The 51606-nt window shown below is 71.4% G+C and carries 53 protein-coding genes and 1 pseudogene (1 of these 54 cut by a window edge); 29 read left to right on the top strand and 25 right to left on the bottom strand.

The features are described 5' to 3' along the window. Nucleotides 1-276 precede the first annotated feature (276 nt). Nucleotides 277-771, bottom strand: coding sequence for a cupin domain-containing protein (locus AB0F18_RS01740; protein ID WP_362053571.1), 495 nt, complete (start codon nucleotides 769-771; stop codon nucleotides 277-279). A gap of 81 nt (nucleotides 772-852) precedes the next feature. Here AB0F18_RS01740 and AB0F18_RS01735 point away from each other — a divergent pair, with 81 nt between their 5' ends. Then, nucleotides 853-1716 (top strand): LysR family transcriptional regulator, encoded by an 864-nt coding sequence (locus AB0F18_RS01735; protein ID WP_362053568.1) that lies wholly within the window; start codon nucleotides 853-855, stop codon nucleotides 1714-1716. Nucleotides 1717-1832: 116 nt separating this feature from the next. Here the strand turns inward: AB0F18_RS01735 and cynS are convergent, their stop codons facing one another. Next, on the bottom strand, nucleotides 1833-2303 hold the full coding sequence (gene cynS / locus AB0F18_RS01730; protein ID WP_362053565.1) for a cyanase: 471 nt from the start codon (nucleotides 2301-2303) through the stop codon (nucleotides 1833-1835). A 131-nt stretch (nucleotides 2304-2434) separates the two neighbouring features. Next, nucleotides 2435-3013, bottom strand: coding sequence for a carbonic anhydrase (locus tag AB0F18_RS01725; protein ID WP_362053561.1), 579 nt, complete (start codon nucleotides 3011-3013; stop codon nucleotides 2435-2437). 125 nt (nucleotides 3014-3138) lie between these two features. Here AB0F18_RS01725 and cynR point away from each other — a divergent pair, with 125 nt between their 5' ends. Then, a complete protein-coding gene (gene cynR / locus AB0F18_RS01720) occupies nucleotides 3139-4047 on the top strand; it encodes a transcriptional regulator CynR (protein ID WP_362053558.1) in 909 nt (302 codons plus the stop codon). A gap of 38 nt (nucleotides 4048-4085) precedes the next feature. Here cynR and AB0F18_RS01715 read toward each other — a convergent pair whose 3' ends face one another. Further along, the gene (locus AB0F18_RS01715) at nucleotides 4086-4619 is read right to left on the bottom strand and encodes a MarR family winged helix-turn-helix transcriptional regulator (RefSeq protein ID WP_362053555.1); all 534 of its coding nucleotides are present in this window, start codon (nucleotides 4617-4619) and stop codon (nucleotides 4086-4088) included. 179 nt (nucleotides 4620-4798) lie between these two features. Between AB0F18_RS01715 and AB0F18_RS01710 the strand changes: the two genes are divergently transcribed. Beyond that, entirely contained in the window at nucleotides 4799-5860 is a 1062-nt protein-coding gene (locus AB0F18_RS01710) for an alkene reductase (protein ID WP_362053552.1), read from the top strand. Nucleotides 5861-5886: 26 nt separating this feature from the next. Here AB0F18_RS01710 and AB0F18_RS01705 read toward each other — a convergent pair whose 3' ends face one another. After that, complete coding sequence (locus AB0F18_RS01705; RefSeq protein ID WP_362053549.1) at nucleotides 5887-6285, bottom strand: VOC family protein; 399 nt, start codon at nucleotides 6283-6285, stop codon at nucleotides 5887-5889. A gap of 190 nt (nucleotides 6286-6475) precedes the next feature. Here AB0F18_RS01705 and AB0F18_RS01700 point away from each other — a divergent pair, with 190 nt between their 5' ends. The 3 genes from AB0F18_RS01700 to AB0F18_RS01690 all read left to right on the top strand — a co-directional run bounded on the left by AB0F18_RS01700 (nucleotide 6476) and on the right by AB0F18_RS01690 (nucleotide 9603). Further along, complete coding sequence (locus AB0F18_RS01700) at nucleotides 6476-7126, top strand: LysE family translocator (RefSeq protein ID WP_362053607.1); 651 nt, start codon at nucleotides 6476-6478, stop codon at nucleotides 7124-7126. A 112-nt stretch (nucleotides 7127-7238) separates the two neighbouring features. Continuing rightward, entirely contained in the window at nucleotides 7239-8099 is an 861-nt protein-coding gene (locus AB0F18_RS01695; protein WP_362053546.1) for a class I SAM-dependent methyltransferase, read from the top strand. A gap of 430 nt (nucleotides 8100-8529) precedes the next feature. Beyond that, entirely contained in the window at nucleotides 8530-9603 is a 1074-nt protein-coding gene (locus AB0F18_RS01690) for a GNAT family N-acetyltransferase (RefSeq protein WP_362053543.1), read from the top strand. 106 nt (nucleotides 9604-9709) lie between these two features. On the opposite strand, the gene AB0F18_RS01685 is transcribed toward AB0F18_RS01690, so the two are convergent. Next, nucleotides 9710-11752 carry a M4 family metallopeptidase gene (locus AB0F18_RS01685; RefSeq protein ID WP_362053540.1) on the bottom strand — a complete coding sequence of 681 codons (2043 nt, stop codon included), beginning with the start codon at nucleotides 11750-11752 and terminating at the stop codon, nucleotides 9710-9712. Nucleotides 11753-12237: 485 nt separating this feature from the next. On the opposite strand from AB0F18_RS01685, the gene AB0F18_RS01680 reads away from it, so the two are divergent. Continuing rightward, the gene (locus AB0F18_RS01680; protein ID WP_362053537.1) at nucleotides 12238-12849 is read left to right on the top strand and encodes a GPP34 family phosphoprotein; all 612 of its coding nucleotides are present in this window, start codon (nucleotides 12238-12240) and stop codon (nucleotides 12847-12849) included. A 72-nt stretch (nucleotides 12850-12921) separates the two neighbouring features. Here AB0F18_RS01680 and AB0F18_RS01675 read toward each other — a convergent pair whose 3' ends face one another. The 3 genes from AB0F18_RS01675 to AB0F18_RS01665 form a co-directional block, all read right to left on the bottom strand. Continuing rightward, nucleotides 12922-13713 carry a maleylpyruvate isomerase family mycothiol-dependent enzyme gene (locus AB0F18_RS01675; protein WP_362053534.1) on the bottom strand — a complete coding sequence of 264 codons (792 nt, stop codon included), beginning with the start codon at nucleotides 13711-13713 and terminating at the stop codon, nucleotides 12922-12924. A gap of 96 nt (nucleotides 13714-13809) precedes the next feature. Further along, nucleotides 13810-14091, bottom strand: coding sequence for a pyrimidine/purine nucleoside phosphorylase (locus tag AB0F18_RS01670; protein WP_362053531.1), 282 nt, complete (start codon nucleotides 14089-14091; stop codon nucleotides 13810-13812). A gap of 127 nt (nucleotides 14092-14218) precedes the next feature. Further along, nucleotides 14219-14791 carry a CGNR zinc finger domain-containing protein gene (locus tag AB0F18_RS01665; RefSeq protein WP_362053528.1) on the bottom strand — a complete coding sequence of 191 codons (573 nt, stop codon included), beginning with the start codon at nucleotides 14789-14791 and terminating at the stop codon, nucleotides 14219-14221. Nucleotides 14792-14879: 88 nt separating this feature from the next. Between AB0F18_RS01665 and AB0F18_RS01660 the strand changes: the two genes are divergently transcribed. After that, a complete protein-coding gene (locus AB0F18_RS01660; RefSeq protein ID WP_362053526.1) occupies nucleotides 14880-16040 on the top strand; it encodes an MFS transporter in 1161 nt (386 codons plus the stop codon). Here AB0F18_RS01660 and AB0F18_RS01655 read toward each other — a convergent pair. Beyond that, nucleotides 16024-16794, bottom strand: a complete 771-nt coding sequence (locus AB0F18_RS01655) for a hypothetical protein (protein WP_362053523.1) — start codon at nucleotides 16792-16794, stop codon at nucleotides 16024-16026. The genes AB0F18_RS01660 and AB0F18_RS01655 overlap by 17 nt on opposite strands. Before the next feature lie 157 nt (nucleotides 16795-16951). Between AB0F18_RS01655 and AB0F18_RS01650 the strand changes: the two genes are divergently transcribed. Both AB0F18_RS01650 and AB0F18_RS01645 read left to right on the top strand, forming a co-directional pair. Then, entirely contained in the window at nucleotides 16952-17341 is a 390-nt protein-coding gene (locus AB0F18_RS01650) for a contact-dependent growth inhibition system immunity protein (protein ID WP_362053604.1), read from the top strand. 74 nt (nucleotides 17342-17415) lie between these two features. After that, nucleotides 17416-17949: a GtrA family protein gene (locus AB0F18_RS01645; RefSeq protein ID WP_362053520.1), complete on the top strand. Its 534-nt coding sequence runs from the start codon at nucleotides 17416-17418 to the stop codon at nucleotides 17947-17949. A gap of 113 nt (nucleotides 17950-18062) precedes the next feature. Here the strand turns inward: AB0F18_RS01645 and AB0F18_RS01640 are convergent, their stop codons facing one another. Further along, the gene (locus tag AB0F18_RS01640) at nucleotides 18063-19136 is read right to left on the bottom strand and encodes a protein kinase family protein (RefSeq protein WP_362053517.1); all 1074 of its coding nucleotides are present in this window, start codon (nucleotides 19134-19136) and stop codon (nucleotides 18063-18065) included. A 420-nt stretch (nucleotides 19137-19556) separates the two neighbouring features. Here AB0F18_RS01640 and AB0F18_RS01635 point away from each other — a divergent pair, with 420 nt between their 5' ends. Then, nucleotides 19557-19856 carry a hypothetical protein gene (locus tag AB0F18_RS01635; protein WP_362053514.1) on the top strand — a complete coding sequence of 100 codons (300 nt, stop codon included), beginning with the start codon at nucleotides 19557-19559 and terminating at the stop codon, nucleotides 19854-19856. 78 nt (nucleotides 19857-19934) lie between these two features. On the opposite strand, the gene AB0F18_RS01630 is transcribed toward AB0F18_RS01635, so the two are convergent. Next, nucleotides 19935-20243, bottom strand: coding sequence for a hypothetical protein (locus AB0F18_RS01630; protein WP_362053511.1), 309 nt, complete (start codon nucleotides 20241-20243; stop codon nucleotides 19935-19937). A 147-nt stretch (nucleotides 20244-20390) separates the two neighbouring features. Then, nucleotides 20391-20843, bottom strand: coding sequence for a hypothetical protein (locus tag AB0F18_RS01625; RefSeq protein ID WP_362053508.1), 453 nt, complete (start codon nucleotides 20841-20843; stop codon nucleotides 20391-20393). A gap of 111 nt (nucleotides 20844-20954) precedes the next feature. Here AB0F18_RS01625 and AB0F18_RS01620 point away from each other — a divergent pair, with 111 nt between their 5' ends. The 7 genes from AB0F18_RS01620 (at nucleotide 20955) to AB0F18_RS01590 (ending at nucleotide 29077) form a co-directional block, all read left to right on the top strand. Then, entirely contained in the window at nucleotides 20955-21689 is a 735-nt protein-coding gene (locus tag AB0F18_RS01620) for a helix-turn-helix domain-containing protein (protein ID WP_362053505.1), read from the top strand. A 90-nt stretch (nucleotides 21690-21779) separates the two neighbouring features. After that, a complete protein-coding gene (locus AB0F18_RS01615) occupies nucleotides 21780-22727 on the top strand; it encodes a DMT family transporter (protein ID WP_362053502.1) in 948 nt (315 codons plus the stop codon). 246 nt (nucleotides 22728-22973) lie between these two features. Beyond that, nucleotides 22974-23282 carry a hypothetical protein gene (locus tag AB0F18_RS01610; protein WP_362053499.1) on the top strand — a complete coding sequence of 103 codons (309 nt, stop codon included), beginning with the start codon at nucleotides 22974-22976 and terminating at the stop codon, nucleotides 23280-23282. A gap of 2 nt (nucleotides 23283-23284) precedes the next feature. Beyond that, nucleotides 23285-25753 (top strand): DUF4132 domain-containing protein, encoded by a 2469-nt coding sequence (locus AB0F18_RS01605; protein ID WP_362053496.1) that lies wholly within the window; start codon nucleotides 23285-23287, stop codon nucleotides 25751-25753. A gap of 200 nt (nucleotides 25754-25953) precedes the next feature. After that, the gene (locus tag AB0F18_RS01600) at nucleotides 25954-26685 is read left to right on the top strand and encodes a hypothetical protein (protein WP_362053493.1); all 732 of its coding nucleotides are present in this window, start codon (nucleotides 25954-25956) and stop codon (nucleotides 26683-26685) included. A gap of 329 nt (nucleotides 26686-27014) precedes the next feature. Then, nucleotides 27015-27347: a hypothetical protein gene (locus tag AB0F18_RS01595; RefSeq protein WP_362053490.1), complete on the top strand. Its 333-nt coding sequence runs from the start codon at nucleotides 27015-27017 to the stop codon at nucleotides 27345-27347. 536 nt (nucleotides 27348-27883) lie between these two features. Further along, nucleotides 27884-29077 carry a serine hydrolase domain-containing protein gene (locus AB0F18_RS01590; RefSeq protein WP_362053601.1) on the top strand — a complete coding sequence of 398 codons (1194 nt, stop codon included), beginning with the start codon at nucleotides 27884-27886 and terminating at the stop codon, nucleotides 29075-29077. 304 nt (nucleotides 29078-29381) lie between these two features. On the opposite strand, the gene AB0F18_RS01585 is transcribed toward AB0F18_RS01590, so the two are convergent. From AB0F18_RS01585 to AB0F18_RS01575, 3 genes are all read right to left on the bottom strand, one after another. Continuing rightward, nucleotides 29382-29585: a hypothetical protein gene (locus AB0F18_RS01585; RefSeq protein WP_362053487.1), complete on the bottom strand. Its 204-nt coding sequence runs from the start codon at nucleotides 29583-29585 to the stop codon at nucleotides 29382-29384. Between the two features lie 104 nt (nucleotides 29586-29689). Continuing rightward, nucleotides 29690-30979, bottom strand: coding sequence for a serpin family protein (locus AB0F18_RS01580; RefSeq protein ID WP_362053484.1), 1290 nt, complete (start codon nucleotides 30977-30979; stop codon nucleotides 29690-29692). 239 nt (nucleotides 30980-31218) lie between these two features. Beyond that, entirely contained in the window at nucleotides 31219-32121 is a 903-nt protein-coding gene (locus AB0F18_RS01575; RefSeq protein ID WP_362053481.1) for a hypothetical protein, read from the bottom strand. A 383-nt stretch (nucleotides 32122-32504) separates the two neighbouring features. On the opposite strand from AB0F18_RS01575, the gene AB0F18_RS01570 reads away from it, so the two are divergent. Then, nucleotides 32505-32903: a hypothetical protein gene (locus tag AB0F18_RS01570; protein ID WP_362053478.1), complete on the top strand. Its 399-nt coding sequence runs from the start codon at nucleotides 32505-32507 to the stop codon at nucleotides 32901-32903. A 137-nt stretch (nucleotides 32904-33040) separates the two neighbouring features. Further along, nucleotides 33041-33382 carry a VOC family protein gene (locus AB0F18_RS01565; protein WP_362053475.1) on the top strand — a complete coding sequence of 114 codons (342 nt, stop codon included), beginning with the start codon at nucleotides 33041-33043 and terminating at the stop codon, nucleotides 33380-33382. A 167-nt stretch (nucleotides 33383-33549) separates the two neighbouring features. Here AB0F18_RS01565 and AB0F18_RS01560 read toward each other — a convergent pair whose 3' ends face one another. The 6 genes and pseudogenes from AB0F18_RS01560 to AB0F18_RS01535 all read right to left on the bottom strand — a co-directional run. Further along, entirely contained in the window at nucleotides 33550-33933 is a 384-nt protein-coding gene (locus AB0F18_RS01560; RefSeq protein WP_362053472.1) for a hypothetical protein, read from the bottom strand. A 100-nt stretch (nucleotides 33934-34033) separates the two neighbouring features. Further along, nucleotides 34034-34774: a DUF2071 domain-containing protein gene (locus AB0F18_RS01555; protein ID WP_362053469.1), complete on the bottom strand. Its 741-nt coding sequence runs from the start codon at nucleotides 34772-34774 to the stop codon at nucleotides 34034-34036. Then, entirely contained in the window at nucleotides 34771-35103 is a 333-nt protein-coding gene (locus AB0F18_RS01550; protein WP_362053466.1) for a metalloregulator ArsR/SmtB family transcription factor, read from the bottom strand. Before AB0F18_RS01550 ends, AB0F18_RS01555 begins: the two co-directional genes overlap by 4 nt. 103 nt (nucleotides 35104-35206) lie before the next feature. Continuing rightward, nucleotides 35207-35746 (bottom strand): GNAT family N-acetyltransferase, encoded by a 540-nt coding sequence (locus AB0F18_RS01545; protein WP_362053463.1) that lies wholly within the window; start codon nucleotides 35744-35746, stop codon nucleotides 35207-35209. Nucleotides 35747-35846: 100 nt separating this feature from the next. Further along, a complete protein-coding gene (locus AB0F18_RS01540) occupies nucleotides 35847-37460 on the bottom strand; it encodes a DUF6861 domain-containing protein (RefSeq protein WP_362053460.1) in 1614 nt (537 codons plus the stop codon). A 556-nt stretch (nucleotides 37461-38016) separates the two neighbouring features. Further along, a pseudogene (locus tag AB0F18_RS01535) lies at nucleotides 38017-38115 on the bottom strand (transcriptional regulator); the annotation flags it as partial. Between the two features lie 182 nt (nucleotides 38116-38297). Here AB0F18_RS01535 and AB0F18_RS01530 point away from each other — a divergent pair. The 6 genes from AB0F18_RS01530 to AB0F18_RS01505 all read left to right on the top strand — a co-directional run bounded on the left by AB0F18_RS01530 (nucleotide 38298) and on the right by AB0F18_RS01505 (nucleotide 46366). Then, complete coding sequence (locus AB0F18_RS01530) at nucleotides 38298-38903, top strand: sugar O-acetyltransferase (RefSeq protein ID WP_362053457.1); 606 nt, start codon at nucleotides 38298-38300, stop codon at nucleotides 38901-38903. A 284-nt stretch (nucleotides 38904-39187) separates the two neighbouring features. Then, on the top strand, nucleotides 39188-39745 hold the full coding sequence (locus AB0F18_RS01525) for a GNAT family N-acetyltransferase (protein ID WP_362053454.1): 558 nt from the start codon (nucleotides 39188-39190) through the stop codon (nucleotides 39743-39745). Nucleotides 39746-40376: 631 nt separating this feature from the next. Next, nucleotides 40377-41477: a serine hydrolase domain-containing protein gene (locus AB0F18_RS01520; protein ID WP_362053451.1), complete on the top strand. Its 1101-nt coding sequence runs from the start codon at nucleotides 40377-40379 to the stop codon at nucleotides 41475-41477. Nucleotides 41478-41830: 353 nt separating this feature from the next. Next, a complete protein-coding gene (locus tag AB0F18_RS01515; RefSeq protein WP_362053448.1) occupies nucleotides 41831-43252 on the top strand; it encodes a PHB depolymerase family esterase in 1422 nt (473 codons plus the stop codon). Nucleotides 43253-43388: 136 nt separating this feature from the next. Beyond that, nucleotides 43389-44774 carry a tannase/feruloyl esterase family alpha/beta hydrolase gene (locus AB0F18_RS01510; RefSeq protein WP_362053598.1) on the top strand — a complete coding sequence of 462 codons (1386 nt, stop codon included), beginning with the start codon at nucleotides 43389-43391 and terminating at the stop codon, nucleotides 44772-44774. Between the two features lie 206 nt (nucleotides 44775-44980). After that, nucleotides 44981-46366 (top strand): histidine-type phosphatase, encoded by a 1386-nt coding sequence (locus AB0F18_RS01505; protein ID WP_362053445.1) that lies wholly within the window; start codon nucleotides 44981-44983, stop codon nucleotides 46364-46366. A gap of 57 nt (nucleotides 46367-46423) precedes the next feature. On the opposite strand, the gene AB0F18_RS01500 is transcribed toward AB0F18_RS01505, so the two are convergent. Beyond that, entirely contained in the window at nucleotides 46424-47047 is a 624-nt protein-coding gene (locus AB0F18_RS01500; protein ID WP_362053442.1) for a DJ-1/PfpI family protein, read from the bottom strand. Between the two features lie 88 nt (nucleotides 47048-47135). Between AB0F18_RS01500 and AB0F18_RS01495 the strand changes: the two genes are divergently transcribed. Further along, on the top strand, nucleotides 47136-48473 hold the full coding sequence (locus tag AB0F18_RS01495) for a PLP-dependent aminotransferase family protein (RefSeq protein ID WP_362053439.1): 1338 nt from the start codon (nucleotides 47136-47138) through the stop codon (nucleotides 48471-48473). 17 nt (nucleotides 48474-48490) lie between these two features. Here AB0F18_RS01495 and AB0F18_RS01490 read toward each other — a convergent pair whose 3' ends face one another. Then, nucleotides 48491-48613: a hypothetical protein gene (locus AB0F18_RS01490; protein WP_362053436.1), complete on the bottom strand. Its 123-nt coding sequence runs from the start codon at nucleotides 48611-48613 to the stop codon at nucleotides 48491-48493. A 120-nt stretch (nucleotides 48614-48733) separates the two neighbouring features. On the opposite strand from AB0F18_RS01490, the gene AB0F18_RS01485 reads away from it, so the two are divergent. After that, a complete protein-coding gene (locus AB0F18_RS01485) occupies nucleotides 48734-49243 on the top strand; it encodes a hypothetical protein (protein ID WP_362053433.1) in 510 nt (169 codons plus the stop codon). Nucleotides 49244-49326: 83 nt separating this feature from the next. Here the strand turns inward: AB0F18_RS01485 and AB0F18_RS01480 are convergent, their stop codons facing one another. After that, entirely contained in the window at nucleotides 49327-50739 is a 1413-nt protein-coding gene (locus AB0F18_RS01480) for an aminopeptidase P family protein (RefSeq protein WP_362053430.1), read from the bottom strand. Between the two features lie 148 nt (nucleotides 50740-50887). Here AB0F18_RS01480 and AB0F18_RS01475 point away from each other — a divergent pair, with 148 nt between their 5' ends. After that, a protein-coding gene (locus AB0F18_RS01475; RefSeq protein ID WP_362053427.1) for a LuxR family transcriptional regulator crosses the window boundary here: on the top strand, nucleotides 50888-51606 show its 5' portion. 265 nt of this gene lie beyond the right edge of the window; 719 of the gene's 984 nt are visible here — the first part of the coding sequence; the start codon lies at nucleotides 50888-50890; the stop codon falls past the right edge of the window.

Genomic DNA, 51606 nt, shown 5'->3' with positions numbered 1-51606 from the left:
CGGGATCGGCGACCGCGGCCACCACGGCGCCCCGGCCCGGCCGGTGCGCCGTCCGGGCCAGGGCCCCGCGCAGGCCGTATCCGAGGACCCCGATCCTGATGTCCGGCACGGCCGTACTCCCTCTGCTCCCAGGCGGTCACGGGTTCCGGCAGCAGGTCTACCACCCCGCGCGGCCGCGACGACAGACCGCGCGCCGCCCGCGGAGCTCCCCGGGGGCTCGCATCCCCGGCGGTAGCGGGCCGGAGCGGACGGCCCGGGCCGTTCCGCCCGTGGGCCTCAGGCGGGGCCGGCGGCGGGCTCGGTCGCGTAGCGGGCCATCGCGTCGAGGTTCGCCCGGCGGGTCAACGGCCGGCCGTCGGCGAGCACCTCCTGGAGGTCCCGGAAGTACTGCACGTACAGGTCGGGGGTGAAGGTGCTGAGCAGGACGGCGGGCTGGTCGGTCGGATTGGCGAAGGTGTGCGGGGTGCCGGGCGGAACCACCACGAGCGTGCCCGCGGTGGCGTCGTGGTCCTCGTCCCCGACGGTGAACCGGACGGTGCCGGAGAGGACGTAGAAGCCCTCGTCGTGCCGGCCGTGGCGGTGCTGCGGCGGTCCTTCGGTGTGCGGGGCGAGGACGGACTCGGCGATCGCGAGGCGGTGCCCGGTGTGGCTGCCGTCCTCCAGGACGCGCATGCGCGTGGTGCCCAGAACGATCGTCTCGCCGTCGCCGGGACGCACCACCGATACGGCGGGGCGGGCCTGGTGTCCGCTGGACTTGGCTTCTTCGGTCATGCCCACGAGTGCACCGCCAGGGCCCTGCCGGTGTCCAGGACCGATCCCGTGGAACCGATACCCGGCGGGTATCGTTGCAGCGTGGAGCTACGGACCTTGCGCTACTTCGTGGCGGTCGCCGAGGAACTCCACTTCGGCCGGGCCGCCACCCGGCTGCACATGAGCCAGCCGCCGCTGAGCCGGGCGATCAGACAGCTGGAGGCTGAGCTCGGCGCCGTGCTCCTCGCGCGCTCACCCACCGGCGTCACGCTCACTCCGGCGGGCACGGTACTGCTCGACGAGGCGCGGGCCCTGCTCGGCCGGGCCGACCGCCTCCGTGTACGCGTGAGCGCGGCCGCCGGCGTCGCGACCCTCACCGTCGGCATCCTGGGCGACGGCACCGACCCGGGAGTGTCCAGGCTGGCCGCCGCCTACCGCCGGAGCCACCCCGGCATCGACGTCCGCGTCCGCGACACCGACCTGACCGACCCCACGTGCGGGCTGCGCGCGGGACTGGTCGACGTCGTCCTGACCCGGGCGCCGTTCGACGAAACCGCCCTGACGGTGCGTGTGCTGCGCACCGATCCGGTCGGCGTGGTCCTGCGCGCCGACGATCCGCTGGCCCGCCGGGACCGGCTGCGGCTGTCCGAGCTGGGCGACCGCAGCTGGTTCCGCTTCCCGGACGGCACCGACCCCGTCTGGCAGTCGTACTGGAACGGCGGCAGGCCGCGCGAGGGCCCCGTCGTGCGCGCCGTACAGGAATGCCTGCAGGCCGTGCTGTGGAACGGCACGGTCGGCCTGGCCCCGCTCGGACACGGCGCTCGACACGACCTGCCCGCGGAACTGGCCGTGGTACCGCTGACCGACATGGCACCGAGCCGAGTGGTCGCGGTGTGGAACGAAGGCGACGGCAACCCGTTGATCCGGTCCTTCGTCGACATCGCGGCAGCCGCGTACGGCCGCTGAACACCCGCAGCCGGCACACCCGCAGCCGGCACCGCCGCGGGAGCCCGGCCGGCCCGGCGGCGGGCTGACCGCCGCCCCGGGGCCGTCGGTCCGTGACAGGAGAATGCGTCGGGTCGTCAGAACGGCTTCGTCGGCAGGTACTTGCCGTCCAGTGTGATGACGGCCCGCTCTCCGCCCTCGGGGTCGGCGACCTTCTTCACGTCGAGCCTGAAGTTGATCGCGGAGATGATGCCGTCGCCGAACTGCTCGTGGACCAGCGCCTTGAGTGTCGTGCCGTAGACCTGGAGCATCTCGTAGAAGCGGTACATGGTCGGGTCGGTCGGGATCCGGTTGGGCATCGAACCGCGGACCGGGATGGTCTGGAGCAGCATCGCCGCGTCGTCGTCCAGACCCAGCAGCTCCGCCACGGCCGTGGCGGCCTGCTCCGGCAGCGGGTGCTGGCCGAGGACGGCGGCGGTGGTGAAGGCCACCGACAGGCCGGAGGCGTCGGCGATCTGCTGCCAGGAGAGGTCCTTGCGGGTCTTGGCCTCCACGGCGGCGGCGGCCAGGGCCTCGCGGGCGGTCGGGTCGAACTGGGCGTGCACCATGATCAGTACGTCCTTTTCTCGGTGGCCACTTCACGGGCAAGGGATGGGGGTGAAGTGGAACGGTTCGGGGTGAAGGCGGGTCCGGGGCTCCCGGCAGGCCGCCGTGGGCGGGAGGGCGAGGTGGGGGAGGGTCAGGCCGCGAGCACGTGGCCGGCGCCGGTCAGGTCCTCGACGCGGCCGGTGGCGATGTCGTAGACCCACCCGTGCAGGAGGAGCCTCTCCTCCGCCAGGGCGCGGGCGACCGAGGGGTGGGTGGCCAGGTTCGCCAGTTGGGCGAGCACGTTCTGCCGTACCAGCGCGGGAACGTCACCGGCGGCGGTGGAACGGGCATCCGCGTGCCGGAGCCAGGTGGCGATCGCCGGGGCGCCGCTCAGGTCGTGGCCCTCGGCGAGGGCCGTCATCGCGCCGCACCCCGAATGACCGCAGACCACGATCTCCGCCACGCCCAGCGCGGCGACGGCGTACTCGATGCTCGCGGCCACCCCGTCGGCTTCGAGCCCGTAGGCGGGCACCAGGTTGCCGGCGGTGCGGATGACGAACAGGTCGCCCGGCTCGGCTCCGGTGATCAGCTCCGGCACGACACGGGCGTCGGAGCAGCCGATGAACAGCGTGTGCGGTGTGTGGTGCGTGGCCAGGTGTGCGAAGAGCTCCGCCTTGGCCGGGAAGACGTCCCGCTGGAAACGGGCGACGCCGTCGGTGAGGTCCTGCATGGTCACTCCCTCCGGGTGGTGATCGGCCCCTGTGGGCTGATGAGATCCACCATGCATGACCTCCATCTATAGTGTCCAAGAGCTGCTGAACATAGAAGCCATTGCTCACATCTATAGTTACCTGCATGGCTGCTCTCGAACTGCGCCACCTGCGCTATCTGCTCGCCGTGGCCGAACACGGCAATTTCACCCGCGCCGCCGAGGAGCTGCACATCTCGCAGCCCACGCTCTCCCAGCAGATCAAACAGCTGGAACGGACCCTGGGGGTGCAGCTGCTGGACCGCGGCGGCCGCACGGTGCGGCTCACCGACGCCGGCGCCGTCTACACCGACCACGCCCGGCGCGCGCTGCGCGACCTGGCCGCCGCCGAGCGGGCCGTCCACGACGTCCAGGACCTCTCCCGCGGCCACCTGCGCCTGGGCGTCACCCCGACCTTCACCGCCTACCTGGTCGGCCCGCTCACCGCCGAGCTCCACGCCCGGCACCCCGGCGTCGGCCTCACCCTCATGGAGATGGCCCAGGACCGCATCGAAGCGGCCCTGCACGCCGACGACCTCGACCTCGGCATCGCCTTCGCCGGTGCCCACCTGCCCGGCATCGCCGCCACCGAGCTGTTCACCGAGACCCTCAGCCTCGTCATCGGCACGCCGCGCGCCCGGACGATGCCCAGCCCCCTACCGGTCGAGGCCCTCCAGGACCGGCAACTCGCCCTGCTCACCGCCGACTTCGCCACCCGCGGGCACATCGACGCCTACTTCGCCCGCCACCGGGCCGCCCCGCGCATCACGGTGGAGGCCAACTCCATCCAGGCCCTCACCGAGATCGTCCGGCGCACCGGCCTGGCCACCGTCCTGCCCGACGCCCTCGCCCACGACCACCCCCACCTCACCCCCGTCCCCCTCGACCCTCCCCTTCCGGCCCGCACCGTCGCCCTCCTGCACCGCGAGGGCGCCTACCGCAGCGCCGCCGCACGGGCCTTCACCCGGCTCACCCGCGACCTCGTCCGCACCCGCGGCTACACGTCCGCTCCGTAGCGCGCCGGGCGCCGCGGGGGCCGGGACGACCCGGCGCCTCAGCGGCCCCCGGTCTCCGCCCGGAACTGGGGGTCGGCGGCCGCCTGGGCGCACAGCGTGCCCTCGACCTTCTGGAGCAGCCGCAGCAGCTCCGCGCCCTCGGCCTCGTCCAGTCCGGCCAGGGTCTGGCGTTCCAGCTCGGCCCAGGCTTCCCGGACCTGTTGGAGCAGCCCGCAGCTGGTCTCCGTGGCCTCGACCAGGGACGCCCGGCGGTCGGCCGGGTCGGGGCTCCGGCGGACGTGGCCCGCCTGCTCAAGGCGCTGGAGCATCTTCGTCACGGTGGACGGATCCAGGCCCACGCTCTTGATCAGCTCCGACTGGCGCACGGGCCCGTTGTCCCACAGGTGCATCATCACGAACTCCTGCCCCGGATGCAGGCCGAGGTCCCGCAGCAGTCGCCCCGCGGCTATGCGGTGCAGCCGGGCCACCCTGCTCAGGGAATGGCTGACCGGCCCGTCCAGTACCGCGCCCGGAGGCCCCGGACAGCCCTGCGGCACCGTGCCGCCCCGCTCCTCCGTGACGTGCGTCGTCATCCTTCGGCTCCCGTCATCCCGTGATCCCGTCGTCGCGTCTCTCGTTCTCAGCCCGCGCCCAGGGCTCCAGCATCCCGCACACACCCTCGGAACATTTTATCTTGGTCGGCCAATGAATGGGTGTATGGTGGGCGTCGAGGTCAATCATTGGCCGACCAATTAATCCTGTGAGGGCTGTCATGACCAGTGCTTTCGACCCGATCGACATGGGCGGCGCCGCGCTCGCCAACCGCATCGCCATGGCCCCGATGACCCGCAGCCGTGCGGCCGCGGGCGGAGTGCCGACCGAGCTCACCGCCGAGTACTACGCCCAGCGCGCCTCGGCCGGCCTCGTCATCACCGAGGGGATCCAGCCCTCGGCCGTGGGCCAGGGCTACCCCTTCACCCCCGGGCTGCACAGCGACGAGCAGGTCGCCGGCTGGCGCCGGGTCACCGACGCGGTGCACGCCGCCGGCGGCCGGATCTTCGCGCAGCTCATGCACACCGGCCGGATCGGCCACCCCTCCCTGCTCCCGGACGGCCTCGTACCGGTGGGCGCGTCTCCCGTCGCCGCCATGGGCCAGGTCTTCACCGCCGACGGCCCCCAGGACTTCGTCACCCCGCGCGAGCTGACCGCCGCCGAGGTGCGCGCGACGGTCGCCGACTACGCGACCGCCGCCCGCAACGCCGTGGAGGCCGGCTTCGACGGCGTCGAACTGCACGGCGCCAACGGCTACCTGATCCACCAGTTCCTCGCCCCCGGCAGCAACCGGCGCACCGACGAGTGGGGCGGCACCGTCGAGAACCGCATCCGCTTCGCCGTCGAGGCCGTCAAGGCCGTGGCCGCCGAGATCGGCGCCGACCGCACCGCGCTGCGCATCTCGCCCGGAAACGCCTTCAACGACATCGACGAGCCCGACCCGCGGCCGACGTACGAGGCGCTGGCCAAGGAGCTCGACCAGCTGGGCCTGGCCTACCTGCACGTCATGGAGCCCGCCGGCACCCGCGAGATCACCCTCGCCCTGCGCGGGCAGTTCTCCGGCCGGCTGATCCTCAACCCGGCCACCGAGGGCCCCACCGACCACCGCGCCCTCGCCCTGATCGAGCAGGGCGTCGCCGACGTCATCGCCTTCGGCAGCCTCTTCCTCGCCAACCCCGACCTGCCGGCCCGCCTGCGCGCCGGCGGCCCGTACAACACCCCGGACGCCGCCACCTTCTACGGCGGCGACGCCCGCGGCTACACCGACTACCCGACGCTGTAGGGGCCCCGGCCGGGGCATGACACCGGTTACGTCCGCGGGCGGCCGCGCTCACGCAGCGAGATGCGGTTGCCGTCCGGGTCCGCCGTCTCGATGCGGACGCCGAACCCGTAGTCCTCCGGTTCCGGCTGGTCGAAGCTCACCCCGCGGTCGCGGAACACCTTGAAGTCCGCCCGGAGGTCGTCCGACTCGAGGATGACCGGCCCGGGAGTCGCGCCCGGCACCAGGTCGGCCGGCTGCCCCGCCGCCGCGGGGTGCGCCCACAGGATGATCTCGACCGGGGTGCCGGGGACGCCCACCGTGAGGAAACGTCCGTCGGGGCCCGGGTAGTCGATGCGCTTCTCCAGGCCGAGCTGCTCCGTGTAGAACCTCAGCGCGCGGTCCTGGTCGGTGACGTAGAGCGTCACGTACATGACGTTGGTCAGCATGGGGTGCTCCTCTTCATCTGTTGATCCGTTCCACCTCCCTGACGGATCCCGAGAAGGGAATGTGACGGATGGACGGAGAAATCCGCCGGGGCACTCCCACCGTCGCCGCGCTCGACGAAGGGGACGCACGCCCGTGGGCTGCTAGGTTGCGTTGCGTCCAGGTGGTGAACATGTGTACGGAGGCAATGCGGTGATGGGGCTGGGAGCGATAGCGGGGATCGCGCTGGTGGAGCTCGGCATGGTGCTGACGCCGGGGCCGAACATGATTTACCTGGTCTCCCGCTCGATAGCCCAGGGCCGCCGGGCCGGGCTGGTCTCGCTGGCCGGTGTCGGCCTCGGCTTCCTGGTCTACCTCTTCGCGGTGTCCGCCGGGATCGCCACCGTCTTCGCGCTGGTGCCGGAGATCTACCTGGCGATCAAGCTGGCCGGCGCGGGCTACCTGCTCTGGCTGGCCTGGAAGGCCGTCCGGCCGGGCGGCCGATCCGCCTTCGCCGCCCGGGAACTGACCCAGGACCGGCCCCGCAAGCTCTTCCTGATGGGCTTCCTCACCTGCCTGCTCAACCCCAAGGTGGCCGTCCTCTACATCTCGCTGCTGCCGCAGTTCGTCGACCCGGAGCTCGGCCACGTCGGCCTGCAGGGGCTGCTGCTGGGGCTGACGCAGATCGCGGTCGGGCTCGCGGGCAACGCGTTCTTCATCGTGACGGCCGGCTCCGTCAGCGGGTTCTTCGCCCGCCACCCGCTCTGGCAGCGCCTGCACCGCTATGTGATGGGCACCGCACTGGCCGGCTTCGCCGTCAAGATCGCCACCGAACGCACGGGCGCGGCGGTCGCCCTGCGCTGACCAGGCGAGGCCGGTGAGGTCACGACCGCGGAGGGCGGTGCCGGGGTTCCCGGACGCCTCGGCCGAGTGACGGGCGGGAGTCGGTGGGGTCGGCGAGGGGAATGCACCCGTCATGACCGAGAACGCCACCGGCGCCGCCGGCGCATCTGCCCATGAGGCCTCCACCCGCCGCTACTACGAGACCGGGGATGTCGATGCCTTCTACGACGCCGTCTGGGGCGGGGAGGACATCCACGTCGGCTTGTACGGCCACCCGCGGGAGGCGATCGCGGACGCCTCCCGCCGCACGGTGCGGCACGCCGCGGACCGCGTCGCGGACCTGCTCGGCCCCGAGGCCGTGGTGCTCGACCTCGGTGCGGGCTACGGCGGATCGTCCCGCGCGCTCGCCGAGCGCTTCGGCTGCCGGGTGGTGGCCCTGGACCTGAGCCAGGAGCACAACCGCCGCCACCGCGAGGCCAACGCCCGACGGGGGCTGGAGCACCTGATCGAGGTCACCACCGGCTCCCTGAGCCACCTCCCCTACGAGACCGCCCGCTTCGACGCGGTCTGGTCGCTGGAGGTCCTGTGCCACGTGCCCGACCGGGCCGGCGCGCTGCGTGAAGCGGTACGCGTGCTCAAGCCGGGCGGGGCCCTGGTCTTCTCCGACATCATGGCGGCCGAGACCACCCCGGCCGAGTCGGTACGCCCCGCACTCTCCCGCCTGGGCGTCCAGGCCCTGGCCACGCCCTCGTTCTACGGGGAGCACCTCTCCCACCTCGGCCTGAAGGCCGACTTCGAGGACCTCACCGAGCACCTGGTCACCCACTACGCACGCCTCGACCAGGAGGTGCGCGACCGCACCGGCGAACTCCGCGAGGTCATCAGCCCCGCCTACCTGGACGGCCTGCTGGACAACCTCCCCCTCTGGGTGGACATCACCCACCGCCGGATGCTGCGCTGGGGCCTCTTCCACGCCCGCCGCACCGCCTTGTGACGCCTGACCGCTCCACGGCCCGCCGCCTCCCCGCTCCTCCGGAAGGCGGCGCGCCGACGGTACGACGGCCGCCGTCATCGACGCCTCGTTCAGAGTGGAACCGACTGTCGGAATCCGGCAAGTCCACCCTGCTGCGCATGCTCAACGGCCTCCCCGAACCCGCCTCCGGGCATTTCCCGCCCCGCTGCTGTTCGCGGGGATCCTGGCCGTCGCCGCCTGGTGGCTGCGCGGCCCGCTCGCCTTCGCGGGCCTCGCGCTGGTCGACTCCGTGGGCCTGTGGTCCGAGGCCATGTCCACCCTGTCCCTGGTCCCGCCGTCCCGCTCGGCATCCTCGCCGCGCGCTCCGACCGGGTCAGCGCGGTCCTACGGCCCCCGGCGGTGGCCGAAATCCGCTGGCCCGGTGGCGGGTGCCGACCCTAGGGTCCTGACCATGACGATCATGACCCCCCATGCCGTGGACCGAGCCGTGTCCCTCACCGCACAGGCACTCCGAGGAGTGGCACACCTCGACTGGTCCACCCCCGCTTCCGGGCTGGAGTGGAGCTGTTACGACACCGCCGTCCACATCGCGGGCGATTTCACCGCCTACGCCGCCCAGCTCACCGGGCGCGCGACCAGCGGATACGTCCCGTTCGAGATCGCCGAGGACCCCGGCACCACCCCCGACGGCGTGATCGAGATCGTCGAGGCCACCGGAGGCCTGCTGTCCGCCGTCGTCGCCGTGGCCCGCCCCGGGGACCGGGCCTGGCACCCGTACGGCATGGCGGATGCGGACGGTTTCGCGGCCATGGGCGTCGTCGAGACCCTGTTGCACACCCACGACATCCTGAACGGTCTCGGCGTCCGCGACTGGGAGCCCGAACCGGACCTGTGCGAGCAGGTCCTCGACCGGCTCTTCCCGCAGGCGCAGCGCGCCGGCGCCGCTCCGTGGCCGGCCCTCCTGTGGGTGACCGGCCGGGCCGCACTCGGGAACCTGCCCCGCCGGCCGGTCTGGCGCTGGTACGCCGATCCCATCGCGGCCGGACGTGTCGTCCTCTGCGAGATCTCCCCGCAGGTCGCCGCCGATCTCCACGCGGGCGGCACCGGAGGATTCGCCTGGGCGGGGGACGGCCCCGGCGAGGGTACCCGGGTCGCCTCCGGGATGGTGCTCAAGGCCAAGGAACAGGGCACGTACCGCCCGGGCTGGGGCCCGTACGCCATCGTCCGGACGGACGACCGGCGCGCGATCGGCGGGATCGGCTTCCACGGCGCCCCCGACGCCGACGGGAACGCGGAGATCGGCTACGACCTCGTACCGTCGGCCCGCGGCAACGGCTACGCCACCGACGCGCTGAACGGCCTTGTCGCCTGGGCCTTCCGCCAGCCCGGCCTGACCACGCTGCACGCCTCGGTCGACGCGGACAACGCCCCCTCCCACGGAGTGGTCGGACGGACGGGCTTCGAGCGCACCGGCCCCACCGACGACGACACCGTCCGCTACGTCCTGCGAGCCCCTCAGGGCTAACGCACAGGTGCCCGGAGCCTCCGAGGCTCCGGGCACCTGTGTTCAGGTCATGGTGCGGTCAGCTGGTCAGCTGGTCAGCTGGTCAGCTGGTCAGCTGGTCAGCTGGTCAGAAGGTGAGCTTGAAGTCGGTGATCGTGCCGACGTCGGCGGAGGCCTTGTCCTGGACCTTCAGCTTCCAGGTGCCGTTGGCCGCCACGGCCGAGGCGTTCACCGTGTAGGTCTTGTCCAGGTTCGCCGTCGAGTCCGACGAGGAGTTCTGCAGGCGGAACGTGGTCCCGTTCGGGGCCACGAGGTCGATCTGGAGGTCACCGATGTAGGTGTGGGTGATCTTCACGCCGACCTTGAGGGTGCTCGGCGCGTTCCCGGTGATCCCGCTGACGGTGGCCGACGAGGTGACCGCCGGGCCGGGGGAGTCCGGGATGGCCACCTGGGCCGTGCTCTCGAAGACCTTGCCCGGGGTGGGGACGCTGCCGTTGGAACGGGCGCCCACGTTGACGGCGGCCCAGGCGTCGGTGATGTTGTTGACCTCGGGGCTGCCGGCCCCGTACAGCTCGGTCGCCGCGGCGATCGTGCCCTCACGGGCCCCCGCGTAGTTCGTGCTGGAGTTGAACTTGGTGGTGAGGGCCTTGTACCAGATGAGCTGTGCCTTGTCCCGGCCGATGCCGGTGACGGGCAGCCCGTCGGAGGTCGGCGAGTCGTAGTTCACGCCGTTGATCGTCTTGGCGCCGGAGCCCTCGGAGGCCAGGTAGAACCAGTGGTTGGCGGGGCCCGAGGAGTAGTGGACGTCGAGGTTGCCGATGCCGGAGTACCAGGAGTCCTTGGATCCGCCGTCCTTGCTCGGCTTGTCCATGTAGCGCAGCGGGGTGCCGTCGCCGTTGATGTTGATCTGCTCGCCGATGAGGTAGTTTCCGCGCACGTTGGGGTTGTTCGCGTAGAACTCGACGGACGTGCCCATGATGTCGGAGGTCGCCTCGTTCAGGCCGCCCGACTCGTTGCTGTAGTTGAGGCCGGCGGTGGCGGAGGTGACGCCGTGCGTCATCTCGTGACCGGCGACGTCGAGCGAGGTCAGCGGGTCGTTGTTGGCCGTTCCGTCGCCGTACGTCATGCAGAAGCAGTCGTCGTCCCAGAACGCGTTGACGTACCCGTTGCCGTAGTGGACCCGGGAGTAGGCGGCGACGCCGTCGCCGCGGATCCCGGAGCGGCCGAGGACGTTCTTGTAGAAGTCCCAGGTGACCCCGGCGCCGTAGGCGGCGTCGGCGCCCGCGGTGGCGAGGTTGGAGTTGGCCCCGTTGCCCCAGGTGTCGGTGGACTGGGTGAAGAGCGAGCCCGTGCCGGAGGTACCGCGGTTCAGGTTGTACGTCTTGTGTCCGCCGCGGCCCGCGTCGTTCAGCGTGAAGCTCGAACCGGAGGACGACGTGCCGAGGGTGACCTGGCCGCTGTAGTGGGTGTTGCCGACACCGGTCTCGACGGCCTGCCACTGGTGGAGCTTGGCGCCCGTCTTGGCATCGGTGACGACGTGGAGCTTGTTGGGGGTGCCGTCGTCCTGGAGGCCGCCGACGACGGTCTCGTAGGCCAGGGTCGGCACGCCCTGCGCCATCCACACGACCTTGCGGGGCGCGGCGTCGGCCTTGTCGGCCTTGGAACCGGCCGCCTTCGCGGCGTCGAGGGCCTTCACGGAGGCGGCAGCCGGAGCGTCGGCCGGGGCGGAGGTGGAGACGCCCTGCAGCTGGGCGGGGGACGCCTTGCTCACGCTCTGCGTGCGGTCGGCGGCGGTGCGGTTGACGACCAGGTCGCCGCCGAGGACGGGGAGTCCCTCGTACGTGCGCTCGTAACGGGTGTGGGTGGTACCGTCCTGGTCCTTGACCACATCGTGGACGAGGAGCTTCTCCTGAGCGCTGAGGCCCAGCTCCTTGGCGGTGGCCGCCGTGGTGCTCTGGGCCTTGGCTATGAGCTCGGCGCGCTGGGACGGCGAGAGCTGCGCGGGCAGCGCGCCCGGGTTGCGGACCGGCTGGCCCTGGGGGGCGGCCGCGTTCGCGGAATCGCCGGGCTGCGCGCTGGCGTTGCCCGCCTGGACTCCTACGGTGATCAGAGCTGCGGCGGCGAGCAGGGCGCCGGTGGCGGAGGCATTCCGCCGGTGCGTGGACTTCACGCGGACTCCTTTTGAGCGTGGGGGGTGGAACCGGGCAGCCGGAATCGGGCCGCCCGGGCTGAGCGTGCGGAGCTTGATCGTGTTGGGGATGGGGAGAGGTTGCCAGCGATCGCCGTGATCGCCATGGACACGTCAGCTATTGGCCGAAACACGTCCGGATTTCGCTGTATCGCGTCCGCTGAGCGGACACCTCCGGGTGGTATGAATCAGATCAGGTCGGCCGAAATGGCAGATTCAGGACGGGACTTGCTCGGCACTCGGCGCTCGGGGGCGTCTTGCGCAATCAGGTAAAACGTTCGACATCAAGCGTCAAATAATCTTGTCCTGCGCATGACCTGGCGGGTGAGATCGCGGTGGCCGCTCCGAGCGGCAGCACCCTCCATAGGGATTCCGCTTTGCACCGGGCTCGCCGTACCCCGTTCGGCACATCGCCCCGGGCGGTCGGCTGCGCCTACCATCGTTGATGTCTGTGAGGGGAGCCCTGCATGAGCACCGCGAAGGACCTGTTCGTCATCGTGATGGACTCGAAGGTGGAGCGACCCGTGGGGCAGGGCGATCTGTCGCTCGCCCTCGCGGGAGCGGAGCTGATCGATCTGTTGGCGGCCGGCGCCGTCACTCTGGACGGCGACCGCATCGTGCCGGGCGGGCCCCCGGATCCCGCTGATCGCCTCCTGGCCGAGGCGGCGTCGGCCCTCATCCACGACATGCCCCACGAGCGGGTCGAGGACTGGCTGTGGCGGCGAGGCCAGGACCTCTCCACCGCCTACCTGACCTCCCTGGAGGAGGACGGGCAGCTGATCCGCACGCGCGGCAGCCGCTCGCCCTTCGGGGCCGACCGCATGGAGACGGTCGACACCCCCGACCGCCGACGTGCCCTCGACCGCCGGGAACGGAAGGAACCTGTCCTCGCCGCCCTCGCCTCGGCCGTGGGTCTCGATGACGAACGGCCCGGGGAGGAGCCCGAGTCGGACCCCGGCGACGAAGCGGTCACCACCGTCCTGGCCGTCGTCCACGACGCGGTCATGGAACTGGAGGCCGTACGCCAGAGGCGCTCCATCGAGAACGCGGCCTTCGCCAACCTCTGGCGCGCACCCTGACCCGACGGCCGTCGGCCGGCGGTCCGCAAGCGGGCCCGGCCGGAAGCCGTCGCAACGCTCCGCCGGACCGGCCTACTCCTCCGGCTCCCAGGCGCGGAGAAGGTCGAACAGTCCTGCGTCTCCGTCGATCTGCATGGAGTCCGCCTTGATGCGGTCGTACATGAAGAGGACGAATTCACCGGCCGTGCCCCGGACGGTGACGTCGGCGGTGTCCGGCCCCTCGCCCGCAGCGGCGGCGGGCAGACGGGTGGGCCGTGCACCGGCCCCGTCGATCGTGAGGCGCCAGGAGTGGCCCTCGGCGGCGTGGAAGTCGAAGACGGCGGGTTCGTGCGGCCAGGCGCAGGGCGTCGCGATGCAGGTGGACAGGAACTCGTCGAAGCCATCGACCGCCAGCCCGTCCGGCAGTGGCCTCGGGTCACCCAGGGCGAGCTGGGCGTCGTAGGTGTGCACCGCGGTCTCCTGGACCCGGTGCCGGGCGACGCCGCCGGAGTCCTGCGGCGACTGCGACGACCCCCACCAGGTCCAGCATCCGCGCTCCGGGCCCGCCTCGCGCAGCGCGTCCAGCAGCGACAGCGTCGACTCGTCCAACCAGGCCAGCAGGGCCTCGCGTTCTCGTGGCGGGACCAGGGCGGCCCGTGCCGCCACGGCCTCCGCCGGGGGTGCGGCGGCAGGTCCAGAGCCCACGATCGCGGCCCAGAACCGGTCCCCGCCGCCCAGGTGCTGCACCAGATCGAACAGCGTCCACTCGGGGCAGCTGGGCACCCGCATGTCGAGGCCGGGCGCGGACGCGACCACGGAACGGAAGGCGGCCGACCGCTCGTCGATCAGTCGGAGCAGGTCGGAGAAGGCAAGATTGTTTTTCACTCGGGCTGTCTACCACCGTGCTCCGGCACAGGGACAACGATTTTCACAGCCGAGGCGGCGGGCCCGCGCGACCGCCGGCGCGGGCCCGCCCGAGGGTCAGCGGTATTCGCAGAGGTAGGCGGTCTCGACCGAGACCTTGAGCTGGAACTTGCTGTCGCCCGGGACCTGGAACCGGCTGCCGGCGGAGAAGACCTCCCACGCGTCGGCGCCGGGAAGCATGACCGTCAGGGCGCCGCTGACCACGTGCATGATCTCCGGTGCGGCCGTGCCGAACTCGTACGAGCCGGGAGCCATGACGCCGATGGTCGCCGGGCCCTGCTCCTGGGTGAAGGCGATCGACTTGACCGCGCCGTCGAAGTATTCGTTGACCTTGAACATGAACGTCCTCCTGGGGAACGAGCGGGAGAGGTGTGGCCGGCTCGTCGCGCCCTGGTTCCGGCGAGGGGAAGGATACCGGTGGCGCCGCACCGCGCCCGGTGACGGGGCCCGCAGGGTCCGCGACGCCTCAGGACCCCGCTCCCCGCCGGGCCCGGAACGCCGCCGCCTTCGTGCGGCTCTGGCATGCGGTCGAGCAGAACTGACGGCCCGCGTTGCGGGACGTGTCGACGTAGACGCGGTCGCAGCGGGCGGCCTGGCAGACGCCGAGGCGGCCGGACAGGTCGCTCCCCAGGGCGAGGGCCAGCCCTGTGGCGCAGCTGGCGGCGGCGCTCGCGGCGGGGGAGTCCTCCGCCCCGTGGAAGTGCAGCCTGACGGGTTCACCCGGGTTCCGGTGGAGGTGGGGGCGGGCGCCGGTGGCCAGCAGCAGGGCGTTGACCGTGTCCACCGCGTCGTCGAGGCGGCCGGAGGCCACCGCTGCGAAAGCGAGGCGCAGCTGCTGTGCCGTGCGGGCCAGGTACACGGCCTGGGCGGAGTCGGCCCCGCCCGGCCGCACGAACGGCAGGGCCGTGGCGATCACCTCGGGGAGCCGGTCGCCCGTCGGAGCCTCATAGGCCCTGCCGCGGGCCTCACCACCCGTCAGGGCGTTGACGAGAGCAGCGGCTTCGTCGAGCCGCAGTATGACGTGACTGTCGAATAGCACTTGACCGGTCACCTTCCCGTACCTAGAGTCCTGCGCATGTTACTGGCATTATCCGTAACGACAGTCACGCAGGGGAGAGGAAGAGCCCGTGTACCGGTCCACGCCACGTCTGCCGCGCACCGTCTGGCTGCTCGTCATCGCCCGTGCCTTCAACCGCCTGGGCGCCTTCTCGATGTCGTTCCTCACGGTGCTGATCAGCACCGACTTCGGGGCGGGCGCCGCGACGGCGGGGCTGGTGGCGGCTGCGTTCGGCCTGGCGACGATCCCGTCACGGCTGATCGGCGGACTGCTGGCGGACCGGCTCGGCCGACGGCACACCATCATGCTCGGCCTCGGCGGATGCGCCCTGGCCCAGCTGGGCATCGCGGCGTCCGGGAGCCTGGCGGCCGTGACGGTCTGCGCCGTCCTGCTGGGGCTCGCCTTCGAGCTGTACGAACCGCCCAGCCAGGCGATGATCGCGGACGCGGTCCCGCCGCCGTCGCGGGTCCGGGCCTACAGCCTGCTCAACGTCGCTCTGGCCGTGGGCGGTCTGGGGGCGGGCCTCCTGGCGTCGGTGCTGGGGCGGTGGGACCTGCGGTGGCTGTTCGTCGCCGACGCGGTGACCTGCGCGCTGTGCGCGGCCGTCGTGGGGGCGGCGCTGCCCGCGGACCGTCCGGTGCGAACGCCGCGCGGCGGGGAGGCCGGTGGCCCCTGGCGGGATCCGGCGCTGCTGGCCATGCTCGCCTTCGGCACCGCGTACGCGCTGGTGCGCATGCAGGTCGTCATGTCGCTGCCGCTGTCCCTTGAAGGGCGGGGGCTGCAGCCCGCCGACGCGGGGCTGCTGTTCGCCGTCGAGGCGGTCGCGGCGGTCGCCGCCCAGCCACTGCTGCGACTGCGCAGGGCGGCGACGCTGTCCGCGCCGGCGTCGTTGGCGGCGGGCTGCCTGCTGCTGGCCGCGGGGCTGGCCGGCTATGCGGCGGCGGGCGGTCTGATGAGCTACGCACTGGCGACGGTGGTGTGCGCGCTCGGCGATGTCCTGGTCATGGGGCGGGTGTTCGCGGTCGTCGCGGACCTGTCTCCGGCCGGGGCGGCCGGCCGCTACCTCGCGGCCTACGGCGTCAGCTGGGGCGTCGCCACCGTCGTCGCCCCCGTGCTCGGCACCCAGATGCTGGAGCACGCGGGCGTCGCGGCGCTCTGGGCCGGGATGGCGGGAGTGTGCGTACTCCTGGCCGCACTGGTCCTCCTGCTCCTCCCTACCCCGGGTGGGTGATCGAGCCCAGCGGCGGGCAGGGGACGAGCACGGTGCCGGCGCCGGGGCGTTCGACGAAGGCCCGGGCCGCACCGGCCTGCAGGCGGTGCGATTCCACCTCGTCGGCGCGCCAGGCGTCGCGCCTGGCGCGCGAGTAGTCCCACGAGTCGTCGATCAGGCTGAGGCTGTTGTTGCCGGCACTGCGCTGGAGGTCCGCCTTCACGGCGATCTGCTGGAGCGCGGTCTGGGTCGCGGCGAGGTCGATGCGGGTGATCAGGACGCCGAGGGTGTTCGGTTCACGGGTCGGCAAGGGGGCCTGAGGAAGCAGTGACACCCCGGTGTCGTAACGGCTTATGTTGTCGATGCTCGCCCTCTGGGCGTCCCCGATCATGATCTGTATCTCCCGGTGCAGCCAGAAGAACTCGTCGAGGTCGGCCTGGGTGATGCGCATCCGCTGGTACAGGGCCTGGAAGCGCGGGTCCTGGTGCAGCGGGAGCATGGGGGCCGTGTGGAGCTCCACGCAGTCGTTGAAGCCGCCCGCCACCGCGGCCTCAAGGTGGAGGATGGCCAGTTCCGCCTGCCCCTGCATGCACGCCAGCCCCGCGAGGTTAGCGCGGCCCGCAGCGGCGAGCCACGCACCGTCGGGGCCGAGCGCCGTGGCACGCGCGACGACGTCATGGAGGCCTCTGGTTCCCGCCACGGCGGGCCCCTTGGTCATGAGCTCCACCAGCACCTCGTGAAGACGGGCGGCCAGTGAGTTGACGGTGTCGACCATGGATCTCCTCGGACCTCGATGGTGAAGAGCGCAAGGGGTGTTGTCTCTGTGACATCCCCCATGCGGGATGACGGGCGGCCGGGCTGACCGGTTCCGCCATCGGGCGCGGTGAGAACACCGCCCGGGCTGGGATGACCTTCTCCGCACGCTCGACGAGCTGGACCCACCTCGCTGGGCGCCTCCCGGCTCCGATGCGACCCAATTGGTCCGCAAGGTCCATGAGTTGCGGCGTCTTCCCCTGGGCCAACTCGGCCCGGCGGATCTGCGGACACTCATCTCGCAGCAGGTGGCGCTGCCGTACGTCCTTCCACTCGCGGTGCGCTTGCTGCTGGAGGAGCCTCTGCTCGACGCCTACTTCTACGAGGGCGACCTGCTGCTCGCCACAGTCGCATTCACCGTCAGCCTGTTGCAACGAACTCACGACCAGTCGTTGCATTTTATTTCGCCCCAATGCAACGATTCCAGGGCTTTGACCAGCCATGATGCCGAATCAAGGCAATCCTCGTGTTGCTGCATCCATGAACGCAACGTAGCGTTTCTGTTGTAAGAAACCACGCTCGCAGGCACTGCCAAGTCAGGCGGGTGTGCGTTCCGCAGAGGGCACGTTCAAAGGGGTGGGTCATGGAGGTAGTGGCACTGAGCCGGAAGCAGGAGGCGCCCGGCGCCTTCGCCTCGTTCGCCCGCTTCGTGTTCTGTGGTGGCGGAGTGGGGCTCGCCTCCAGCTTCGCCGTGGTGGCCCTCGCCTCCTGGATGCCCTGGGTCCTGGCCAACGCCGTCATCACCACGGCTTCCACGCTCCTGGCCACCGAACTGCACGCCCGCTTCACGTTCGGCGCGGGCGGCCGCGCGACCTGGCGCCAGCACATGCAGTCGGCCGGCTCCGCAGCCGCCGCATACGCCGTCACGAGCGTGGCGATGCTGATACTCCACCATCTGGTCGCGACACCCGGCGTGGCCCTCGAACAGGTCGTCTACCTCACCGCCTCCGCACTCGCCGGGGTCGCACGGTTCGCGGTCCTGCGCCTTGTCGTCTTCGCGACGCGTCCCCGCTCGCAAGAGGCCCTGGCAGCCACCCGCACTGACCGCCCCGTACCCACGACCGTTCCCCGCGCCGCAACCCCCGGCGACCCGACGGCACTCTGCCGAGCCGCCTGACCCGTGCGGTCGGCGGCGTCCGCAGCCTCTTCCCTGACGCCCGCCACCCTGGCGCCCCCGGTACTGGTTGCATCCGCCTGCCCACCGGCGGGCTGAGGTGCGTCGAGCTCGGGCTACTCCGTCTGGGCCATGGCCGCGACGCGGCCGAGCTCGGCGGCCGGGAAGGGTGTCCGCTTGCTCTCTCCAAGCAACCGGCGGTGAAAGCCGTCCAGGACGACGGTGGTTCGGGCATGCCGCTCGATGATCGCCGCAATCTCCGGAAGTACACCATCAGGCCTTCGGCCTGCGATCCACTCCTGCAGGAACACCCCTGTCGTCATGTCGCCCCGCAGTCGGTCGACGAGGTGATGACGGATCAGATGGCTTGCGGTGTAGTGGTGGTCGTACGCGAGATGTTCCGCAAGGAACTGCTCCTCAGCCGCTGAGAGCTCGAAACCCGAGCTCAGGGCGAGTCCGAAGTCCGCGAAGTAGATCAGCCGGCCGTCGGTCAGGAGGTTGCGGAAGTGGGCGTCGAAGTGCACGAGCCCGCGAGAGCTCATGAACGCCGCACCCCGCGCCAAGGCGTCCTCCGCCCACACATAGGGAGAGCCGGCACCGTCTGGCGCCGCATCCTCCCGACGCTCGTGCAGCCACGCACCGAGCGTCTGCGGCACGTGCTCCAGGAACAGCACCAGGCTGCGGGAGGACCGGCCGATGGCCTCCAGCCGCTCGCGTACGGCGTCGGAGCCCTCCCAGTGGGCGACCGCTCCGTCGATGCCCCCGAACTCGTCGACGAAGCCGTCGGGAGGGGAGTCGGGCAGGACACGCCAGTGGTACATCAGGGGAAAGCCCTCGTACTCCCGCCCCAGGACCCAGTTGGTGGTCATGGTGTGCACGGCCAGCTCCCGCCAGGCACCGAACCCGGCCGAGCCCACGCCGTACTGGTAGAACATCGGCAGCCCGAAGACGTTCGCCGTGGACCGGACGTTCTCCGGCTGGGCCTCGACGTCCGTCAACGGCACCCTCTTGACGAAGACCCGTATCCCGTCGATGTCCAGTTCCGCGGACCGTCCACCGATGCCGGAAGCGACTGGGCGAGCGGACGCCACGAGTTCGCCGAGTCGCCGGTCACTCAGCAGGGACAGCCGGGTGGCCACGGTCCCGTAGACGGCCAGACGCGCGGCGTGCGGGGACTCGAAGTGCTGCATCGACGGTTCCTCCGTGCCCCCGGACCAGGGCGTCGTTGATCACATGAACGTCATCGACTCTATGCGCCCAAGGCCGCCACCGGACCGGCCGATGGGGCCAGACCGCCCCGGCCCAGCTGCAGCGCTGCCGCCTCCCGGGCCGGCCGCCGCTCCAGCCGGGCGGCGACCGCCGACAGGTCCTGCGCGAGCAAGGAGGAGGGGAAGGCCGAACCGCCGATCGAGCTGAACGCGGCATGTTGTGCCGTACGACCTCGATCTTGCTGTCGGCCTCGACCTCGACGGCCGGAAGGGAGGGACTGGACCGTCTGGGGGTGTGCCCCGGCGTGCTGCTGAGCGGCTGTCCTTCCCCTGGCCGAGGCTGGTACGGCATCCGATCCGCTCGGAGGGTGCCAGGGGTCGGTGGAGGTTACCGTGCGTGCCATGAACCTTCTCCCGGAATCGTGCCCGGAGTGCTCGTCCCTGCTGTGGACACGGGCGGGTACGGCGCGACCGGATTCGCGCACGGGATCAGGTGCTGACAGGGCCCGGCGGGAGACCGGTCTCGCCCGGCACCTGGCCAACCGGCACCCGCATCTCATCCCCGGCTGGGTCCCCGGGTGCGAGCGCTGCGGCGAACTCGACGCGGCGCTGCGCCAGGCACAGGAGCAGGGCCTGCTCGGCGCGGGCGCCCACCAGGCCGGCGCCGAACACCGCGCCCTGCACCTGCTGACCCGGAGTTGAGCCCGCCTCCTCGCCGTCTCCCGGTCCCGACCGCAGTCGTCGGAAGCCCACAGAAAGGCCGGCGCAGACGGCGCCTGATCAGCCGGTGTGGCGGGCGGGCGAAGGCCGCTGCGCCCGCGTGACCAGGACCAGGGAGAAGAGGAGGACCACGGTGCCCGGCAGATTCACGGCCGGGCGGTAGGCGGCGTCGACGGCCGGCAGGCCGAGGAGCTGGACGCCGAGGGAAGCGGCCATGATCAGCTGAGCCCATCCGAACAGCCGGGGGCGGACGATGTGCCGGCGCTGACGGGGGAGCAGCCAGCCTCGGGTGAGCGTGGCGATGCCGGAAGCGGCGAGAAGGAGTGCCGCCAGACCTATGGGAACGGCGAGGTAGACGAGGTATCTCATGTGGCGCTCCGGGCTCTTCGTGCTGTGGAGGTGATCGTGCCAGGTCAGGCCGCGGCCAGGGAGACCACCCCTACGCGCCCGCCGCAGCGGGGCCACCCGCCTCCGCAAGCCAACTCGGGCGATCTGCGCGGCGACCGCACGCCTCCGCTACGGGCGCGACAAGGGAGGCAAGGGGTCAGGCCCGATCTCCGCCAGGGCCTCGTACAGCCGACGGGCTCCCAGGGCCGTGCCGTCGTCGGTGTCCCGCGTCAATTCCTCGCAGAGCCGCAGCGCCTCGTCCAGCTCGGCGAAGGGGAAGCCGAACACGTCGGCCACCGCCGTGTCGATCCAGTCGCCGTGATTCGGGTCGGCCACGGCCAGCGCGGCCGCGACGGCCGACAGCCCAGCCCTGTCCCGTCGCCGGAGCAGGGCCTGGGCGGTGTGACGGGTGACGAAGGTATCGCCTCGGTCGAGCACGAGTTCACGCAGCGGCCCGAGGGCCTCCGGCATCTCGGCGAACCCCGCGAGTCCGTGACCGGCGTCCGCCCGGTCACGCCAGTCCTCGCTTCGCGCGAGTTCACCCAGCGCCGTCACGGCCGCACGCCGCAGGTCAAGCTCCACCGGCCTACCAACCCCTCCCGCGATCCCGCCCAAAGTAGCACCGGGCGCCTGCCGCAATGGACTCTCCCCAATCATTCGGCAAATGCCGAAATGATGAGGCACTCTGGAGTCATGGACCACGTACCTGCTTCCGGAACGGCAGACTCTCCCGCCCCCGCCGCGCGCCTCGCCTCTCTCGCCGCGGCCCTGGCGGACGAGACCCGGGCCGCCATCTGCATGACCCTGCTGGAGGGGCGTGCCTGGACCGCGGGCGAGCTGGCCCGGATCACCGGGGTCGCCCCCTCCACCGTCAGCGGGCACCTGACCCGGCTCCTGGAGGCGGGGATCTGCGTGACGGAGCGACAGGGGCGGCACAGCTACGTGCGCATCGCCGACGCCGCCACGGCCCGCCTGGTGGACGAGCTGGCCTCCTACGCCGTCCCGGGCAGGGACGCGGCGCACGCCGTGCCGGTGGTCGCCGCGCCCGACCCGCTGGCCCGGGCCCGCACCTGCTACGACCACTTCGCGGGTCGCCTCGGCATGGCGGTGACGGACGCGATGGAACACCGGGGCCTGCTGCGCACGGAGGCCGTCTTCGCGCTGACCGAGGCCGGACTCGACTGGTGCCGCCGGGCGGGAGTCGACGTGGCGGGGGCGGGGCGAAGGCCCCTGGTGAGCTCCTGTCTGGACTGGACCGAACGCCGCCGCCACCTGGGCGGCCTGGTGGGGGCCAGGCTGTGCGCGCGGGCCCTGGACCGGGGATGGGTGGTGCGCCCCGAGGGCGGCGGACGGGGCCTGCTGGTGACGGGGGCGGGGGAGGAGGCCTTCGGTGAACTGCTGGCGCTCACCCCGCAGGCATGGAGCTAGCCGGCCCCGCGGCGGCCCCTGAGGGCGCGCGAAGTTGCGGCATAAATATTTCGGTGAACACCGAAGTGTTGAGGTGTAGGGTCGGGAGACATGAAGACCCACCCGCGTGCCCTTCCGCCCGCCTTCCTCACCGTCGCCGCCGTCTGCTGCACGGTGTTCGCCTGGGCGTCCGCCTTCGTCTCCATCCGCAGCGCCGGAGCCGCCTACTCGCCGGGCGCACTCGCCCTCGGCAGGCTCCTCGCCGCATCGCTGGCACTCGTGACCCTCCTCCTCCTGCGCCGCGAGGGCCTGCCACCGCGCGGCGCGCGGCGCGGCATCCTCCTGTCCGGACTCGTGTGGTTCGGCGGCTACACGGTCGCGTTGAACTGGGGCGAACGCCTCGTCGACGCGGGCACCGCGTCCCTGCTCGTTAACACCGGGCCGATCCTGATGGCCCTCCTCGCCGCACGCCTCCTCGGCGAGGCCCTGCCGCCGCGACTGCTGACGGGCATGGCGGTCTCCTTCGCGGGCGCGGTGGTCGTCGGCCTGTCGATGTCATCCGGCGGCCACGGCTCGACCTCGGTACTCGGGGTGGCGCTGTGCCTGCTCGCGGCGGTGGCGTACGCGACCGGCGTCATCGCGCAGAAGCCCGCGCTCTCGTTCGGGACACCGCTGCAGATCACCACGTACAGCTGCCTCATCGGGACCGTGGCCTGCCTGCCGTTCACCGGGCAGCTGGTGGCCGAACTCCCGAGGGCCCCGCTCTCCGCGACCCTGAACATGGTCTACCTGGGCGTGGTACCGACCGCCCTCGCCTTCACCACCTGGACCTACGCCCTCGCACGGATGCCGGCCGGGAAGCTCGGCGCGACGACCTACGCCGTACCGGCCATCGTCGTCCTGCTGAGCTGGATCCTCCTGGGCGAGGTCCCGGCCTGGCTGACCCTCCTGGGCGGCCTCCTGTGCCTGGCCGGTGTGGCGGTCTCCCGCTACCGCCCGCGCGCCCAGAAGGCGGCGGACGCCCGCGCGCCCCAAGCGGCCGGCACGCAAGGCCGGTAGGGCACGGCCAGGGGGCTGGGTCGGGGAGCCGCCCGCCGGTGCGGTCAGTCCGAGGCGGAGGTATCCCGTCTCGGGTCGGCGCGTGGCCGGGCCCTGCGGCAGAGGCTCTCATCGTGCCGCCAGGGGCCGTTGTCAGTGGCACCCCGTAGCGTCATCGACATGGGAACGGTGATGTTTGTCGACGAGACGACAGCAGGGAACAGGGGCGCAGCCTTCGGACTTGAGATCGCCGAGGAGCAACTCACGGTGCGTGAGTTGATCCGGCGGCGGGTCTTCCAGGAGGTCGCGGAGTTCAACGCACGCGCGGAACCGCACATCTTCCAGGGCCTCGTGCAGCCGCAGGACACGGAGCGCGTGCTGAACGGGTACGCGCTGCGCACCCCGCGCCGCATCGACCCGGAGGCCCATGCGGAGCGCGCGCTGGCCGCGTTCGCGGGGAACGGCTTCCTGGTGCTCGTCGGGGACCGTCAGGTCACGGACCCGGACGAGGAGATAGAGCTGCCGCTCGGCGTCGAGATCACGTTCCTCAAGCTCGTGCCGCTGGTGGGTGGCTGACCGTGGACGTGCTGAGCAAGCTGGGCAAGATGCAGGGCTACGCGGCTGCGCGCGAGGCCGGCCCGCTCGCGTTCGAGGCGCTGTGCGTGGCGACGGCCCGGACGACCTTCAGGGGGGATGTGTGGATCCAGATGGTCGAGCTGCTGGAGGGCCTCGATCCCGCCGTGCGCGCGGACGTCGCGGGAGAGTTCGGCCGGTTGTACGCCCAGCTCAGCCCCGATGAGCGCCCGCAGGTGAGGGTGCTGCGGCTCCTGCAAGCCGTGGGTGCGGACCTGCCCGGTGATCCGCTCGCGGCCGAGCGGACCGCCGAGCTCGACAAGCTCGGCACGGCGGTTTCCACCTGGTCGGACGGCGACGCGCGGTTCGCCGCCGAGCACGAACTGGCCGCCGGCCGGCCCTTGTCGGCGCCCGTCGTGGCGTTCCTGCGGCGGTCCGCTCTGGAGGCGTACCGCCGGCCGGAGATGGAAGCCTTGGCCAAGAGGCTGACGGAGCCCGTGCTGAACGTGGGAGAGGCGTGGGCCGAGCAGGCCATGAAGGAGGCCGCCGAGGAACCCTGGCCGGCCTTGCTCGCCCACGCCGCGACCGCGACGTCGGCCAAGCCGACGGCCAAGTGGAACAAGGCCGCGCTCACCCTCATCGAGACCCTCGGCACCGACGCCGTACGTGCGGCGGTGCTCGGCTGGCTCCCGCTCGTCGGCCGCCCCCGCACCTTCGCGTTCACCACCGTGCGGTACGGACCCGACGCCAACCTCGTCTTCGACCCGTACAACGCCGACGCCCTGCGCGGCCTCACCTGGATCCTCGCCCTGCTGCCCGCCCACCCGGACACGGCCCGCGCCCTCGGCGCGCTCGTCGAGACCTCCCTGAAGAAGGTCCCCGGCCTCGGGCCCGTGAACCCCAAGGTCGCCAACGCAGGGGTCACGGCCCTCGCCCGTATCGACAGCGAGGCGGCACTCGCCGAGCTGGCCCGGCTCGCCACCCGCACCACCTACAAGGGCACCCTCAAGCTGCTCAACACCGCCCTCGACACCCGCGCCGCAGCCCTCGGCCTCAGCCGGGAGGAGATCGAGGAACTGGCCGTCCCCGCCTACGGACTGACCGAGGTCGGCCGCTGCGCGACACAGCTCGGCGACAACACCGCCCTGCTGGAGATCGAGGGCGCCAAAGCCGTCCTGCGCTGGCGCTCCGCCACCGGAAAGGAGATCAAGTCCGTCCCCGCCGCGGTCCGGCGGGACCACCCCGATGAGCTGAAGGAACTCAAGGCCGCCGTCAAGGACATCGACAAGATGCTCGGAGCCCAGACCGAGCGTCTGGACCGGCAGTTCCTCGCCCGCCGCACGTGGTCCTACGCCGCCTGGCGCGACCGCTACCTCGACCACCCCCTCGTGGGTACCCTCGCCCGCCGCCTGCTGTGGACGGTCGACGGCACCCCGGTCGGCTTCGCCGACGGCGCCCTGCGCACCCTCACCGACGACACGGTCGAGCACGGCACGGAGGTCACCCTCTGGCACCCCGTCGGCCGCGAGCCCGCCGAAGTGGTCGCCTGGCGGGACTGGCTGGAACGGCACGCGATCACCCAGCCCTTCAAACAGGCCCACCGCGAGGTGTACCTGCTGACCGACGCCGAGCGGACGACGGGCACGTACTCGAACCGATTCGCGGCGCACATCGTCCGCCAGCACCAGTTCCACTCCCTCGCCGCGGTCCGCGGCTGGCGCAACAAGCTGCGACTCTGCGTCGACGACGAGGCGCCACCCGCCACCCGTGAACTCCCGCAGTGGGGCCTGCGCGCCGAGTACTGGATCGAGGGCGAGGGCGAGGACTACGGCGTCGACACCACCGAGTCGGGCAGCTACCTACGGCTCCGCACCGACCAGGTGCGCTTCTATCCGATCGGCGCACCGGAGAACTCGGCGCACTGCTACGGCGGCGAGTACCGCATGCGGCTGCCCGACGGAGCGGAGCCGGTCGAGCCGCTCCCGCTCACCGAGATCCCGCCGCTCGTCCTCTCCGAAGTTCTGCGGGACGTGGACCTGTTCGTCGGCGTGGCCAGCGTCGGCAACGATCCGACATGGCAGGACGGCGGGCCCGGCGGCCGGTTCCGCGAGTACTGGACGTCGTACGGCTTCGGCGAGCTGGACCAGAGCGCCGAAACCCGCCGCGTCCTTCTCGAACGCCTGGTGCCGCGGCTCGCGATCGCCGGGCGGTGCACGATCGAGGGCCGCTTCCTGCACGTCAAGGGCGACCTACGGACGTACAAGATCCATCTCGGCTCGGGCAACATCCTGATGACGCCGAACGACGAGTATCTCTGCATCGTCCCCAAGCCGGCCACAGGGACCGCCGCACAGACCGGCTATGTGCCCTTCGAGGGCGACCGCACCTTGGCCGTCGTGCTCAGCAAGGCGCTGATGCTCGCCAGGGACACGGAGATCACCGACCCGACGATCGTCAGCCAGATACGCCGCTGAACAAGCACCCCCAGACGGATCTCCAGTCTGCGGGCAAGGAGGTGGAGCCCGGCCCCGCATGATCATCACCCTCGTACTGGCCGGCAGCCGGGCCACGCAGGCGGCCGGCCGGGGAGCTCAGCCGGCCTCGCGGGCGTTGGAACGTTGCAGGGAACGATCTCCTTGTACACACTTCACTACCGAGTGATGAGGAGGAACTGATGGGCGCGGCTCACGAGGGACGGCAGTGGCCGGACGAGGTCAGTGTCGACAACGCGAGGACGACGCTGCTGCAGCTCCTCGCGCGGACGGGGGTCCCTTCCGATGACGCGCGCCAACTGATCGGGCTCGTTGAAGCCGGCGCCCTGGCCCTCGCGCACGCGGAACTGAACGGTACCGTGCGGAGCGGTCCGGGGGACAAGGGCGAGGAGTACCGGTCGGGCTGGCTGGACGGCGCCGAAGCCCTGCTGGAGGAGCTCGGAGCCGTGGCCGAGCGGACCCTGGCACGGGTCGTGGGGCCGGACGGGGACCAGGCCACGGCCGGTGAGTACCCTCGGGCCCGCCGGATGGAAGTGGAGCGGGCCAAGGTCGCGCTCACCCCCCTGTACCTGTCGTTCTCCGCGGTGTCGGAGCTGGATCCGGAGGTGACCGAAGAGGTACTCGTCGCCGTCCTGGGGACGATGGCCCCCCGGCAGCGGGCCGGGTACGCCGGACGGCTGACTGAGTTCGCCACGGTCCACCGCAGCCGGCTCCAGCAGCTGTTCGCGGCGTTCGGACCGGACAGCGCCACCACGGTGCACGGCCGCTATTCGCTCCTCCACTCCGCGACCAGCATCGCCGTACTGGAACGGCTCGTCGCCGCCCCGCAGGCGCTGCGGGAGGAGTGGGATGCCGCGGAGCTGCCGCCCGCGTGGCTGGACGGCCTGACGACCGCCTGGACCGCCCCGTCCTGACCCGCCCTCCCGGCGCGCTCGGCCCGCTGCCTGTCCGGGTCCCGGGCCGGCCAACAGGTACACGGCATCCCCAAGAACACGGCTCCCGCACCGCTGCCTGTCTGCGCAGCGGCCCCCTGCGCAGACCCCGGTGAACATCAGCTGCGGCCACGGCGCCCGGGACCGCAGGAACGGGGCCCCGCGCGGCTACGAGCCGGGGGCGACAGGCCAACCTTGAACGTGTTCAAACCCTCTGGCAGGATGATCCAGCGGACCGACCTGCCCCTCATGGGCAGGGCTGCCATGCACACCCCTGTGCGCGTTCCGCCGCACCCCCGGAGGCCAGCCGCATGATCTTCGCCCTGCTCTTCTTCGCCGCCCTGGCCCTGGTCGCCGTCATCGTGCCCGCTGTCCTCGTCGGGTTCATCGTCGTGGTGGCGAGCCGCCGCCTGCCGCTGTGGGCCCGGAGCGTGCTGCTCCCGGTCCTTTCGGCGGGCTCGGCACTGCTGTGGCCGTGGGTGACGGGGACCGGCAACTACTGGTGGCCTGCTGCCGTGCTGCTGTCGTTCGCCGTGACCTGCACCACTGGTGCCGTGTTCCTTCTGCTCGAAACCCGACGGCGGCACCGGCCCCGTCACGGCGCCGTCTGGATGGGGTATCCCTCCGCAACCCCGGGCAGGTGAACACGGCCGGGCCGGCACTCCAGGTTCGACGCTCGCCCAGCAGGCCGTCGCCGAGCTCCAGCCACCGCCGGCCTGGCTCCACCTCCGCCGGCCCCCGGCAGCTCCAAGGCGCACACCCGCACGCAGCAGGCCCCCGCGCCATGGCGGCTGATGAAGGCGTTGATACCGCTCACCCCGCCAGGGCCGAGGCGACGTGCCAGGAGACGGTCGGTCTGCCTGACGGGGAGGGAAAGGGCGTTCTTGGGGATGCGGAGCGCATCCACCCCAGCTGGTCTCAGGATCAACACGTCGTATGTGCCGTGCCGTACGCGCCGCCCGCAGTGGGGGGAAGGTGAAGTGCCCGACCCGACCAGTAGCCCTCCGGCGCCCCCACCCCCAGGGCACCCGTTCCGCCGTGCGGGTGGATAGCGCCCCACCTAACCTGAGGAGGACGACCTGTCCCGGTCCGGTAGGAGGCCGACGTGAGCCATGCAGACAAGCGACAGCGCCTGTACCGGAAGGCCTGCGTGGGGCTCGCCACGGCAGGTCTCCTCGCCATCCCGGCCGCCGGCGCCGTTGCCGACCCCCCGCAGCCGACCGCCTCGGCGCTGCCCTCGCCCTCGGGCGACTTCCCCGCCCTCGACGACGCGACGGCAGCCAGGCTGGACAGGACCGTCCAGGACGTATTGAAGAAGACCGGTGTTCCGGGCGCCATCGTCGGAATATCCGCACCCGGCAAGGGCGAGTACACGCGAGCCTTCGGCGTGGCCGACAAGACCACGGGACAACCGATGGCGTCCGACTTCTTCTCGCGCATCGGCAGCGAGACCAAGACGTTCACGGTGACGGCCGTGCTCCAGCTCGCCCAGAAGGGAGAGGTGGGCCTCGACAACCCCATCGGTACGTACGTCAAGGGCGTCCCCAACGGCGACAAGGTGACCCTCAGGGAACTCGCGGGCATGCGCAGCGGGCTGCTCAGCTACACCGCGACGCAGCCCTTCTACAAGGCGCTCACCACTGACCCGAAGCGCCACTACGCCCCCCAGGAACTGCTCGACTACGCCTTCCACGCACCCAAGCCGGTGATCTTCGCACCGAACACACAGTTCAACTACTCCAACACCAACCTGATCCTGCTCGGCCTGGTGGTCGAGAAGGTATCCGGGCAGCCGCTCTCCGCGTACATCCGCGACCAGATCCTGCGCCCCGCCAAGATGGACCACACCAGCTTCCCCGACGACGCTGCGTTCCCCGCCCCGCACGCCCAGGGCTACACCCAGCAGACGGCGTCCGGGAAGACCGAGGACGCCACCGACTGGAACCCCTCCTGGGGCTGGGCCGCCGGCGCGATGATCTCCGACCTGCACGACCTGCGGATCTGGGCCAAGACCCTGGCCACCGGCGTCTTCCCCGACGGCACACGGATGGTCAGCCCCGAGATGCAGAAGCAGCGGCTCGACACCCCGCCCACCTCCATCCCCGGTGCCGGCTACGGCCTCGGCATCTTCGACGTGCAGGGCTGGATCGGCCACAACGGTTCACTGCCGGGCTACCAGTCCCTCACCATGTACCTGCCCGAGCAGCAGGCGACCATGGTCGTACTGCTCAACACCGACGTTCCGTACGGGCCGCAGCAGGAGGAACCGAGCACGGTCTTCGGGCAGGCGCTCACCAAGGTCCTCACCCCCGAACACGTCTACAACCTGCCGGCAGCGGTACAGAAGGACATGACGCCCCCACCGACGCCCTGACCGCACCGCGAACGCGCACTTCCGCCCGCCCTCCTGGCCACCATGGGACTACCTGGCGCTGGTCCGGTCGGCGAACCGACAGAGCGTCGCCCAGCCGGCCGCGCAGAGCTGGTAGCCGTGCTCCCGGATCCCGCTGAGCGACTCTTCGTCAGCCCGCCTCCTGGAGCGGGGGCGAGACCGCCCCCTCAGGCCCGCAAGTCTGCGGCAGCCGGCTGACCAGGACAGGGCCCTCTCGGCCGCCCAGCAATGAGGCGATGACGGATTCCCCGCCGCACGAGCAGTTCCACGCCACGGCGCGCCGGGATCAGCAGCGATAGCCCTGGGGAACCTGGAGGACGGCCACGAAGATCCAGAGCAGGACCCCGCTGCCCACCGTGCCCCCGAGGAAGGCGACCGCGAGGTTCCAACGCCCCACCCACCCGATGAGCACCCCCCACCACACGGCCGCCGCGATCGAGAGCAGGGCCCCGTAGAAGATCAGCGCGAGGCCGTTGGCCGCATCGTTCACACCCACATCGCATGCTCGCCACGCAGCCGACAGGAGCACCACCCCGAGCACGCCAGTGACCGCACCAGCCACCGGGGCTGCCACACAACCCCACTGTCCGCGCGTCACTTCCGCTTCCTGACCTGAGGGAAGTCCTCCCCGTTGCGCTGCGCTTGCCAAGCGGCAGCCTCCCGGTAGGGCTGCGGGTCCGTGACCCAGCCGGCCGCGAGGACCAGACGGGAGACGCGGTGGACGGCCAGGAAGCCGAAGGGCCGGTGGAACGAGGCGTGCACCTCCGTGTTCACGTACGTCGGCTCGGGCATGCGGGCGCTGCCTTCGCCCATCTCGAACGCGGTGACCACCGCCGCCTCGAAGCCCCTGTCGGTGAACGCGGCCGTGGCCGACTGCCGGGCCCGGGCCACGGCGACTTCCTTGTCGGTCATACCGGGGAAGTGGCCTGCGGACCGGCCGGTCGCCGAACCCAGCCCGAACACGTCGGCGTGAGCCGTGAGGTCGTGGTCGGCGGCGACGTCGAAGGCCACGGTACGCACGTGGAGCTTCGGCCGCACGGGGTAGAAGTTCCGGACCGCCTCCACCGTGAGCCCGGGCCCGGCTTCGCCTGGGGGGAGCCGGTCGCCGGGTATGAGGGTCCGCCGACCGGCGAGGACGTCCACGCCCGCGGCGAGCACCCGGCCCGCGGGCACGTCCGGTTCACCGAGCAGCAGATGGACGTCGATGCCGCGGTCGCCCACGACGCGGAGGCCGGTGACATGGCCGGCGGAGGTGTCGGCGACACCGACCCGGTCGAGCAGGGACGTGGTACGCGACAGCCCGGCCAGTCGCCGACCATCCCAGGGACCCGAGTACGGGACGGCGCACTCGGCGGTGAAGGGGCGGATCCACCGGGTCGCCAACGCGAGGGCGCTCGCCAGCAGCAGCTGGGTGTCACCGCTCAGGTCGGCCGGCATCCTCGTGATCCGCCCGTTGCTGTGCTCGGCCGCCCAGGCGTCGAGCGCCCGTCGGTCGACGGCCCGCCAGCCGGTCAGCTTCCGGTGGGTGTGCGGCGGCAGCCTGGCGGCCCACTCCTCGCGCACCTTCAGCTGCCTACGGGTCCAGAGGCCCAAGGCCGCGTCGACGCCGCGCAGTCCGCCCAGTGCGGTCAGGAACTCCCGCGCCCTGCCGGCCGCCTGTTCCGCCGGGATCCCGACGGCATCGGCCAGCTCGGCGCGGGCCGGTCCGCTCGCGGCGTCGGCGAGGAACGCGAGCAGGGGCCACACCCCGGCGGCGGAGAAGACCGTACCGCCTGCCGGGCACCCTGCACCCCCCATGGCCTCGGCCGCCCACCGCGCGGTCAACGCGTTGACCGCCTCGACGGTCTCATCGACGCTGCTCCGCGTCCATGCCGGTGCCGGCATCTCGCCCCCTTCGTCGCCATCAACATGATCAACACGCACGAGCCGGCTTCGCCCCACGTCCCGCACCGGCGGCACGGTGCGGATCGCCGCAGAACTCCTTTAGAAAGGAGGCTCCGACGAGTACCCGTCCTCGGCCGGCGGGACAGGAGCGGGCTCGGGCTTTGCGGCCCTCTGCTCGGCCACCGTGGGATGGACGGCTATCGCTTCGGCCGTCCGGCCTTGCCGGACCAGGACCTCACTCAGTCCCTCGCGTGCCTTGATCGTACCGAGGGCCCGTAGTTCAGCGGCGGCGGCGTCGAGACGGCCGGCGGTTTCGAGGAGGGCGGCCTTGACCGCATCACGGCCTCGGCCTCCTGGGCCCGCCCGTGATCGCGAAGGGCGCCGGCGTAGACGTCCAGGACGGTGTGCGCGTGCTGTCCGGTGGCCAGCTCACGCAGCTCGTCGAACCGACCGTGACGGGCAAGGAGCTCGGCATGGGCGGTGAGGGTGTTCTGCGTGAGGTAGTGGTGTGCGGCGATGTCCTCGCCGAGGATCCGGATCGCCTCGTCGGCACGGCCGGCACGCTCCAGGACCCGGGCCTGGAGCTCCTGCGCGTTGGAGAAAGGGTGGTTCCATCGGCTCTCGCCCCGGGCCTGGCGCGCACTGTCGGCGTGCGGGGCGATCAGCTCCAGCACCCGCTCGTCACGGTCCTGGCCCTCAGTGACGTCCACCAGCACGGACAGGGTCCACCATCCGTCGACGTGCGGGACGAGGAGGTCGACGGCCTCGTCCACGTGCCCCGCCCTGACGAGCAACTCGGCGAAGTCATGAAGCTCGGCCTTGGAGGTCCGGGCGGGCGCGTCGGGACGGACCAGGTTCAGCCCTTCCCGCGGCCGTCCCGCCCGGAGCAGGACGTCGGCCTTCGCCCACAGAGCGGGCGGCCAACCCGTCGTGACGAACGGCTCCATCACCGTCAGCGCCCGTCCGAACTCCCCCGCCCGGCACAGCTCCTCCACCGCGCCCTTCGCGCAGAACCACTCGCCGCGGTCCGCGGCCACCTGGATCACCAGGTCGAGGTGACCGTGCTCCAGCAGAAGGCGCACGGTTGACGGCGCGAGACCGCCGAAGTTGTGCGCCTGCCAGGCAAGGTCATCGACGTTCATGGAAGGGAGCGTAGGCGCACCCACTGACATCGGTGCGCCGCCCGCCCACACCCCGTATCACCCATGCGGGCGGCCGCCCTCCATGAAGCAGCTGAACGTCCCCGCACCCTATGCGCGGGGCAGACAGGTCCGATGAGATCAGTCCCGTTCGAACCGGCCCCGGGCACGGACCGCCTCGCGCAGGCGTGCGGCCATCGCGGCTGCCTGGTCGGGCGACGGTGTGAGGACCCCGCGCGCAGATGAAACAAGGGCCGCTCCGCGCCCGTGTCACGTACGTCTCTAGATCCATCGGCTGTCGGTCCATCCCGGCACTCGCCTGCCCTCCGTAGGGGGTACCAGTCTGCCCGGGCGCCCCCATGTAGCCGGTCGAGGATGATGGTGGGGTGTTGGTCAACGTGGAGGCAGCGCAGCCAGCCCAGTCGGGGCCCTTGGCCGTCCGGGTGCACTCGATGCTGGGCACTGTCGTGGCGCTCTGGCAGGGGGCTCCCGGGGCAGTGGGGCGGGAACACCACGTCGAGTGGACCGTGGATGAGGACATCGCCTGGACGGTGAACGCCTGGCCAAGTGCTTCTGATGTTCCTGAGCTGCGGGAAGACGGCGATTGCATCGTGTTTCGTGGGCAGTTGAGCCCCTTCGAAGACGGCGGGGCCGTCCTGGACGTGGGCGGCGCGCGGATCACGTTCGATCTTGCCGAGCCGCCACTGCCGGAAGGCGCCGAAGGATCGTGGGTCGAGATCCGTGCGGCCCGGGACCACGTCACCGTCTGGCCCTACGAATTATGACTACTGACGCGCGGTCAGGTTTCGCTCCGCTTCGGACGTGGATCCACGGGTGAGCCGACGGCTTCGGGTGACCAGGGCGACCAGGGAGAAAGTCGCGCGATCACCCGGATGGCCTCGCGGGCTGAGATGATGTGATCATGGCGATCACCTCTCTGGTTCTGCGACGACGTGTGGATGACCTCGAATCGTCCCTGGCCTTTTATGAAGGGCTGACCGGCGAGTCGGCGGCCCGTTTTGACTTCGCTGGGCTGAAGTTGGCGAGCACGGGCCCCTTCCTGCTCTTCATGGGGCCTGACGAGGTCGCGGAGCGCTTTGCCGGGGTGGCGGCCACGCTGTCCGTCGCGGACTTGGACGCCACGGTCGCAGCCTGCGAGGCGGCCGGGGCCGAGGTGATCGCGGCTCCTGCGATCACGCCGAACGGACGCCGGGCGGTGCTGCGACACCCGGACGGCGGGGTTTTCGAGTACGTGAGCCAGTGACGGCTACGCCCTGGGCCGGGCCGTCGCCGCCATCGCCTACCTGCTCGCGGCGGCCGGTGTGGTGCCCAGCCGCGGACCTGCATCGATGATGAGACTCGTTAAATTTGAGGACTATAGGACAGCCTGCCGGCATCTCCCGCAACGGACCAACGCCTTGGCCTTCGCGCTCAGTTGGTGAGCGTCACACAAGGAAGCCCGACGCTCTCGCCGCCGCGGAAGCCCTCCGCGCACAACCGGGTGCCCGCCGGAAAGTGGCGCTGGGGATACGCCTGGTCGCGGTAGGTGCGGAACGCTGCGACGTCCTCGGACTTCGTCGTCGCGCTCCACCCGTTGGTCGTCCATACCCGTGCGGAAATCCGGTGCGGCTGGTTGGTGTTGACGACCGACACCTCCACCCTGCCCAGATACGTCCCCGTGTCGTACGTCTCGATGCAGACGGAGTGGTTGCACCACTTCCCGTCGGCCGCGGCGGGTGAACCGGTCGCGAAGAGGAGCATGCATGCCGCAGCCGTCGCCGAGATGCCCGTAACGATCTTCCGAAGGGTGGTCATACCTTGATCAACGAGCTTTCGGCTTCCTCGTCACGCCCCGGCCCCACCGCCGGACCCCCGGCCAGGCCTGGCGCCGGAGAGCCGGCAGACGGCGAACGGATCAAGCAGCCGAAGCGCACGCGCCGGCCATGGCCAGGAGCGGCCACCAGCTGGCGGGGACGTCGCGCATGACCAGGGCGCAGTCCAGGGTCGCGCTCCCCGGCGGGAAGCGGTCCGGGTCGTCGAAGAAGGACGAAGTGGCGGAGCGGACCCGGCCGGCTTCCACGTGCCAGGCGTCGGTCCGCAGTTCCATGCCGTCCAGGTGACGGCCGGAGCTCGTGGCCGAGAAGCCCTTGGCCCCGTTTCGGAAGAAGCGGGACGCCTCGGCAAGGTCGGCGAAGAGCTCGCTGCCTCGTAGCTCGTCGGACAGCTCGACGGTGACGTCCACGCGGGTGTCGCCGTCCCGTGTCTCCAGTGCGACGCGCACCTGACCGGGCGTCTCGTGCACCTCGAAGTCTGCTCGGCCGTGTTCGCCGGGGAAGATGCGGCCTCCGGCCCAGACGTTGAGCCGTGAGGCGGTGTCGCGCCGTGGGATGTAGACGCCGGTCTCGACGCCCTCAGGTCCGTCCCACTCGACGGCGATCCGGTGCGCCGCGTTCTCGCTCCGCAGGCCGAACTCCTTGGGTGCCCAAGTGGGCCGGACGCTTCCCAGGCGCAGCAGGCAGATGCCCGCGACCGCGTAGCCGCGCACCAGTTGCGGGCGCAGTGGCCCGGGGAGCAGGCGGGACGCGACTTCCGGGTCGACCCGGTAGTTCACCAGGAGCCGTCGTTCGACGACGCTGGACAGTCGCGGCTGCTTCATGATCCCTCGCTCTGCGCCCCGGGGCGCCATTTGGTGTGGCGGAGCACGATCTGCTCGGGGCAGACGGCGCTGAGGAACCGACCGATGCTCGTGGCCAGGCGGTCCTCGGCCAGGGCGTAGAGGATCCGGTTGCCCTCCCGCCGCTCGGTGACGAGTCCGGCTCCCTTGAGCACGCCGAGATGGCGTGAGATGGAAGGCGCGCTGATCGCGAACCGGGCCGCGATCTCGCCGGCCGCGAGCTCGCCGCCCCGGAGGTCCTCAAGGATCTGTCGCCTCGTGGGATCGGCGAGAGCGCGGAAGGCTCCTGCCTCGTCCTGAGCTTCTGTCATGCCTCTTGTTTAGCATGTTAGCTAAATGGCTAACAAGGGGTTCCCGTCGCCGCTCCTGCGTGCCCGTGCCCGAGCCCGTGCCCGCGCCCTACTGCTTACGTGCTTACGGCACCTCGTTCGGCTGGGTACGGGCGGTGAGGTCGAGGCGCCAGTCGTTGCTGCGCATCCAGCTGCCGCTGTCCCGCGGGTATTCGAAGTCGCAAGCGCCGACGAGGCGGAACCCCAGACGACGGCACAGGGCGTTCGACGAGGCGTTGTCGACGGAGGGGAACGCGTGCAGGCTACGCGGGCCGTCAGGCGTGCGGGCGGCCGCTTCGCGCACGATGTCGATCAGGGCGCGGCCGGCCGCGGCGGCGATGCCCTTGCCCTGGTAGGGAGGCAGGACGTTCCAGCCGGTCTCGTAGATCTGTCGGTCTTGCCAGGCGCGCTGGTGGTAGGCGATGCTGCCGACCATGTCGTCGCCGAACAGCACGGCGAACATGCAGCCGTGGCCTTCCGCCGGCATGGCGAGGTAGCGGCTGTGCCGGGCCAGCAGCTGCTCCTCAGGCTCAGGTCCGCCGACATGCCGGCGCATCTCCGGGGTGTTGATCTTCCGGAGGAGGGCGAGCGCAGGCTCCGACCAGGGCTCAAGGCGAATGTCCATGCGAGGCAGTCTGGCAGAGCCCTGAGTGCCGATCAGCGCAATATTCCTGCGCGGGCCCCCTCCCCGGTGCGGCGAGGGAGAGGGTCTGGCGGTGCGGGGTCTACTTCTGGGGGCCCGTGCCGCAGAGGAGGATCGCCTCACCCAGTCCCTTGACCGTGCCGGTCATCATGCCGATGGCGAGCCCCGGTACGGCGCCGACACCGCCCGCCATGGCGCCGGTCGCCGTTCCCACGACCGTGCCGAGATAGATGCTGCTGCCCAGGTGCTTGAGCATGCACTTGTTCCACTCGTCTTCGGTCTTGGGCTTGTCGAAGAGGCCCGTCGGAGCCATCTTGGCCGTGTCCGGCTTGCCGGCGGGCGTCGCCAGGGCGGTAGCCGGAACCCCGCCGTCGCGCACGGACAGGGTGGGCGGCGTCACGATGCCGGTCACCGTGTCCCCGGCGACGCCTTCGATCGTCTGGGTCAGCCTCTTTCCGTCGAGGGCGAGGCTGACCTCGTGGGTGGCTCCGTTCAGCTCCTGCACGATGCCGGGCCGTACGGTGGCGATGTTCCTGCCGGAGCCGTCGGTGAGCTTGACCGTGTTGTTCTCGACGGTCGCGGTGGCGCCGTCGGGTACGTCGAGGTCGGCGCTCTCGGTCTTGGCCAGGACCTGCGGTTTTACGTCCGCGGCGGTGTTGCCGGTGTCGCTGCCCGGCGTGCCGGCGCTGGTGCGGGCGATGTACATCGTGGAGCCGGCCGTCGAGTTGACGACGGGGACCGTGACGGTCGCGTCCGTGGTCCACGGCTGGTTGTCGGTGTCGAAGGTCCAGGTGCCCGTGACCTTCTTGCCGACCGCCGCGAAGTCGACCCAGGCGTAGTTCTTCGACGGGACGTCCACGGCGATGCCGTTGATCGTCGTCTCGTCCGAGGTGTAGGTCTGCGTCGCGGACAGCTGGTTGGAGATCATGGCCTGGACCGGCGCGGAGACCCCGACGGAGGTGGAGATGCCGGCCGAGTACGACTGGGCCCAGCCGGAGTGGTAGATCGTCGTGAATATCTGCTTCATCGTGCTGTCGGTGCCGTTGTACCAGACGGACGAGGCGATCTGGCGGGGCAGGACCTCGGGCCGTCCCTCGGACTTCTGGGTCCACGAGCAGGTCGACGTCCTCTTGGAACACAGGTCCGCGTAGTAGTCGAGGGCGAGGCTCTTCGCTTCGGCGGCCTTCGCTGCGGGGACCGTCCATTCCTGGCTCGCGCTGCCGTTGCAGGCGTTGGGCTGGGCGAGGATCCCCCACAGGTGGAGGCCACCCCGGTTGTCCATGCAGTACTCGGTGGCGCTGGACTCGTCGCGGCGGACGATCCCGAACGTGTTGGGCTTGCCGTCGACGGGGCGGAAGTGCCACTGCTCGCCGTCCTTGCCGCAGGACTGCTGCGTGGCGGGCTGGGTGGCGTAGACGCACTTCCCGGAGGAGGTGTTGGCGAGGTTGAACGTGCCGGGCGCCCCGAGTTTGATCAGGCGCCAGTTCGTGTAATTGGTGCCGTCGGGGGTGACGGAGATCTGGTTTCCGTCGTTGTTGCCCGTCGCGTTGAGGGTGCCGTCCGTGTTGGCGAACGTGTACGCGTCGGTGGCTGCTGCTGCGGGAGTCGCGGCGAGGGCGAGAGCCGGGGTGATGACGGCGAGGGTGAGGGCGGGGGCCGCTAAGAGCCTTGCGGCACGTGTGAAGTGGGAATTCATGGCAACTTTCGGTTGGTTTCCAGGCCCGAGGACCGAAGGCGACGTCGGTGCGCCCGCCGGCGCGGGAGTGCATGGCATCCGGGACGTCGGCCGTTGAACCGTTCGCTCCGCCAGTCGGCCGAGCCCCTCCGGGGACAGTCACGCATACGCATGCTGCGCCCCGAACCCGGAACGATCCGGAGTGACAAAGCGGTCGGCGGTCGTGATCGAAGAGCCCCGCCGCGCACACAGGCGCGCGGCCGCCGTCCTGCAGTGACGGGGGTCTGTCAGGGCGCGCGGTCGTCAGCCGGCAAGGGCGGGGCCCCAGCAGCCCAGGCCAGCAGCATCCGCAGCGCGTCGTGATGAGGGCCTGCTCGGGATCATCCGTGGGGCGCAGGGTCTCGCAGGCCGGCTCCAGATCCCCGACCACCAGATGGGGGAACCGCCTGGTCCCGGTCCAGGGCCGCGTAGTCACCGAAGAGGGCGCACGCGTTGTGGCCGGGTTTGGCGCGGGGAAACGTGCCGGGCAGCGGACTGCGGTCGGGCGAGGCGGTGTAGATGCCGGGCGGCATCCCCCGACGCTCACTCCGGCGAGCTGGGCGATCTCCTCACGGCGCAGGCCCGCGACCCGGCGCTGGGTTCCGAAATCCGGCAGGGCGACGTCTTCGGAGTGCAGGAGGGAGCGGCGGGCCGGATGACCTTGCCCAGGTTGATCGCTTTGCTCATACGACGAGGAGGTTGCCGATGTGCTTCGGCGCCGGGGGGCCTTGACTGCCGTCCGTCCCTTGGAGAGCGTGGGCCGTGCGTGCTGGTGTGGATGTCGGTAGGCGGATGCGCTGGGGAACGGAGGTCGCCCACGTGGGAGAGAACGAGCGGCGCATGTCGGCCGGTGAGTGGTTCCGCCCCGACGATCCCGAACTCGCGGCCGCCACCCTGCGCAGGGTCGAGCTGTGCGCGCGGTTCAACAACGCTCCGGCCGGACTGCCGCCGGAGCGGCGTGACGCCCTTCTGCGGGAACTGCTCGGCTCGGTGGGCGAAGGGGTCCGGATCCGGCCGCCGTTCCACTGCGACTTCGGCCGCCACATCCGTATCGGTGCCGGAACCTTCGTCAACTTCGGTGCGGTCTTCCTCGACATCGCGCCGATCACCATCGGCGCGGACACCCAGATCGGCCCGAACGTCCAGCTGCTGACCCCCACGCATCCCCTGGACCCCGACCTCCGGCGGGCCGGATGGGAGCGAGGCCTGCCGGTGACCCTCGGCGAGAACGTGTGGCTGGGCGGCGGCACGATCGTCTGCCCCGGGGTGACCATCGGCGACGACACCGTGGTCGGCGCCGGGTCCGTGGTCGTCAAGGACCTCCCGGCAGGCGTCCTGGCCGTCGGGAACCCGGCTCGCGTCGTACGCTCCCTCGACCGCGCAGAGTCGGACCCGGACCCTCCGGACGGGGCGGGTCGAAGTTGACGAACGAGCCCGCCGTCGTAGCCGAGGGCCGGCGTAGGCGGTGGCAGGCGCCAGGGCGGCGGTTATGGCGAACACGGCACCCGGGATGGCCATGCCCACACGGTTCTTGCGCATGCGGAGACCCCTCTCTGGTTGAGCAGGGCATCTCGACGGGCACGCGACTCGGTGCATCGGGTGCTGAGGGGATACTGGCCGGACTCGACGTGGCAGCTGAGGCAGCTTGCCGGCTCTCGCCGCGCGGAGGCGGAGAGCGTACTCGCGTCGATGAGGGGAAGGGGGGACCCATGGCGCAACAGGGGTTCATGGCCGTGAGGCGCATGGATGGACCGGCCGCGGTGCAGGCCCAGGACGCGTTCAGGCTGATCTACGCGGAGGTGTTCGCGGAACCTCCGTACGACGAGACCGAGGACGACGTCGCCGCCGCCTTCCGCCGTTTCCCCGTCCAGGCCGGCAACCCCGCCTTTCACGCTGTCCTGGCCCACGACTCGACGGAGGAGCCGATCGGCATGGCGTACGGCCACCCGCTCCGCCCCGACACGGGGTGGTGGGACGAACTGACCGAGCCCGTGTCCGACGACATGCGGCGAGAGGACGGGCGCCGCACCTTCGGCCTCATGGAACTCGCCGTGCGCGCAGCATGGCGCAATCGGGGCGTTGCGCGGCGTCTGCACGAGACGCTGCTGGACGGCATCGGAGCCGAACGGGTGCTGCTGAACGTCAATCCGGCGAGCAAGGCGGCGCCGGCCGCCTACCGGGCATGGGGCTACCGCAAGATCGGCGAGGCGCGGCCGTGGGGAGGGGAGGCGGACCCCCATGACGTGATGCTGCTCGATCTACGCTGAAAGCCGTCTGCTCTTCTCTGGCGGGGTGCTGCTCCAGAACCGGCGCGCTTCCCGGCGCAGGACCGCTCCACCGCGGTGGAGCAGCTCCCGAGTCGGCTGCGATGGCTTCGGACCTCGATAGGGTGACGCACATGGCCGATGTCACCCCCACGAATCCGCAGGAAGAAGCCGCGCAAGGCCGCGTGGCTCTCTGGCTCTCCGCAGAGGACCTCACGTGGCTGGCACGCCACTGCTGCTGTCCTGAAGACGCATCACCCGAAGACAAGGAGCGGTGCGGCCGCCTCCGATTCAGAGCCGGTGCCGCCCTGCACAAGCAAGGCCCGTGTGACTGACGTTGCTTGACGCCGAAACAGTGCGGCAGCATGCAAGAAGCGCCTGGCCAGAGTCGGCGGAGGCGGGTTCGGGTGCCGCCCTCGTGCACGTATGAACGGGACGCGGAGAAGTTGTGCTGTTTGGCGGACACACCTCGGTCAGCGCGGCTGTGAACCTGACAAATCGTGATGTGTCAAGGGGGTTGGCCGCCCGACCTTTCGGGGGCCAAGCGCAATGATCTTATGTCGGCTTCACGGCAGAGTCGTCGTCGTCAAGCGAACGACCGGCCCAGGCGGGCCTACGATCAGGGGGAAAGCTCATGCACCGCAAGTCCATCGCCACCGCGGCTCTGCTTGCCGCAGCCGTCATCGGGGCGTCCGTCCCCGAGGCGGCAGCACGGACGGTCGACCCGGTGCAGCGGCAGCTGGACCTGCTCGTCAACAGCGACGGGGTCCCGGGCGCGCTGGCGTACGACGGCAGGACGACGCGTACGGCCGGTGTCGCGGACAGGGAGTCGGGCCGGCCCATGGTCGATGCGCGGGGGCGGATCCGGCTGGCCAGCAACACCAAGGCGTTCACCGCGACAGCCGTGATGCGACTGGTGGCGGACGGGCGGATCCGACTCGACGACCGCGCCGGCCGCTACGTGCCGCAGCTCGCCGAACGCCCCATCACCATCCGGCAGTTGCTCAAGCAGACCAGCGGGCTGCCGGAGTACGCCGGGCTGGTCGACTGGACCCGGCCCGGCACACCGGAGGACTACCTGGCCCTCGCGCTCAAGGAGAAGCCGGTCTTCGATCCCGGCAGCGACTGGGGTTACTCCAACACCAACTACCTGGCGCTCGGCATGGTGATCGACAAGGCGTCCGGGGTCGGCTTCCGGACGTACATCGAACGCACGATCCTGCGCCCGCTGCACCTGGACGACACCTACTGGCCCGCCCCCGGCGAGCTGTCGCTGCGTGGACCGCACGCCCGCAACTACGGCATCCACCCGGCCGCCCCGGAGGCCGGCCGAGTGGACGTGACCGAGCTCCCCGGCTACGAGTTCGGCGCATCCGGCGGCCTCGTCTCCACCCCGAAGGACCTCAACGCCTTCTGGGACGGACTGTTCGGTGGCCGCCTCCTGCCCGACTGGGCCCTGCGCCAGATGACCCAGGACACCACCGCGGTCGGCGGACGCGACGTCTACCCGGCGGGCAGCCGCTACGGCTACGGCATCGCCTCGATCCCGCTCAGCTGCGGTGGCGTCTACTGGGGCCACGGCGGCGACCTGCCCGGCAATTCGGTGGGCGGAGGCCGTGCCACGGCAGGCCGTGGGACCGTGACCGTTTACACCACGACCTGGGCGGCCGAGGGCGAGAGCCTGCGCCACCTCCAGGGGGCGGTGGACGCGGCCTTGTGTACCAAGCGTCGCTAGCCGCAACGCCTCGAACGCCCGCCGCCGGCATCGGGCCGGCGGCCGATGTCCGGGCCAGGGTCCCGTGCGCTGTTAGCAGGGACGGCCGCATCGGTGCAACGGGCCGGACATACAGGCCGGTTCGCGGCCTGTGGGCCGCAGCACCATTCTTCGCAGGAGGAAGCGGGTCCTACGGTTACGGACACCCCGGCGCGGCGTTCACCTGCACGGACGGACGCCCTTGCGCGCGGAGCCGTCCACCCGTACAGGGAGCCGCCATGCCGTCGCACGAAGCACGACCGGAGCGAACGTCGCCCACGGTGCGGGCCCGTCCCGCCGAGGCGGGGGGACGACGGCGCCGCAGGGTCGGCCGGATGACCGTGGTGGCGGCTCTGGTGGCGGGGACGGCGTTCGTCGCCCCCGCCCCCGCCGCCCGGGCCGCCGTCCCCCTGCAGAAGGTCGGCGCCTTCGGGCCCAACCCGGGCGCACTGAACATGTACGTCTACCGCCCCGCCGGCCTGCCCCCGGCCCCGGCGGTGGTGGTGGCGCTGCACGGCTGTACGCAGAGCGCCCAGATCTACGCCGACAACTCCGGTCTGACCGAGTTCGCGGACCGGTACGGCTTCCTCCTCGTGTTCCCCGAGACCACCTCAGCCAACAACGGCAACCGGTGCTTCAACTTCTTCGAACCCGGTGACAACCGCCGCGGCCAGGGCGAAGCCGCCTCGATCCGGCAGATGGTCGCGCAAGCGGCCACCGACTACGGGACCGACCCGGCCCGCGTCTACGTCACCGGGCTCTCCGCAGGCGGCGCCATGACCTCCGTCATGCTCGCCGCCTACCCCGACGTGTTCACGGCCGGCGCAGTCGTCGCGGGCATCGCCTACGACTGCGCCGACTCCGTGGCCGGCGCCTACACGTGCATGAATCCCGGCGTGGACCGCACCCCGTCGGCCTGGGCCAACAGCGTCGAGGACGCCTACCCCGGCTACGCCGGGCCCCGGCCGAGGGTGGCCATCTGGCACGGGGACCGCGACACCACGGTCGTCCCGGGGAACGCCGACGAGCTGCGTGATCAGTGGACCGCCGTCCACGGCCTGGGACAGACCCCGGACCGCACCGCCACCCTCGGCCCGAACGGAACGCAGCGCGAGCAGTACCTGGCGGCCGACGGAAGCGTGGCCGTCGAGGTGGACCGGGTGCCCTCCATCGCGCACGGCACGCCGGTGGACCCGGGAACCGGCCCCCAGCAGTGCGGCACCACGGGCACGGCGAACTTCATCCGCTCGATCTGCTCCAGCTACTGGATCACCGGCTTCTTCGGCCTGGACGGCTCCGCTCCACAGCCCGGCGGACTCCCCGCCCCGGACGGGCTGTCCACGACCGGTGTCACCGACACCTCGGTCACCCTGGCCTGGAACGACGTCAGCGCGGCCGCGTCATACGCCGTGTACCGCGACGGGGTCCGGATCGCGACACCCACCGGATCCCCGTTCACCGACACGGGTCTGAGCCCGGGAAGCACCCACACCTACGCCGTGGCGGCCCGTGACGCCGCCGGCGCCGAGGGAGCCCGCTCGGCCGAGACCAGCGCCACCACCACCGGCGCGCCGGCCAGGTGCTGGACGGCGGACAACTACCAGCAGGTCCGGGCAGGACGCGCCACCTCGGACGGTGCCTACGCGTACGCCAAGGGCTCGCACCAGAACCTGGGCCTCTACAACACCTTCACCACGCACACGCTGAAGGAATCACCGGCCGGCTACTACGTCATCGCCGACGGCACCTGCCCCTGATCCCACCCCGCCGGTCGCCCGGTCCCGCTCCGCACGGGCGGCCGCCCGCAGACACACCCCATCGGAGGTCCCCGTGCACCGTGCAGCACCGCCGACCCGACGACCACGCCCCCGGCGCGCATCGCGCCCCGTCCTGCTGCGCAGGGCCGCGGCGGCGGCAGCCGCGTTCGTGACCATCGCGGCGGCGCCCGCGGCCGCCGAGCCCCGCAGCGGACCGGCCACGGCGGACGGGCACTGCGCCGGCATGTCACGGCTGAAGGTCCCCGGCGCCGAACTCCAGGTACCTTCCTGCCTGGACGAGCTGACCACGGCCGGGACCGTCGCCTCGGGGCACACGGACCAGGCCGACTGGGCCGGCCTGACGCCGGCCGGCCTGGGCGTGCCGAGCGGTGTGCCGGGGATCCAGATCGACGGATACTTCCCGGACCCGTCCACCAGCAATGCGCATCACGGCTGGAACCACGACTCCCAGTTCGTGATCCGCCTGCCGGACCACTGGAACGGCGGCCTGGTCATCACCGGCTCCCCGGGGGTGCGCGGCCAGTACGCCAACGACCGGGCCATCGCCGACTGGGTCATGGCCCGCGGATACGCCTTCGCGGCGACCGACAAGGGCAACACGGGCACCGCCTTCTACCGCGACGGCCAGGCGCCGGGGGATGCCATCGCCGAGTGGAACGTGCGGGTCACCCAGCTCACCCGCGCGGCCCGCGCCGTCGTCGCCCAGCGCTACCTGCGGCCGGTCTCCCGCACCCTGGCCACCGGCATGTCCAACGGCGGCTACCTGGTGCGCTGGCAGCTGGAGAACCATCCCGAGCTGTACGACGGCGGAGTGGACTGGGAGGGCACCCTCTGGCGGGAGCAGGGACCGAACCTGCTCACCTTCCTGCCGCCGGCCCTCGCCGCCTACCCCCGCTACGCCGCAGGAGGCGCGGGCGCCGACCAGGCCCGCCAGGAGATGCTCGCAGCCGGCTTCCCGGCCGGTTCGGAGTTCCTGTGGCCCTTCCACCACCAGTACTACTGGGACCTCACCCAGCGCATCTACCGCGAAGAGCTGGACCCCGGATACGACGGCCGGCAGGAGGCGGGAACCCCGTTCTGCGCGCCGGGCACCCCTGCCTGCGACGCCGACTACGACTACCGCCTGCGACCCCGCAGCGTCCACGACGCCGTCGCGAACATCGCGCTGACGGGCCGGATCGGAAAACCCCTCATCACCCTGCACGGCACCCTGGACGTCCTCCTGCCCATCAGCCAGGACTCCGACGTCTACGCGCGCATGGTCGGCGACGCCGGCCGCGGCCGTCTCCTGCGCTACTACCGGGTCGAGGGAGGAACACACGTCGACTCCCTGTTCGACGCCTTCCCCGGCAAGCTCCGCCCCCTCGTCCCCTGCCATCGCTCCGCCCTGACCGCCCTGGAGAGCTGGCTCGGCCGCGGCGTACCGCCACCGGCCAGCCGCACGCTGCCGCTTCCCGCCCCTGACGAGAACCCGCTCACGAGCTGCCCGCTCACCTCCTGACCACAGAACGCATCGCCGACGCCTACGGACAGCGCGTCCGGGTGCACCCGGACGCGCAGCCCGGTAGCGTCGAAGAGCACGCGTTCCGCCCCACCGGCGGGGGTCGTTCAGCAGCTCTTCACCGAGGCCATGGTGCGGCGTCGGGAAGGATTCGTATGGCCGTGTCACCTTGCGGCAGACCAGCTACCGACCGGTAGCTCGAACCGATGCGAAGGGCCACTGTGAAGCGCACCGCCCCCCTGTCCGCCGCCCTGGCCGTCTCCCTCGCCGCAGGCATGCTGTTCAGCGTCGGCACCGCCTTCGCGCGGGAGAAGACCGGTACCCCGCGCGTGGAGCGCGACCTCTACGGAACGAAAGCGACCTACGCGCCCCAGGGGACGCCGGACCGCTACCAGAAGCCCCCGAAGGGATTCGTACCCGTCTTCACCGAGAACGTCGCCCGCCACGGCTCCCGCGCCATGACGGACAGCGCCGACGGTGACGCCGTGCTCGCCGTCCTGCGCGAGGCGCAGGACAAGGGCGCGCTCACCGGCCTCGGTGCGCGGCTGGGCCCGCAGGTGCGGTCACTGCTGGCCGCCGCCTCCGCACTCGGATACGGCAACCTGTCCGCCCGCGGCGCCGAGGAGCACCGGCAGACGGCACTGCGCATGGAGCAGCGGCTGCCGACCCTGTGGGCGGGCATCGCCGCCCGGCACGAGCCCGTCGTGGTGGAGACGTCGGGGGTGCCGCGCACGGTGGCGAGCGCCGAAGCGTTCACGGGCGCCCTGGCCTCCGGTGAGCCGGCGCTGGCAGGCCTGATCAAGGCCCCGGTCACCGACAAGAACCTGCTGTACTTCCACAAGCAGCCGCAGAACGCCGACTACCAGGCGTATGTGAAGGGGGATCCGGAGCTGGCCGGGGTCCTCAAGCGGATCGACGGTGACCCGCGCACCGCCGAAGCGGCGCACCGCGTCGTCGGGCGCCTGTTCCGGGAGGACTTCGCCGCGGCGCTGCCCCCCGCGGAGCAGGTCTCCTTCGCCCGTGCGCTCTACCAGCTCTACAGTGTGGCGCCCGACCTGGGAGTGGAGGCGCCGGACGTCGACCTCACCCCGTTCCTGGTGCCCCGCGACGCCGTGTGGTTCGCCTACCTGGACGATGCCGAGGAGTTCTACGAGAAGGGGCCCGCGTTCAGAGGGCGCACCATCACCTACAAGATGGCCGGCGTCCTGCTCGACGACCTCCTGGCCCAGGCCGGGGCGAAGGCCGCCGGCACCAACGGCAACGGCGCGGTCCTGCGCTTCACCCACGCCGAGGAGATCGAGCCGCTCGCCGCCCTGATGGGCCTGCCCGGCAGCACCGCGCCCGCGGAACCCGGCCGGCCTTATGCGTACGGGAACAACCCCTGGCGAGGCGCGGAGGTTTCACCGATGGCCGCGAACATCCAATGGGACCTGTTCGCGAACACGCCCTCCGCAGGGAAGCCGGCCACGTACCTGGTGCGGATGCTCTACAACGAGAAGGAGACGGCGTTCAAGCCGTCCTGCAAGCCCGTGGCCAAGGGCAGCCACTTCTACGAGCTCGACGAGCTCAAGCGCTGCCTCGCGCACGGCTGACCCGCGCACGCCGCGGCCGGGCCGCCCGCCCCCGGGCCCGCACGCGGGTCCGGGGGTTCACACGCCTTCCGGTGTGAGAGCGGGCAGGTAAGGGGTGATGTTGCGCCAGGCGCGCTCGACGTACTCCTCCTTCTCGCCGACCGGGGCGACGTAGTGCAGCGCGCTCGCGGCGGCCTCCTCGCCCTGGAGGCGGGCGATGATCCAGGCGGCGATGTAGGGCGAGGCCAGGCAGCCGCCGGCGGTGGCGATGTTGTCCTTGGCGTAGAAGGGCTGGTTGAGTACGTCGACGCCGGCGGCGACGACCCAGGGCTTGGTGGTCAGGTCGGTGCAGGCGGGGATGCCGTCGAGCAGGCCGAGCCTGGCCAGCACGAGCGCGCCGGAGCACTGTGCCGCGACGAGTTGGCGCGAGGGGTCCAGGCGGCGCAGGACGCTCATGATCGCGGCGTCCTCGACGACCTCGCGGGTGGCGATGCCGCTGCCGACGATGACGGCGTCGGCGGTGCACGCCTCCTCCAGCGTGGACATCTGCTCGATGACCACTCCGTTCATCGAGGTCACCTTGGGGCTGGGGGTGGCGATGGTGACCCGCCAGCCGGCGGTCTTGATGCGGTTGAGCACGCCGAGCGCGATCAGGGAGTCGAGCTCGTTGTAGCCCTCGAAGGTGAGGATGGCGATGTGCACGGCGGCTGTCCTTCCGGGTGGTTGGGCCTCGACGGTAAGGACCCGGGGGCAGGACAGCCAAAGAATTGTCATGCATACAATCCGACGCATGGCAGCCCCGCGGTACAAAGTGCTGGTGGACGCCCTCGCATCCGACATCCGGAGCGGACGGCTCACCGCGGGTGCGCGGCTGCCGACGCACCGCGGGCTCGCCGCGCGCGAGGGCATCGCCGTCGTGACCGCGACCCGGGTGTACGCCGAGCTGGAGGCCATGGGGCTGGTGAGCCGGGAACAGGGCCGCGGCACGTTCGTGCGGGACATCACGGTTCCCCCCGGCCACGGCATCGATCAGCAGGGCGTCGCCGGGAACGCGGTCGACCTCAACTTCAACTACCCGTCCCTGCCCGGGCAAGCCGATCTCCTTCGGCAGGCCCTGCGGGAGCTGGCCGGCGCCGGCGATCTCGACGCGCTGCTGCGCTACCAGCCACACCGAGGGCGTCCCCAGGACAGAGCCGCGATCTCACGGCACCTGCGACGCCGCCAGATCGCCACCACCCCCGACCGGGTGCTCATCGTCAACGGTGCGCAGCACGGTCTCGCCGTCACCGTCACGGCCACCCTCAACGCGGGCGACGTCGTCGCGGTCGACGCGCTGACCTACCCGGGTTTCAAAGTACTCGCGCACGCCTTCCACCTCGACCTGGCGCCCGTCCCCACGACCGCCGAAGGGCCGGACCTCGACGCCCTGGAGAAGCTGTGCGCGACCCGCCCGGTGCGCGCGATCTACACGATGCCCACCCTGCACAACCCGCTGGGCTGGGTCATGTCGGCAACCGACCGGACCCGCCTGATCGAGATCGCCCGCCGGCACGGTCCGCTCATCATCGAAGACGCCTCCTACGCCTACCTCGTCGAGGACCCGCCACCGCCGCTGGCCGCCCTCGCGCCGGACATCACCGTCTACGTCTCGGGGCTGTCCAAGAACGTCGCCACCGGCCTCCGGGTCGGGTTCGTCGTCGCCCCGCCCTCAGCGGTGGCTCCAGTCGAGCGCGCGATCCGGGCGACCACCTGGAACACACCCGCCCTCACCACCGCGATCGCCTGCCGCTGGATCGACGACGGCACGGTGGACCTCCTGGAAGCGCGGAAACGCGAGGACGCCAAGGCCCGCCAGGCACTCGCCAGGCAGGAGCTGGAGGGCCTGCCGCTCGTCGGACACCCCGCGTCCTACTTCACGTGGCTCCCGCTGCCCCAGGACGCGCGCGCCGATCGCCTCACCGCCACCCTCGCCCGTCAACACGTCTCGGTGTCCACGGCCGAGCCGTTCACCACGTCGGTCCACATACCGCAGGCGATCCGCCTCGCTCTGGGCTCGCCCGATCCGGCCACCCTCCGGGCGACACTGCGCACCGTCCGACACGTCGTCCTCGAAGACGCCTACGCCTGACCCCCGCCTCCACGCGGTCACCAGTGGGTGAGGTCCACCTCCTCGCCGAGCAGTGACGGCAGCGCGGCCAGGAGCGCGGTCAGCGCACCGCCCGGGCGGACGTCGGCGCCGGTCACACCGTTCACCTCGTCGGTGTCCATGTACAGCCGCAGAAGTCCCCCCTCCCGGTCGGCACAGCCGTAACCGGATCTGTTCGACCGCCGGAACGAGGAGGGTGTTGTTCCGTGGACCCGGCGCGGCCGCACCCTACGGTGGTTCCCGTGGCGGAACGAGTGGCGGACGCGGTGGGTACGGCGACGGCCACCGCGCACCTCAAGGAGCGGCTCTACGCGACGATCACGATGATCTCCGTCGTCATCGGCCTCGCCGGCACCGGCCATCCGGACGCCGCCGGGGCCGCGGCCACCGTCGCGACCGCCGCGGTGGGCCTGTGGCTCGCCTCGCTCGTCGCCGACCAGCAGGCCCACCGGGTCACGCACGGCGCCCTCGCCCGGGGACGGGATCTGCGCGTCATGCTCTTCGTCAGCAGCCCCCTGCTGCTGTCGGCGGTGGGCCCGCTCCTCCTGATCGGCGTCTCGGCACTGGGTGCGATGGAACTCAAGACGGCGCTGTACACGGCGGCCGGGGTCAACGTCGCCACCCTGTTCGCATGGGGCTGCTACGGCGGGATCCGGATGGGCGGAGGAACGGCCCTCGCGCTGCTCGCCGGCGTGATCGACGCGGCGATCGGAACGGCGGTCGCGGCGGTCAAGGCCGCCACCGGCCACTGAAACCCGCGGTCCGCATCGAAGTCCAGGCCCCCTGGCCCGACCCGGGCGGCGCCACCCGGCACCGCCCGGCCCCCCCCGGCCGGTCAGCCCGCCACGCGGGCCATCCACGCCTCGACCTCGTCCGCCGAGCGCGGCAGGTCCGCGGACAGGTTCTCGTGGCCGTCGGCGGTCACCAGCAGGTCGTCCTCGATCCGGACGCCGATGCCGCGCCACTCCTCGGGCACCGTGAGGTCGTCCGGCTGGAAGTACAGGCCCGGCTCCACCGTGAGCACCATGCCCGGCTCCAGCACACCCTCGACGTACTCCTCGGTGCGCGCGGCGGCGCAGTCGTGGACGTCCAGACCGAGCATGTGGCCGGTGCCGGCCATGGTGAAGCGGCGCTGCAGGCCGAGCTCGTACGCGCGGTCCGCCGGGCCCTCGATGAAGCCCCACTCGACGAGTTTCCCGGCCAGGTACCGCTGCGCCGCCACGTGGAAGTCGCGGTACGCGGCCCCCGGCTTCACGGCGGCCATGCCCGCCTCCTGGGCCTCGTACACCGCGTCGTAGACCGTGCGCTGCACGGGCGTGAACGTGCCGCTGATGGGCAGGGTGCGGGTGACGTCGGCGGTGTAGAGGGTGTGGGTCTCCACGCCGGCGTCGAGCAGGAGCAGGTCGCCGGGGCGTACCGGGCCGTCGTTGTCGGTCCAGTGCATGATCGTGGCGTGGTCGCCCGCGGCGCAGATCGAGCCGTATCCGACGGAGTTCCCCTCCAGCCGTGCCCGGCGGAAGAAGGTGCCCTCGATCCACCGCTCGGAGGAGTCGACCGCCCGCGAGAGCTCGCCCACGCAGTCGGTGAACCCGCGCACGGTGGAGTCGACCGCCTTGCGCATCTCGCCGATCTCCCAGTCGTCCTTGACGAGGCGGAGCCCGCTCAGCGCCTCCTCCAGTTCGGCGTCGCGCGCGGCGTCGGTGGTGACCGCGGCCTCCAGCGCCGGGTCGACGCCGCGGACGATGCGCGTGGGCACGTCGGGCGAGGCGGTCAGGTCGCCCACCGCCGTGCGGACGTCGCGGCAGGACAGCCCGAGCACGCGCTCCGACTCGGCGAGGGAGCGGCGACGGCCCATCCACAGCTCGGCGGTGTAGCCCAGCCAGAACTCGTCGGTGTCCCGGCCGTCGCGCGGCAGCAGGTAGCAGTACGCGTCGTGGCCGCCGTCCGGGCGGGGTTCGAGGACGAGCGCGCCGTCGCGGGCCCGGTCCCCGGTCATGTGGACGTAGCCGGAGTACGGGCGGAACGGGTAGGTGTCGTCGTTCGAGCGGGCCTTGAGGTTGCCGGACGGGACCACCAGCCGCTCGCCGGGGAAGCGCGCCGAGAGGGCGGCGCGGCGGAGGGCCGCGTACGGGGCCTGCTCGTCGCGTGCGAGGCCGTGCCGTTCGGTGTCCGCCCAGCCCGTCTTCATCAGGGCGGACAGTTCCTCGGAGATCCCCGAGTAGAGGCCGTTCTTGCGACCGTTCGCCACGTCGTACTCCTTCTTCCCGATGGGTTCGACCGCCGAGAGGCCCCGGCGACTCCCGGAAGGTACTGCGGCGGCGCGCCCTCGGGAGGCCCGGTCGTGCCAGTGGCACTGATCGGCCACCCCTGGCCCGTGGTCGTCGATAATGCGGGGCATGGCGAACGCGAAACTGGACGAGGCCCTGCGGATGCTGGGGATCGGCCCCGCAGCGGGCCGCGTGTACCTGTCACTCCTGGAACTGGCGCCCGCACCGCTCGCCGAGATCGGGCGGGCGGCCGGGCTGGAGGGCACCGAGTTCGCCACCGCGTACGGCGAGCTGGTCGACGCCGGGCTGGCCGGCGCCGCCGAGGAGAGCGCGGACGTGGTGGCACCGGTCCCTCCCGCGGCAGGCCTGGAGATCCTCGCCCGGCACCGCGCGGCCGAGCTGGAGGCATCCCGCATCGCCGTGGGCGGCGCGTTCGAATCGTTCCGCCGTCAGCGGCTCACGGCCTACAACGACAACCTCGTCGAAGTCGTCACCGGTGACGCGGTCGGCCCGAGGCTCCGCCAGGCATGGGCCAGCGCCCGCGAGCAGATCCGGCAGCTCGAATCGCCGCCCTACTTCCCGCAGCCCGAAGCCGTCGACGACGCGCTGGCGACCCTCGCCCGCGGAGTGACCCAGCGGGTGGTCTACTCGAAGGCGTCACTGGAGATGCCCGGGCGGCTGGAGACGGCCATCGAGCCGTGCATCGAGGCCGGCGAGCAGGCCCGGGTGGCGCCGACGGTGCCGGTCAAGCTGGTGATCATCGACGAGGCGTACGCGCTGGTGTCCCTGTCGATCAGGGAGGCCGACGTGCACAACACGACGCTGGTGGTACAGCCGTGCGGCCTGCT

The organism is Streptomyces sp. NPDC029216 (assembly GCF_040648015.1).
Taxonomy (GTDB): domain Bacteria; phylum Actinomycetota; class Actinomycetes; order Streptomycetales; family Streptomycetaceae; genus Streptomyces.
This window is presented reverse-complemented; position numbering and strand designations above follow the sequence as displayed.

What these genes read in the sequence shown, in the direction of transcription:
- AB0F18_RS01740 (WP_362053571.1), bottom strand. Translation starts at nt 771, where the DNA reads ATGACCGAAGAAGCCAAGTCCAGCGGACACCAGGCCCGCCCCGCCGTA.
- cynS (WP_362053565.1), bottom strand. Translation starts at nt 2,303, where the DNA reads ATGGTGCACGCCCAGTTCGACCCGACCGCCCGCGAGGCCCTGGCCGCC.
- AB0F18_RS01725 (WP_362053561.1), bottom strand. Translation starts at nt 3,013, where the DNA reads ATGCAGGACCTCACCGACGGCGTCGCCCGTTTCCAGCGGGACGTCTTC.
- cynR (WP_362053558.1), top strand. Translation starts at nt 3,139, where the DNA reads ATGGCTGCTCTCGAACTGCGCCACCTGCGCTATCTGCTCGCCGTGGCC.
- AB0F18_RS01715 (WP_362053555.1), bottom strand. Translation starts at nt 4,619, where the DNA reads ATGACGACGCACGTCACGGAGGAGCGGGGCGGCACGGTGCCGCAGGGC.
- AB0F18_RS01710 (WP_362053552.1), top strand. Translation starts at nt 4,799, where the DNA reads ATGACCAGTGCTTTCGACCCGATCGACATGGGCGGCGCCGCGCTCGCC.
- AB0F18_RS01705 (WP_362053549.1), bottom strand. Translation starts at nt 6,285, where the DNA reads ATGCTGACCAACGTCATGTACGTGACGCTCTACGTCACCGACCAGGAC.
- AB0F18_RS01695 (WP_362053546.1), top strand. Translation starts at nt 7,239, where the DNA reads ATGACCGAGAACGCCACCGGCGCCGCCGGCGCATCTGCCCATGAGGCC.
- AB0F18_RS01690 (WP_362053543.1), top strand. Translation starts at nt 8,530, where the DNA reads ATGACGATCATGACCCCCCATGCCGTGGACCGAGCCGTGTCCCTCACC.
- AB0F18_RS01680 (WP_362053537.1), top strand. Translation starts at nt 12,238, where the DNA reads ATGAGCACCGCGAAGGACCTGTTCGTCATCGTGATGGACTCGAAGGTG.
- AB0F18_RS01670 (WP_362053531.1), bottom strand. Translation starts at nt 14,091, where the DNA reads ATGTTCAAGGTCAACGAATACTTCGACGGCGCGGTCAAGTCGATCGCC.
- AB0F18_RS01655 (WP_362053523.1), bottom strand. Translation starts at nt 16,794, where the DNA reads ATGGTCGACACCGTCAACTCACTGGCCGCCCGTCTTCACGAGGTGCTG.
- AB0F18_RS01645 (WP_362053520.1), top strand. Translation starts at nt 17,416, where the DNA reads ATGGAGGTAGTGGCACTGAGCCGGAAGCAGGAGGCGCCCGGCGCCTTC.
- AB0F18_RS01640 (WP_362053517.1), bottom strand. Translation starts at nt 19,136, where the DNA reads ATGCAGCACTTCGAGTCCCCGCACGCCGCGCGTCTGGCCGTCTACGGG.
- AB0F18_RS01635 (WP_362053514.1), top strand. Translation starts at nt 19,557, where the DNA reads ATGAACCTTCTCCCGGAATCGTGCCCGGAGTGCTCGTCCCTGCTGTGG.
- AB0F18_RS01630 (WP_362053511.1), bottom strand. Translation starts at nt 20,243, where the DNA reads ATGAGATACCTCGTCTACCTCGCCGTTCCCATAGGTCTGGCGGCACTC.
- AB0F18_RS01620 (WP_362053505.1), top strand. Translation starts at nt 20,955, where the DNA reads ATGGACCACGTACCTGCTTCCGGAACGGCAGACTCTCCCGCCCCCGCC.
- AB0F18_RS01615 (WP_362053502.1), top strand. Translation starts at nt 21,780, where the DNA reads ATGAAGACCCACCCGCGTGCCCTTCCGCCCGCCTTCCTCACCGTCGCC.
- AB0F18_RS01600 (WP_362053493.1), top strand. Translation starts at nt 25,954, where the DNA reads ATGGGCGCGGCTCACGAGGGACGGCAGTGGCCGGACGAGGTCAGTGTC.
- AB0F18_RS01595 (WP_362053490.1), top strand. Translation starts at nt 27,015, where the DNA reads ATGATCTTCGCCCTGCTCTTCTTCGCCGCCCTGGCCCTGGTCGCCGTC.
- AB0F18_RS01580 (WP_362053484.1), bottom strand. Translation starts at nt 30,979, where the DNA reads ATGCCGGCACCGGCATGGACGCGGAGCAGCGTCGATGAGACCGTCGAG.
- AB0F18_RS01575 (WP_362053481.1), bottom strand. Translation starts at nt 32,121, where the DNA reads ATGAACGTCGATGACCTTGCCTGGCAGGCGCACAACTTCGGCGGTCTC.
- AB0F18_RS01565 (WP_362053475.1), top strand. Translation starts at nt 33,041, where the DNA reads ATGGCGATCACCTCTCTGGTTCTGCGACGACGTGTGGATGACCTCGAA.
- AB0F18_RS01560 (WP_362053472.1), bottom strand. Translation starts at nt 33,933, where the DNA reads ATGACCACCCTTCGGAAGATCGTTACGGGCATCTCGGCGACGGCTGCG.
- AB0F18_RS01555 (WP_362053469.1), bottom strand. Translation starts at nt 34,774, where the DNA reads ATGAAGCAGCCGCGACTGTCCAGCGTCGTCGAACGACGGCTCCTGGTG.
- AB0F18_RS01550 (WP_362053466.1), bottom strand. Translation starts at nt 35,103, where the DNA reads ATGACAGAAGCTCAGGACGAGGCAGGAGCCTTCCGCGCTCTCGCCGAT.
- AB0F18_RS01545 (WP_362053463.1), bottom strand. Translation starts at nt 35,746, where the DNA reads ATGGACATTCGCCTTGAGCCCTGGTCGGAGCCTGCGCTCGCCCTCCTC.
- AB0F18_RS01540 (WP_362053460.1), bottom strand. Translation starts at nt 37,460, where the DNA reads ATGAATTCCCACTTCACACGTGCCGCAAGGCTCTTAGCGGCCCCCGCC.
- AB0F18_RS01525 (WP_362053454.1), top strand. Translation starts at nt 39,188, where the DNA reads ATGGCGCAACAGGGGTTCATGGCCGTGAGGCGCATGGATGGACCGGCC.
- AB0F18_RS01520 (WP_362053451.1), top strand. Translation starts at nt 40,377, where the DNA reads ATGCACCGCAAGTCCATCGCCACCGCGGCTCTGCTTGCCGCAGCCGTC.
- AB0F18_RS01515 (WP_362053448.1), top strand. Translation starts at nt 41,831, where the DNA reads ATGACCGTGGTGGCGGCTCTGGTGGCGGGGACGGCGTTCGTCGCCCCC.
- AB0F18_RS01505 (WP_362053445.1), top strand. Translation starts at nt 44,981, where the DNA reads ATGCGAAGGGCCACTGTGAAGCGCACCGCCCCCCTGTCCGCCGCCCTG.
- AB0F18_RS01495 (WP_362053439.1), top strand. Translation starts at nt 47,136, where the DNA reads ATGGCAGCCCCGCGGTACAAAGTGCTGGTGGACGCCCTCGCATCCGAC.
- AB0F18_RS01490 (WP_362053436.1), bottom strand. Translation starts at nt 48,613, where the DNA reads ATGGACACCGACGAGGTGAACGGTGTGACCGGCGCCGACGTCCGCCCG.